The sequence below is a fragment of the Streptomyces actuosus genome, assembly GCF_016921115.1.
GTDB lineage: Bacteria > Actinomycetota > Actinomycetes > Streptomycetales > Streptomycetaceae > Streptomyces > Streptomyces actuosus_A.
Window position 1 is genome coordinate 1 of the sequence record NZ_JAFFZS010000046.1, and the last position, 48,016, is coordinate 48,016.

At 72.5% G+C, this 48,016-nt stretch carries 35 protein-coding genes, 1 tRNA gene and 1 pseudogene; 26 read left to right on the forward strand and 11 right to left on the reverse strand.

Annotated features, from left to right (window positions below):
• Positions 1-642 precede the first annotated feature (642 nt).
• Positions 643-3,039: a bifunctional SulP family inorganic anion transporter/carbonic anhydrase gene (locus JS756_RS32495; RefSeq protein ID WP_438817364.1), complete on the reverse strand. Its 2,397-nt coding sequence runs from the start codon at positions 3,037-3,039 to the stop codon at positions 643-645.
• 451 nt (positions 3,040-3,490) lie between these two features.
• Here JS756_RS32495 and JS756_RS32500 point away from each other — a divergent pair, with 451 nt between their 5' ends.
• On the forward strand, positions 3,491-4,759 hold the full coding sequence (locus JS756_RS32500) for a polysaccharide deacetylase family protein (RefSeq protein WP_205386860.1): 1,269 nt from the start codon (positions 3,491-3,493) through the stop codon (positions 4,757-4,759).
• 26 nt (positions 4,760-4,785) lie between these two features.
• Here JS756_RS32500 and JS756_RS32505 read toward each other — a convergent pair whose 3' ends face one another.
• Complete coding sequence (locus JS756_RS32505) at positions 4,786-5,766, reverse strand: ATP-binding protein (RefSeq protein WP_205386861.1); 981 nt, start codon at positions 5,764-5,766, stop codon at positions 4,786-4,788.
• Positions 5,767-5,867: 101 nt separating this feature from the next.
• Here JS756_RS32505 and JS756_RS32510 point away from each other — a divergent pair, with 101 nt between their 5' ends.
• Positions 5,868-6,692 carry a Fic family protein gene (locus tag JS756_RS32510; RefSeq protein WP_205386862.1) on the forward strand — a complete coding sequence of 275 codons (825 nt, stop codon included), beginning with the start codon at positions 5,868-5,870 and terminating at the stop codon, positions 6,690-6,692.
• Positions 6,693-7,141: 449 nt separating this feature from the next.
• Here the strand turns inward: JS756_RS32510 and JS756_RS32515 are convergent, their stop codons facing one another.
• Positions 7,142-7,975, reverse strand: coding sequence for an HAD family hydrolase (locus JS756_RS32515; RefSeq protein WP_205386863.1), 834 nt, complete (start codon positions 7,973-7,975; stop codon positions 7,142-7,144).
• Between the two features lie 583 nt (positions 7,976-8,558).
• Here JS756_RS32515 and ssd point away from each other — a divergent pair.
• From ssd to JS756_RS32550, 7 genes are all read left to right on the forward strand, one after another.
• Entirely contained in the window at positions 8,559-9,662 is a 1,104-nt protein-coding gene (gene ssd / locus JS756_RS32520; protein ID WP_205386864.1) for a septum site-determining protein Ssd, read from the forward strand.
• Positions 9,659-10,906 (forward strand): TadA family conjugal transfer-associated ATPase, encoded by a 1,248-nt coding sequence (locus tag JS756_RS32525; RefSeq protein WP_240204706.1) that lies wholly within the window; start codon positions 9,659-9,661, stop codon positions 10,904-10,906. Before ssd ends, JS756_RS32525 begins: the two co-directional genes overlap by 4 nt.
• 142 nt (positions 10,907-11,048) lie before the next feature.
• Positions 11,049-11,870 carry a type II secretion system F family protein gene (locus JS756_RS32530; RefSeq protein ID WP_205386886.1) on the forward strand — a complete coding sequence of 274 codons (822 nt, stop codon included), beginning with the start codon at positions 11,049-11,051 and terminating at the stop codon, positions 11,868-11,870.
• A 19-nt stretch (positions 11,871-11,889) separates the two neighbouring features.
• Positions 11,890-12,681 carry a type II secretion system F family protein gene (locus JS756_RS32535; protein ID WP_205386865.1) on the forward strand — a complete coding sequence of 264 codons (792 nt, stop codon included), beginning with the start codon at positions 11,890-11,892 and terminating at the stop codon, positions 12,679-12,681.
• Between the two features lie 449 nt (positions 12,682-13,130).
• Positions 13,131-13,340: a DUF4244 domain-containing protein gene (locus JS756_RS32540; RefSeq protein WP_205386887.1), complete on the forward strand. Its 210-nt coding sequence runs from the start codon at positions 13,131-13,133 to the stop codon at positions 13,338-13,340.
• A gap of 124 nt (positions 13,341-13,464) precedes the next feature.
• Positions 13,465-13,818, forward strand: coding sequence for a TadE family type IV pilus minor pilin (locus JS756_RS32545; RefSeq protein WP_205386888.1), 354 nt, complete (start codon positions 13,465-13,467; stop codon positions 13,816-13,818).
• A complete protein-coding gene (locus JS756_RS32550) occupies positions 13,815-14,255 on the forward strand; it encodes an Rv3654c family TadE-like protein (protein WP_205386866.1) in 441 nt (146 codons plus the stop codon). The genes JS756_RS32545 and JS756_RS32550 overlap by 4 nt, the downstream gene beginning before the upstream one ends.
• Here the strand turns inward: JS756_RS32550 and JS756_RS32555 are convergent.
• Complete coding sequence (locus JS756_RS32555) at positions 14,146-16,674, reverse strand: DEAD/DEAH box helicase (protein ID WP_205386867.1); 2,529 nt, start codon at positions 16,672-16,674, stop codon at positions 14,146-14,148. The genes JS756_RS32550 and JS756_RS32555 overlap by 110 nt on opposite strands.
• Before the next feature lie 81 nt (positions 16,675-16,755).
• Between JS756_RS32555 and bldG the strand changes: the two genes are divergently transcribed.
• From bldG to JS756_RS32610, 11 genes are all read left to right on the forward strand, one after another.
• Positions 16,756-17,097, forward strand: a complete 342-nt coding sequence (bldG, locus tag JS756_RS32560) for an anti-sigma factor antagonist BldG (protein WP_009189842.1) — start codon at positions 16,756-16,758, stop codon at positions 17,095-17,097.
• A gap of 107 nt (positions 17,098-17,204) precedes the next feature.
• On the forward strand, positions 17,205-17,639 hold the full coding sequence (locus JS756_RS32565) for an ATP-binding protein (RefSeq protein WP_205386868.1): 435 nt from the start codon (positions 17,205-17,207) through the stop codon (positions 17,637-17,639).
• A 342-nt stretch (positions 17,640-17,981) separates the two neighbouring features.
• Positions 17,982-20,387, forward strand: a complete 2,406-nt coding sequence (locus JS756_RS32570; protein ID WP_205386869.1) for a sodium-translocating pyrophosphatase — start codon at positions 17,982-17,984, stop codon at positions 20,385-20,387.
• Positions 20,388-20,589: 202 nt separating this feature from the next.
• Entirely contained in the window at positions 20,590-21,189 is a 600-nt protein-coding gene (locus JS756_RS32575; RefSeq protein WP_205386870.1) for a small secreted protein, read from the forward strand.
• A gap of 28 nt (positions 21,190-21,217) precedes the next feature.
• Complete coding sequence (locus JS756_RS32580) at positions 21,218-22,744, forward strand: DUF7059 domain-containing protein (RefSeq protein WP_205386871.1); 1,527 nt, start codon at positions 21,218-21,220, stop codon at positions 22,742-22,744.
• Between the two features lie 319 nt (positions 22,745-23,063).
• A complete protein-coding gene (locus JS756_RS32585; RefSeq protein WP_205386872.1) occupies positions 23,064-23,261 on the forward strand; it encodes a hypothetical protein in 198 nt (65 codons plus the stop codon).
• A 257-nt stretch (positions 23,262-23,518) separates the two neighbouring features.
• A complete protein-coding gene (gene topA / locus JS756_RS32590; RefSeq protein ID WP_205386873.1) occupies positions 23,519-26,362 on the forward strand; it encodes a type I DNA topoisomerase in 2,844 nt (947 codons plus the stop codon).
• A 362-nt stretch (positions 26,363-26,724) separates the two neighbouring features.
• Entirely contained in the window at positions 26,725-29,946 is a 3,222-nt protein-coding gene (gene tmk / locus JS756_RS32595) for a dTMP kinase (protein ID WP_205386874.1), read from the forward strand.
• Between the two features lie 117 nt (positions 29,947-30,063).
• Complete coding sequence (locus JS756_RS32600; protein ID WP_205386875.1) at positions 30,064-31,269, forward strand: DNA polymerase III subunit delta'; 1,206 nt, start codon at positions 30,064-30,066, stop codon at positions 31,267-31,269.
• A gap of 266 nt (positions 31,270-31,535) precedes the next feature.
• A complete protein-coding gene (locus JS756_RS32605; RefSeq protein WP_205386876.1) occupies positions 31,536-33,113 on the forward strand; it encodes an alpha/beta hydrolase in 1,578 nt (525 codons plus the stop codon).
• Positions 33,114-33,221: 108 nt separating this feature from the next.
• Positions 33,222-33,298, forward strand: a tRNA-Thr gene (locus JS756_RS32610).
• A gap of 42 nt (positions 33,299-33,340) precedes the next feature.
• Here JS756_RS32610 and JS756_RS32615 read toward each other — a convergent pair.
• The 3 genes and pseudogenes from JS756_RS32615 to JS756_RS37715 all read right to left on the reverse strand — a co-directional run.
• A pseudogene (locus JS756_RS32615) lies at positions 33,341-33,949 on the reverse strand (tyrosine-type recombinase/integrase); the annotation flags it as partial.
• A 160-nt stretch (positions 33,950-34,109) separates the two neighbouring features.
• Positions 34,110-34,889 (reverse strand): hypothetical protein, encoded by a 780-nt coding sequence (locus tag JS756_RS32620; RefSeq protein ID WP_205386877.1) that lies wholly within the window; start codon positions 34,887-34,889, stop codon positions 34,110-34,112.
• A complete protein-coding gene (locus JS756_RS37715; protein ID WP_307791311.1) occupies positions 34,850-35,800 on the reverse strand; it encodes an RHS repeat-associated core domain-containing protein in 951 nt (316 codons plus the stop codon). The genes JS756_RS32620 and JS756_RS37715 overlap by 40 nt, the downstream gene beginning before the upstream one ends.
• 951 nt (positions 35,801-36,751) lie before the next feature.
• Here JS756_RS37715 and JS756_RS32630 point away from each other — a divergent pair.
• Positions 36,752-37,645 (forward strand): glycosyltransferase family 2 protein, encoded by an 894-nt coding sequence (locus JS756_RS32630; protein ID WP_205386878.1) that lies wholly within the window; start codon positions 36,752-36,754, stop codon positions 37,643-37,645.
• A gap of 224 nt (positions 37,646-37,869) precedes the next feature.
• On the opposite strand, the gene JS756_RS32635 is transcribed toward JS756_RS32630, so the two are convergent.
• Together JS756_RS32635 and JS756_RS32640 are read right to left on the reverse strand one after the other, a co-directional pair.
• Complete coding sequence (locus JS756_RS32635) at positions 37,870-39,555, reverse strand: bifunctional 3'-5' exonuclease/DNA polymerase (RefSeq protein WP_205386879.1); 1,686 nt, start codon at positions 39,553-39,555, stop codon at positions 37,870-37,872.
• A 156-nt stretch (positions 39,556-39,711) separates the two neighbouring features.
• Entirely contained in the window at positions 39,712-40,449 is a 738-nt protein-coding gene (locus JS756_RS32640) for a Clp protease N-terminal domain-containing protein (protein WP_205386880.1), read from the reverse strand.
• Positions 40,450-40,679: 230 nt separating this feature from the next.
• Here JS756_RS32640 and JS756_RS32645 point away from each other — a divergent pair, with 230 nt between their 5' ends.
• Positions 40,680-41,822, forward strand: coding sequence for a DUF2786 domain-containing protein (locus tag JS756_RS32645; protein ID WP_205386881.1), 1,143 nt, complete (start codon positions 40,680-40,682; stop codon positions 41,820-41,822).
• A gap of 430 nt (positions 41,823-42,252) precedes the next feature.
• On the opposite strand, the gene JS756_RS32650 is transcribed toward JS756_RS32645, so the two are convergent.
• The gene (locus JS756_RS32650) at positions 42,253-42,801 is read right to left on the reverse strand and encodes a hypothetical protein (RefSeq protein ID WP_307791313.1); all 549 of its coding nucleotides are present in this window, start codon (positions 42,799-42,801) and stop codon (positions 42,253-42,255) included.
• Positions 42,802-43,567: 766 nt separating this feature from the next.
• Here JS756_RS32650 and JS756_RS32655 point away from each other — a divergent pair.
• Positions 43,568-43,837, forward strand: coding sequence for a DUF397 domain-containing protein (locus JS756_RS32655; protein WP_205386882.1), 270 nt, complete (start codon positions 43,568-43,570; stop codon positions 43,835-43,837).
• A 134-nt stretch (positions 43,838-43,971) separates the two neighbouring features.
• Here JS756_RS32655 and JS756_RS32660 read toward each other — a convergent pair whose 3' ends face one another.
• Positions 43,972-44,451: an ATP-binding protein gene (locus tag JS756_RS32660; protein WP_240204708.1), complete on the reverse strand. Its 480-nt coding sequence runs from the start codon at positions 44,449-44,451 to the stop codon at positions 43,972-43,974.
• Between the two features lie 364 nt (positions 44,452-44,815).
• On the opposite strand from JS756_RS32660, the gene JS756_RS32665 reads away from it, so the two are divergent.
• The 3 genes from JS756_RS32665 (at position 44,816) to JS756_RS32675 (ending at position 47,893) form a co-directional block, all read left to right on the forward strand.
• Complete coding sequence (locus tag JS756_RS32665) at positions 44,816-45,652, forward strand: Sco1979 family transcriptional regulator (RefSeq protein ID WP_498063054.1); 837 nt, start codon at positions 44,816-44,818, stop codon at positions 45,650-45,652.
• A 110-nt stretch (positions 45,653-45,762) separates the two neighbouring features.
• A complete protein-coding gene (locus JS756_RS32670; RefSeq protein WP_205386884.1) occupies positions 45,763-47,226 on the forward strand; it encodes an aldehyde dehydrogenase family protein in 1,464 nt (487 codons plus the stop codon).
• Positions 47,227-47,341: 115 nt separating this feature from the next.
• Positions 47,342-47,893: a DinB family protein gene (locus JS756_RS32675; RefSeq protein ID WP_205386885.1), complete on the forward strand. Its 552-nt coding sequence runs from the start codon at positions 47,342-47,344 to the stop codon at positions 47,891-47,893.
• Positions 47,894-48,016 lie beyond the last annotated feature (123 nt).

Sequence of the window (48,016 nt, forward strand, 5' to 3'; positions counted from 1 at the left end):
GGTCAGCCCTGGCCCGTTCGTACGCCTCTGCCGTGACGTTGGCGTGCGCCGCCAGGTCAGCCGGCGGCGCGAAGCGTCGCTCCTCCTTGAGAAGGTTGGCCAGGCTCTCGTTGCTCACGACATCTCCCTTTCCCGGGGTGTCCGTTGTGTCCCAGGCCACAGCTCATCAGACCCGAGGGGCCGATGACAAGGGTCGACGGAAAATTGGTTTAGACCTATGGGGCGCGTTCCTCGGAGCGGGCACCTCCGAGGTCGCCCCTGGTCATCCGTACCCACGGACCGGGCGGCGCGCGAGTTCACCGCATGTAGCGCGCTTCACACTCCAGCTGTCCGGGCGAGAGGAGGCGGTGCGGGGCGACCAAGCGGTACGAGGGCGGCCGGGGGCGCACGGGCGGGGCAGGTGGGGCGCGGGAGTCAGGGGGCGTTCGGTCCGGTGCGCGACGAGATCGGCCGGTGAAGGGGCGGCGGCCGCCTGCTCGGCGCGTGCGACCGGGATGGGCCGCGGGGTGGGCGGGACTCCGCCCACCCCGCGGCGTGCGCAAGCCGGGCAGCCGTCACGGGTGCGCGTCACGGGCGCGTACCCGTGACGCGTCCCCGCCGTGCAGGGGGCGTACCCGTGCACGGCGGGGGCCGGGCCGTCGGTCAGGCCGGCAGGTCCACCTCCCGCACGTGGTCGAACACCCTGTCCTCGTCCGCTCCGGCCAGCAGATAGGCCTGCGCCTCACCCACGTGGAAGTACATCCCGTGCAGCTCCAGCGCCCCCTCGCGCAGCGCCCGCGCCACCGACTCGTGGGCGCGCAGGTGCTCCAACTGCTCGATCACGTTGATCAGGCACAGCTGCTCCACCGCGTCAGCGGGCCGCCGGCCCGCGAGCCGGGCCCACGGCCTGCTGTCGTCGGCCATGCGCTCCAGACTCGGCAGCCCGTGCCGCAGCCACCGCTTCAGCGGCGTTCGGGCGCCGCCCGGTTCGGAGTTCAGCAGGGCCTGCATGGCCCCGCACCCGGAGTGCCCGCAGATCGTGATGGACCGCACCTGCAGCACGTCGACGGCGTACTCGATCGCTGCGGCCACCGAGTCGTCGCCGCTCTCCGCGCCGGGCAGCGGCACCAGGTTGCCCACGTTGCGCACCACGAAGAGGTCTCCCGGGCCACTGGAGGTGATCATCGAGGTGACCACACGGGAGTCTGCGCAGGTGAGGAAGAGCTGGGTCGGCCGCTGCCCCTCCCGGGCCAGCCGCGCGAGCTCGCCGCGCACCAGAGGTGCGGTGTTGCGCTGGAAAGCGCTGATGCCGCGTACCAGTTGGTGCTCACCCGGCTCGGGGACGGCGGAGGCGGCGCCGGGGCCGTCCTGCCGCCCCTCCGCGCCGGCGCCCGAGCGCTGCCCGGCCCGGGTGCCGGCGGACGGGCGCTCGCACTGGTGGTTGCGCCAGGGCGTCCAGGGGCGGCAGCGGCAACCCGCCGACGCGAGCGGTCCGGCGGGGTCGGTGCCGTGCGCCGACGGGGGCGGGTCCTCCGGGTGGGCGCCGGAGTCGGCGACGGCGGCCTCGGTCCTGGGCTCGGACGCGTCGCCGATGGCCGGGGGCTCGGACAGGTCCTCCGGTTCGCCGATCCGGACTCCGGCGCGGCGACCGGTCAGCTCGACCGTTCCGCCCTGCGCGATGTGCGTCTTCTGCCAGTCCTGCAGCGCCTCGTACGCCGCGTGGTCCATGAACGACCCGCTCAACTCCACGACGACATCGGCGCCCTGGGGGACGAGATGCAGGGCCCGGCTCAGCCGCGGCACCGCCAGGAACGTCAACTGGCCTCTCACCTGTACATGGTGGGTCCCTTCCTGCTCGTCATGGGTGATCCGGGTGCGGGTGAGGCGGTGCAGGGCGGTGGCGACGGCCACGGCGATCCCCAGGGCCACACCCTGCAGCACACCGAGGACGACCACGCCGAGGGTGGTGACGGCGTACACCAGCACCTCGCGGTGGCGGGTCACCGTGCGGATGTGGTTCAGGGACACCATCCGGATGCCGACGGCCATCACCAGGGCGGCGAGGGAGGCGAGCGGGATGAGCTCCAGGGCCGGGACCATCAGCAGAGCGGCCACCACTACGAGAACGCCGTGCAGCATCGTGGAGTTCCGGCTGACGGCACCGGCGTTCACATTCGCCGTACTGCGCACGGCCACGCCCGCGACCGGCAGTCCGCCGAGCGTGCCGGAGACGATGTTGGCGGCGCCCTGGCCGAGCAGTTCGCGGTTCAGGTCGGAGCGGTGGATGTGCAGACCGGGGCCGGGGCGGGAGGCGACCAGCTTGTCCACGGCGATCGCGCCGAGCAGCGACTGCACGCTGCAGACCAGCGTCGTGGTCAGCACGGCGGCGGCGAGGCCGAGCGCCGGGCCCTCGGGCAGGCCGGCCAGCGCGTGGTTGCGCCAGGAGGGCAGATCCACCTTGGGCAGGCTGAGCCCGGTGAGGGCCGCGGTCGCGGTGGCGCCGGCGACGGCGACGAGTGGGGCCGGAACCTTCCGCAGCACCTGCCCGGTCCGGCCCGGCAGGCGCGGCCAGAGCAGCAGCAGGGCCAGGGTCAGCACGCTGACGGCCACCGACGCGGGCGCAAGATGGGCCAACTGGGCGGGCAGGGCCCGAAGGTTGGAGAGGACGGAGCTCTGGGGGCTGCCGCCGAGGACGATGTGCAACTGAGCCACGGCGATGGTGACGCCGATGCCGGCGAGCATGCCGTGCACGATGGCGGGGCTCACGGCGAGCGCGGTGCGCGCCACCCGGAGGCAGCCCAGGCCGATCTGGGCGAGTCCGGCGAGCACCGTGATGGCGCACGTCGTGCGCCAGCCGTAGCGCTGGATCAGGTCGGCGGTGACGACGGTGAGACCGGCGGCGGGGCCGCTGACCTGCAGCGCGCTGCCGCCGATCCGGCCGGCGACCAGGCCCCCGACCGCGGCGGCGACGAGGCCGGCCTGCAGGGGCGCGCCGGTCGCCAGGGCGATACCGAGGGACAGGGGGAGGGCGATCAGGAAGACCGCGATCGAGGCGGACACGTCGGCCCCTGCGGGCCGGAAGCGGCGTCGCGGGACGGGGGGCGGGCTGTGCGGCGGGTGGGTGCGGTGGGTGTGCGTCGAGTCGGAAGCGCGAGTGGGGGTGCAGGCGGACATGTTCCCGTCTCCTCCGGGGCGGCGCGGTCGCGGAACTGGTGGGCCCCCGTTCGATGGCGGGGGCGGGTCGCGGCCGTGGGTCACGGCGTGCAGCGGCGGGATGGATCAACATTCGGTAAACGGATCGTAATGCAGAGTAAAGGCAAATTCGGAACTGTCTGGGCAAATGGGGTAAGAAGCCACTCACGTGAGTGAAGTGAGCTGTTGATCGGCTTGTCGTACAAATTGCTTCCCTGGCCCGTGCGACCTTGGCGGCGCTGTCGGCACGTCCCGGCACATCACCGACAAGACGCCTTGATCGGCGTTGGCCTCGACAGAAGGAAGAAGGTGGGCGGACATGGCCGCCACCGCAAGGATCGTCGCAGGCGCCGTGGTCGCTGCGACCCTGGCCGCATCGCTGGCGGGTTGCGCGACGGGAACCGGTGGACCCCGCGACACCGGGTCAGGCGCCCCGGGCGCGCCGAAGGTGAAGCAGGCCCCGGCACCGAAGAGCGCGGTCCGGCTGATCGGAGACGGATCGACGGCGTTCACCGGGGCGCAGCCGCATCTGCCGACGCCGAAGCGGATGAAGCCGGGTCAGAAGCCGCCGCAGTTCGTCGTGTTCTCCTGGGACGGCGCCGGGGAGGACAGCCAGAAGCTGTTCTCCCACTTCCGCGAGGTCGCCAAGGACAACCACGCGACGATGACGTACTTCCTCAGCGGCGTGTACATGCTCCCGGAGAGCAAGCGCGACCTCTACCGGCCCCCGCAGCACTCGCCCGGCCGCTCCGACATCGGCTTCAACGACCAGCAGGGCATCACCGACACCGTCAAGCAGCTGAGGCTGGCCTGGATCGAGGGCAACGAGATCGGTACCCACTTCAACGGTCACTTCTGCGGCAAGAACGGTGGCGTCGGCGAGTGGTCCGTCGAGGAGTGGAAGGACGAGATCAACCAGGCCAAGCAGTTCGTCAGGACCTGGAAGACCAACACGGGCGTGAAGAACGCCGCGCCGCTGCCCTTCGACTACGACAAGGAGCTCATCGGCGCCCGCACCCCGTGCCTGGAAGGCCGGAAGAACTTCATGAAGGCCGCGCGCGAGCTCGGCTTCCGGTACGACTCCAGCGGCGTCAACAACCAGGTCTGGCCAGGGAGGAAGGAAGGCCTGTGGGACCTGTCGATGCAGCTCGTGCCCTTCCCCGGGCACTCCTACGAGCAGCTGACGATGGACTACAACTTCATGGTCAACCAGTCCGGCACCGCCACCCAGGGCGACCCCGCCAAGCGGGAGTTCTGGGGCGATCAGATGCGGGACGGCCTGCTCGACGGGTTCCGGCGGGCCTATGACGGCAACCGGGCGCCGCTGATCATCGGCAACCACTTCGAGTCCTGGAACGGCGGCACCTACATGCGCGCCGTCGAGGAGGTCGTCCAGACCGTCTGCAACAAGCCCGACGTGCGCTGCGTCTCCTTCCGGCAGCTCGCCGACTGGCTGGACGCCCAGGACCCGCAGGCCCTGGCCAAGCTGCGGACCCTGCAGGTCGGCGAGGCCCCCGAGCAGGGCTGGGCGTCCTTCCTGTCGGCTGCCCCGGCCCCGAAGGGGGTGCCCGGGGTGGTGGCCCGGTAGCGGCAACACGCCCTACGGGACAGCCCTCAGGCGGGGGTGGTGACGCTCTCGCCCAGCACGAAGCCCGGGTCGACCTGCGCCGCCAGGTCGGCCCCGGTGCGCTCGTTGCCCCAGGAGTGGGCGTTCTTCAGATGGAAGTGGACCATCTGGCGCGTGTAGCGCTCCCAGTCGCGCCGCTCGTAGCTCGCGTCGGCGGCCGTCTGCAGCTGTCGCAGGGCGTGGCGGTTGGCGTCCTCCAGGAGTGCGAAACGGGGCGGGCGACCCTTCTCCATGGCCCGCACCCAGTCCGAGTGACCGACGGCCACCAGCAGGTCGTCCCCGACCTCGGCGCGCAGGAAGTCGAGGTCGTCCCGGCCCTGCACCTTGTTGCCGACGACCTTCAGCGTCACGCCGAAGTCGCGGGCGTACTCCTTGTACTGGCGATAGACGGACACTCCCTTCCGGGTCGGCTCGGCGACGAGGAACGTGATGTCGAAACGGGTGAACATGCCGGAGGCGAAGGAGTCCGAGCCGGCCGTCATGTCGACCACGACGTACTCGTCACGGCCGTCCACCAGGTGGTTCAGGCACAGCTCCACCGCTCCCGTCTTGGAGTGGTAGCAGGCGACCCCCAGGTCGGCGTCGGTGAAGGGACCGGTGACCATCAAACGGACGGTGTCGCCGTCGAGTTCCACCGGCCGGGCGCAGACGTCGTAGACCGGGTTGTTCTCCCTCACCCGCAGCAGCCGGGAGCCGTCGCCGGGCGGCGTCGTCTTGATCATCGTGTCCGCGGAGGCGATGCGCGGATTGGAACCGCGGAGGTATTCCTTGATCAGCGGCAGTCGTTCGCCCAGCGCGGGCAGTTCGGCGGCCTCGGACTCGTCCAGGCCCAGTGCGGCGCCCAGATGCTGGTTGATGTCGGCGTCGACCGCGATCACGGGCGCGCCTGTGGCCGCGAGGTGGCGGATGAAGAGGGACGACAGGGTGGTCTTGCCGCTGCCGCCCTTCCCGACGAAAGCAATTTTCATGTTCACGAAGCGTAGTCGCCTCGTCGCCGTGGGTGGCGAGAAGGCGTGAAGAAGACCACTCCTTCGTGGGGCGCGGGCTCGGGGTGCGTACTGTCGTACCCATGAGTACGACAGGCGCGACCGCCGATCCGCTCGCGGCCCTGGGCTCCCTGCCCGGCGTGGCCGAATCCGTGGAGTCCGTGCGCAAGGCCGTGGACCGGGTCTACGGGCACCGGATCATGCGGCGCCGCAGCAACGAGATCACCTCCGAGGCCGCGCTGCGCGGCGCGCGCGGCTCCGCGGCGCTCTCCGGTGCCGACTGGGCCCTGGAAGAGGTGCGGCGACGTTCCGACTTCGGTGGCGACGGGGAGGCGCGCGTGATGGGCGCGGCGCTCCGGCTGACCGCGGAGGCCGGCCAGCTGCTGTCCATCTGGCGGCAGTCACCCCTCAGGGTGCTGGCCCGGCTGCACCTGGTGGCGGCGGCGACCCAGGGGGAGGAGGTCGGGCGCCCCCGTCGGGCGGGTGAGCCGGTCGACGAGCCGCTGGTCGAGCTGCCGCTGCCCGATGCGCAGGAGGTCTCCGGACGGCTGGAGGGGCTGGCGGAGCTGATCGTCGCGGGCAGTTCCGCCCCGGCGCCGGTGACGGCGGCGGTCGTGCACGGAGAGTTGATGGCCCTGCGCCCGTTCACCTCGCACAACGGTCTGGTCGCGCGGACGGCCGAGCGCATCGTCCTGGTCGGCAGCGGCCTCGACCCCAAGTCGATCTGCCCCGCCGAGGCCGGACACGCCGAACTGGGCCGTGCCGCCTACCTGGCGGCTCTGGACGGCTACGTCTCCGGGACCCCGGAAGGGATGGCGGCCTGGATCGCCCACTGCGGGCGGGCCGTCGAGCTGGGTGCGCGGGAGTCGACGGCGGTCTGCGAGGCCCTGCAGCGCGGAGCGGCCTGACGCGCCCCTGCTTCCTGGCAGTGCCTCGCTCGTCGGGGGTGCCCGGCTTGCCGGCGGGGCCGGAACTGGAGCGAGCCCCCGCGATGGGGCGCAAAGGGTTGCGGCGGTACGAGTCCTCGTACCGCCGCTGGCACGTTCACCGGGTTACCAGGCGTCCTCGATATCTACCCATCAGGTCGGGGACTTTGCCCGAAACCTGGTGCGGCTGGCCCGTAATCGACGGGTCGACGTCGCGTGGGTGCCCGATGTCCGTGCGCGGTCCGTGGGGCCACATGCGCTGTGAAGGTGATCCTCGCGGATGTCCTTGGTCTCGCGGGCCGTTGACTCCTTTGTACTCCAGGCCCCCCGCAAGCGGAAGCCTGGACCGCACTTCTTTACTTTTGCCGTCAAACGGGAGCTCATCCGGTACAAGCATCCCGAAAACGTTCGTTTCGATGTGGACGTGCAGGTCACAGCTGCGGAGCGCGGCGTCGGCTCGCGTACCAGACGAGGCCGGCCGTGGCCGCTGCCGCGCCTATCGCGACCGCCGCGACGAGTGCCGGGCGCGACGGCACCGACAGGCCCGGGATGCGCTTCTTGAGCCGGACCGGGCGGTGGAAGTCGAGAATCGGCCATTCGCGTGTCAACGCCTCCCGGCGCAGCGCGCGATCCGGGTTGACGGCGTGCGGATGGCCGACGGACTCCAGCATCGGAAGGTCGGTCACCGAGTCGCTGTAGGCATAGCAGCGGGCGAGGTCGTATCCCTCGGACGCGGCCAGTTCCTTGATGGCGTCCGCCTTGGTCGGGCCGTAGGCGTAGTACTCCACCTCCCCGGTGAAACAGCCGTCGTCGCCGACCACCATGCGGGTGGCGACGACCCGGTCCGCGCCGAGGAGTTCGCCGATCGGTTCGACCACCTCCGCGCCCGACGTGGACACGATCACGACGTCCCGTCCGGCCGTGTGGTGCTCCTCGATGAGGGAGGCGGCCTCGTCGTAGATGATGGGGTCGATCAGGTCGTGAAGGGTCTCCGCGACGAGTTCCTTCACTTGTTGCACGTTCCAGCCGCGGCACAGCGCGGACAGGTACTCGCGCATGCGCTCCATCTGGTCGTGGTCGGCGCCGCCCGCCAGGAAGACGAACTGCGCATATGCGGTCCGTAGGACGGCTCGGCGGTTGATCAGTCCGCCCTGGTAGAACGACTTGCTGAAGGTGAGCGTGCTCGACTTCGCAATGACCGTCTTGTCCAGGTCAAAGAAGGCCGCTGTGCGGGGCAAGGAGTGGTTTTCCACGACCCCGAGCATAGGTGCAGCCCATTCGGCGTAAGGTGGGCGCGTGGGTTTGCCTGAGAGGCCTCTCGGGTACACCATGGAAGTCACGGATCGTTCGCGACCGTGCTAACCCGGTCCGACTCCTCCCCCCCCGAGTCGGCCGTGGAGACGACCCCCGCTCTCCCCCCCGGCGGGGGTCGTCGCATGTCCGGGCGGGTTTTCCTGCGTGCGTCGTGGCTGTCGCCCCGCACTGTCCCCAGGGTGTGGACCACTCGACCTCTCCCATGATTCGTCGCTCTCCGTAGTTGATGGGCTGCTCTACGGAAGTTGTACGCGCACCTGTGCGGGCGTCACCGGTATGGGTGATGACGATATTCACAGTCGTTGAGTTGTCCACAGTTTTCGACCAAGATCCACACGATTTCCGGGACCGCCGCACCGTGATTCCCACGCGTCGTCGGGTCCGCGCCGAGTTCTCGGCCGGATCCGATTGCCGGATACGTATGGCCGGATTCCGTCGGCCGTTCATATGGAGGCCGCTTGCCGGTTCTTCACACGTTTGGGAATCGCGGGGCCCCAGGGGCTGCGCGACACGCAGCGAAGGGGGAAGGAAACCGTGTCAGGAACCGTCACACACGACCCGCCGCCGGCCACCGGAGGACGTCAGGCACGCCCGCTGATCGTCACCGAGGACCCCGGACTTCTCGACGACCTGCTCCGGCTGTGCGCGGCGGCCGGGGCCACACCCGAGGTCCACCACGCCCTGCCGGAAGCCGGGGGCAACTGGGAGACCGCCCCGCTCGTCCTGGTCGGCGACGACGCCGCCCGCCGGGTGCGCGGCGCCGCCCGCCGCCGCGGCGTGGTCCTGGTCGGCCGCGACCAGGACGACTCCGGTGTGTGGAAACGCGCCGTCGAGATCGGCGCCGACCACGTCCTGATGCTCCCCGACGGGGAGCAGTGGCTCGTCGACCGCATCGCCGACGTCGCCGAGGGCGCCGGCCGGCCCGCCCTCACCGTCGGCGTCATCGGTGGACGCGGCGGCGCCGGGGCCTCCACGCTCGCGTGCGCGCTCGCCGTCACCTCCGCCCGCGAGGGGCTGCGCACCCTGCTCGTGGACGCCGACCCACTCGGCGGCGGACTCGACGTCCTGCTGGGCGGCGAGACGGCCGAGGGGCTGCGCTGGCCCGCGTTCGCCGCGTCCCGCGGGCGGGTCGGCGGCGGCGCCCTGGAGGAATCACTGCCCGAACTGCACTCCCTGCGGGTCCTCAGCTGGGACCGCGGCGACCGCGTCGCCGTGCCTCCCCAGGCCGTCCGCGCGGTGCTCGCCGCCGCTCGCCGACGCGGCGGCACGGTCGTCGTCGACCTGCCGCGCCGCATCGACGAAGGCGTCGCCGAGGTCCTCGCCCAACTCGACCTCGGGCTCCTCGTCGTCCCCGCCGAACTGCGCGGCGTCGCCGCGGCCGACCGCGTCGCCCGCGCCGTCGCCATGGTCCTGCGCGACCTGCGGGTCGCCGTGCGCGGCCCCTACGCGCCGGGGCTCGACGAACGCGAGGTGGCCCGGCTGCTGAGCCTGCCCCTGGCCGGAGAAGTGCCCGTGGAACCGGCGCTGCTGCGCCCGCGCGAGGGCACGTCCACGCCGGGCGCGGCACCGCGCGGACCGCTCGCCCGGTTCTGCAGGGAGTTCTGGGAGCGGGCGCTGGTCGAGGCGGGCGGCTCATGACCGGCCCCGCTCCCGACACCCGCCCCGAACTGCTCGACGGCGTGCGGCGATGGCTGGCCGCGAGCGGCGCCGAACCCACCCCCGCGCGCGTGGCGCAGGCGCTGCGCGAACAGGGACGCGTCCTCGGCGACGCCGAGGTCCTCGTCGCCGCCGAACGCCTCCGCTCCGAACTGGTCGGCAGCGGGCCGCTGGAGCCGCTGCTCGCCGATCCGTCGGTCACCGACGTCCTGGTGAGCGCCCCGGACCGGGTCTGGGTCGACCGCGGCGGAGGCCTGGAACGGGCACCGGTCCGCTTCCCCGACGCCGCGGCCGTACGGCGGCTCGCCCAGCGCCTGGCCGCGGTCGCCGGACGCCGGCTGGACGACGCCCGGCCCTGGGCCGACGCCCGGCTGCCCGACGGCACCCGGCTGCACGCCGTGCTGCCCCCGGTCGCGGTCGGCTGCGCCTGCCTGTCGCTGCGGGTGGTGCGCCCCCGCGCGTTCACCCTCCAGGAACTCGTCGAGGCGGGCACGGTGCCGCCGGGAGGGGACCGCGTGCTGCGCGCCCTGGTCGAGGCGCGGCTGTCGTTCCTGATCAGCGGCGGCACCGGCAGCGGCAAGACGACACTGCTGAGCGCGCTGCTGGGACTCGTCGGACCTGGGGAGCGGATCGTGCTCGCCGAGGACTCGGCGGAGTTGCGTCCCGACCATCCGCATGTCGTCCGGCTGGAGACCAGGCCCGCCAATCAGGAAGGGGCGGGCCTGGTCACCCTGGAGGACCTGGTCCGGCAGGCGCTGCGGATGCGACCGGACCGGCTGGTCGTCGGCGAGGTGCGCGGCCCGGAGGTCGTCCATCTGCTGGCGGCCCTGAACACCGGCCACGAGGGAGGCTGCGGGACGGTCCATGCCAACGCCGCCGCCGACGTGCCCGCGCGTCTGGAGGCGCTCGGCACGGCCGCCGGGCTCGACCGGGCCGCCCTGCACAGCCAGGTGGCCGCCGCCCTGTCGGTGGTGCTGCACCTCGTACGCGACCGGGCCGGGCGGCGGCGGATCGCCGAGGTGCACGTCCTGGAACGGGACCCCTCGGGCCTCGTCAGGACCGTGCCGGCGCTGCGGTGGGCCGAGGACGCGTTCGTGCCGCAGCGGGGCTGGGAGCGGCTGCGGGGGCTGCTCAGCGGCTCCGCCCTCCCTGAGGTGACCCCGCCGTGCGCCGAGCGGCGGCACGCGACCGACGCCCACGGACCCGGGGGTGAGCGGCGTGGGTGAGACGCTCCGGGAGCTGGCGGCAGGCGGCCTGGGCGCGCCGGTCTGGCGGCTGCGGGCGGGTGCCCTGGACGCGGCGCCGTGGCCCGCCGGGGCCGGCGTTGCGGCCCGGACGACGTGGGGTGCGGCCGTGGCCTGCCTGGGAATGGCCGCCTGGATGCTGGGCGGTGGAGGCTTCGGGGCCCGGCGGGCCCGGCTGCTGCCGGCGCGCGGCGGCGTGGTGGTGCCGGGGCCGCCCGGCTGGCAGGAACTGGCCGGCGAACTGCGGCGGATGCGCGGACGCTGGCGGCCCGAGTGGTGGTCGGCCGTCGGCGGGCTGGTGCTGGCGGTGCTCGGCGACTCGCTGCTGCCGGTCCTCGCGGGTGCCGCCGGGGTGCCCCTGCTGCGGCGGGTGCGGCGGGCCGCCGAGGCGCGACAGGCCCGGGAACGACGCACCGCCGCGGTCATCGCCCTGTGCGCCGCCCTGGCGGGGGAGGTGCGGGCCGGGCGGCAACCGGGCGAGGCCCTGCTGCACGCGGCGCGCGACTCCCGGGGGCTCGGGGAGGCACGGGCGGCGGTGCTGGCGGCGGCCCGGTTCGGCGGTGACGTCCCCACCGCGCTCGCACAGGCGGCACGGCAGCCCGGCGCCGGCGGCCTGCTGGGTATCGCGGCCTGCTGGCGGGTGGCCGTCGACCAGGGCGCCGGTCTGGCGGCCGGTCTCGACCGGCTCGAGTCCGCGCTGCGCGCCGAGCGGGACCAGCGTGCCGACCTCCGGGCCCAGCTGGCCGGGCCGCGCGCCACCGCGCTGCTGCTCGCCGGGCTGCCGGTCGTCGGCATCCTCCTCGGCCTCGCGCTGGGTGCCGACCCGCTGCACGTCCTGTTCCACACCCCGGCGGGACTGGGGTGTCTGCTCACGGGAGCGCTGCTGGAGGGGACCGGTCTGTGGTGGGCGCTGCGGATCGTTCGGCGGGCCGAGGACGTGACGTGAGGCGGAGGAGGTGGCGGACATGACCACGGACGTTGTCCACAGGCTGGGGGCGGCGGTGGGGATCGCGGTGGCCCTCGGGTGGCCGGCCCTGCGCTTGGAGGCGGCGCGGCGCAGACGGCGGACGCGGCGCCGGCTGGCCGCACTGCTCGGCCTGAGGCCCGCCCGCGCCGAGCGCCCCCGTCTCCCGGCGCGCGGTGCCGTGCGGCGGTGGCTGCCCGCCGTGGGTGTCGTGGGCGCCGGCTGGGTGTTCCTCGGCGGGCCCGCGGGTGTCGCGGTCGGCGTGGCGGGCGCCGCCGGACTGAGCTGGTGGCGTCGGCGCCGGGCGGCAACAGACGGCGCCGCGGGGAAGGCCGCCGCGGTGGAGGCGGCCCGCCGGCTTCCGCTCGCCGCCGATCTGCTGGCCGCGTGCATCTCCGCGGGTGCCGGTCCGGCGGTCGCAGCGCAGGCCGTGGGCGACGCTCTCGGCGGCCCGGTGGGCGATGCGCTGGCCCGCGGCGCGGCCGAGGTGCGGCTGGGCGGCGAACCGGCCGAGGCGTGGCGGCACCTGGCCGCCCTGCCCGGTGCCGGGGCGCTGGCCCGGCTGCTGGAGCGGGCCGACCTGACGGGCCTCCCCGCGGCCGGTCCGGTCGCCCGGCTCGCCGCGGATGCCCGCGCCGGCTGGACGCGCACCGCGACGGAACGCGCCCGCCGGGCGTCCGTCGCCGTCACAGCGCCGGTGGGGCTGTGCTTCCTGCCGGCGTTCCTCGCGGTCGGGATCCTGCCCGTGGTGATCGGCCTCGCGGGCGAGGTGCTGGGAGGGGGTGGCGGATGATGCGGGACGCGTGAACGGCACGGCGCCTCGATCACGGGCATGCCCCGGGCGGGCGAGGGGTGCCGGACGAGCAGTCGGCCGGCGGACGGTGTTGCCCGGACCCCCAGGGCCGGCCTTGGAACCGGTGAACGGGATCCGGCCGGCGAAGGCCACGTGGCCGAGGCCGACTCCGCTTCGGCTGCGGGCTTCGGACCGGCCGTCGGTCTTCCGGTCGGCCGTCGCCGTGTGACCGCCTCTCGGACGCGAACCGCCCCTGGACGGGGAGCGCGGCCGCACCCGGAGCGGCGTCGGACCGGCCCGCCCACCGCTCACCGGTCTCGGGTGTGAGCCGGACCCGGCTGTGAGCCGACCCGGCCATGGGGCTGACCCGATCGGCGTATCGGAATCACCAGATCGAAGACGGACAACGGACGGACAAGGAAACGGCGATGAACCTCACGGGGATCGAGATGGGCAAGGCGGTACGGGCGCGGTTGCGCGCGCTGATGGGCAGGCTGCGCGGGGCGCGGGGGGACGCGGGGATGGTCACCTCCGAGTACGCGATGGGACTGCTGGCGGCGGTGGGCTTCGCCGCCGTGCTGTACAAGGTGGTGACCAGCGGACCGGTCGGCGAGGCGCTGCAGGCCGTGGTGGATCGGGCGCTCGGTGCGCAGGTCTGAGCCCGGCCGGACCCGTGGGCGAGCTCCGGATCCGGTGCGCACCCAGGGCCCCGGGTACGGCCGGGCACCTGAGCACGCCCGGGACCCCTGGCGCACCACCGGCCGCGTGCACGCTCCGGATCCTGTGCGCCGCCGGGACGCGGGGTTCGTGACGGCCGAGTCGGCGATGGCGCTGCCCGTGCTGGTGCTGTTCGCGACGGGGCTCGTGTGGGGGCTGCTCGTGGTCGCCGCGCAGATCCGTTGCGTGGACGCCGCCCGCACGGGCGCCCGGGCGGCGGCCCGCCAGGACCCGCCCGAGGCGGTGCTCCGGGCGGCGCGCGACACGGCCCCGCCAGGTGCGCGGATCACCGTCACCCGGGACGGGGGCCAGGTCAGGGTGCTGGTCGTGGCAAGACCCCCGCTGCTGCACGGCCTCTCCCCCGAACTCCGCGAGGAGGCGGTGGCGTCGGCGGAGGAGGCGGTGGGGGACGGGCCATGAGGCGCCGCCCCCGTGCGGTGGCCCCGCGGTGGTCGGACCAAGGGTCCGCCACCGTCTGGAGCGTGGGCGCGATCGCCGTGCTGTGTGCGGTGTTCGGGGTGCTGCTCGCTCTGGGGCAGGCCGTCGTGACCCGGCATCGGGCCGCCGGCGGTGCCGATCTCGCCGCGCTCGCCGCCGCGGACCACTGGGCGGAGGGAGGCGCGGCGGCCTGCGCCCGGGCGGACCGTGTGGCGCGGGCCCAGAGGGCGCGGCTGGTGCGGTGTGTGATCGTGGGGGAGATCTCGGACGTGACGGTCGCGTCGGGACGGGGACCGTTCGCCGTGGAGGTCAGGGCGCGGGCGGGCCCTGCCGGGCCGGTTCCGGCGGGTTCGCCGTCGGTGCGGCCGCCGCCGGATCCCGCTGCTGCGGGGCGGGTGCGCCCCGCAGCAGGACCGTGAGCAGCCGTACGGCGCCCCTCTTGTGCAGCGGATCGTTGCCGTTGCCGCACTTGGGGGACTGGATGCAGGACGGGCAGCCGGCGTCGCACTCGCAGGAGGAGATGGCCTCGCGGGTGGCGGCCAGCCAGGCACGGGCGGTGTGGAAGGCACGCTCGGCGAATCCCGCACCGCCGGGATGGCCGTCGTACACGAAGACCGTCGGCAGGAGGGTGTCCGGGTGCAGGGGGACGGAGACGCCGCCGATGTCCCAGCGGTCGCAGGTCGCGAACAGCGGCAGCATGCCGATGGACGCGTGTTCGGCGGCGTGCAGCGCGCCGCCGAGGATCTCCGGGGGGATCCGGGCCTCGTCCAGTTGGTCCTCGGTGACCGTCCACCACACCGCGCGCGTGCGCAGCGTACGGGGAGGCAGGTCGAGCTTCGTCTCTCCCAGGACCTCGCCGGTGATCAGGCGCCGGCGGAGGAAGGAGACCACCTGGTTGGTGACCTCCACCGAGCCGTAGCACAGGCGGCCCTGGCCCCAGGGCACCTCGGTGTCCGTCTCCAGCACGGAGATGGACGTGGTGTCGCGGGCGACCGTGGAGTACGGCGGGGAAGCCTCCTCGACCAGGGCGACCGCGTCCTCCAGGTCCAGCGACCGCACCAGGTAGGTGCGGCCCTGGTGGAGGTGGACGGCGCCCTCGTGGACCGCGGTGTGGGCGGCGCCCTCGTCGACCGTGCCGAGCAGGCGTCCGGTGCCGGTCTCGACGATCTGCACCGGCCGGCCGCCCTCACCGCGGATGTCGGTCAGGTCGGCGGCCCGCTCTCGGCGCGTCCAGTGCCAGGCCTTCGTCCGGCGGCGCAGCAGCTTCGCCGACTCCAGCTGGGGCAGCAGTTCGGCGCAGGCCGGGCCGAACAGCTCCAGGTCGTCGTCGGTGAGCGGAACCTCCGCGGCGGCGGCGCACAGGTGTGGGGCGAGGACGTACGGGTTGTCGGGGTCGAGGACCGTGGATTCCACCGGTTGGTCGAACAGGGCCTCGGGATGATGGACGAGGAAGGTGTCCAGCGGGTCGTCACGGGCGACCAGGACGGCCAGCGCGCCCCCGCCGGAGCGTCCCGCGCGGCCGGCCTGCTGCCACAGGGAGGCCCGGGTGCCCGGGTAGCCGGCGATGAGGACGGCGTCCAGGCCGGACACGTCCACGCCGAGTTCCAGAGCGGTCGTCGCGGCGAGGCCCAGCAGTTCCCCGGAGTGCAGGGCGCGTTCCAGGGCGCGCCGCTCCTCGGGGAGGTATCCGCCGCGGTAGGCCGCGACACGCCGGGCCAGGGAGCGGTCGACCTCGGCGAGGCGCTCCTGCGCGATCACGGAGATCAGCTCGGCGCCGCGCCGTGAACGGACGAACGCGACGGTGCGCACACCCTGCACGGCGAGATCGGTGAGCAGGTCGGCGGTCTCGGCGGTGGCGGTGCGGCGGATCGGCGCGCCCTTCTCCCCGTGGAGTTCGGTGAGCGGTGGCTCCCACAGGGCGAACACCAGTTCACCACGGGGTGAGGCGTCGTCGGCCACCTCGACGACGGGGAGGCCGGTGAGACGGCGGGCGGCCACTGCGGGCTCTGCTGCGGTCGCGGAGGCGAGCAGGAAGACGGGGGAGGCGCCGTAGCGGGCGCACAGCCGGCGCAGGCGGCGAAGCACCTGGGCGACGTGGGAGCCGAAGACGCCGCGGTAGGTGTGGCACTCGTCGACGACGACGTACTTCAGCGCCTTCAGGAAGGAGGACCAGCGGGGGTGGGAGGGCAGGATGCCGCGGTGCAGCATGTCCGGGTTGGTCAGCACGTAGTTGCCGTACTGCCGGATCCACTCGCGCTCCTCGAACGGGGTGTCGCCGTCGTACACGGCCGGTCGAACCGATGTGCCCAGAGGGTGGGCGAGTTCCTTCACCGACCGGCGCTGGTCCGCCGCGAGCGCCTTGGTGGGGGCCAGGTACAGCGCGGTGGCGCCGCGGCCGTTGGGCGCCTCGGAGCCGTCCAGGAGGGCGGAGAGCACCGGGACGAGGTAGGCCAGGGACTTGCCGGAGGCGGTGCCCGTGGCGACGACCACCGAGTCGCCGTCCAGGGCGTGCTCGGCCGCCTGTGCCTGGTGGGCCCAGGGGTGGTCGATACCCGCCGACTGCACGGCGGCGACGACCTCGGCACGGATCCGGTCGGGCCAGACGGCATGGCGGCCCGCCCTCGGGGGCAAGTGCTCCGTATGAGTGATGCGCGAAGCCCGGCTGGGCCCGGAGGCGAGCCGGTCCAGGATCGTGCCCGGCGAGGGGCCGGAAGCGGTATCGGTCCGGGTCCGATCGGGTCGGTGATTCTTGGCCATCGGCATCGAGTGTGTCACTGGCGTGACGGACAATGGAGTCAAGGCGTCGTGCACGCCCGCCGGGAAGTGATTGAATGCCATCGCGGCTGGCGAACCGTCATCGGGGCAGCAAGCCGAAAGTCCCGAGGGACGACCGCTCGATAGCAAGGTGCTGGAGGATCCGTGGACCTGTCCCTGTCGACCCGTACCGTCGGCGATCGTACGGTCGTCGAGGTCGGTGGCGAAATCGACGTATATACCGCGCCAAAACTGCGCGAGCAGCTGGTCGAGCTGGTGAACGACGGGAATTTCCACCTCGTCGTCGACATGGAGGGCGTGGACTTCCTCGACTCCACCGGGCTCGGCGTGCTGGTCGGCGGTCTGAAGCGTGTACGAGCCCATGAGGGCTCCCTGCGCCTGGTCTGCAACCAGGAGCGCATTCTGAAGATCTTCCGCATCACCGGTCTGACCAAGGTGTTCCCGATTCACACCTCGGTCGACGAAGCGGTGGCGGCCACCGACTGACGACCCGCCCCGGGCCGCGGGCCCGGGGCGGCTGGACGACCCCGACGGGGACCGGGCCGTGCGCGGCCCGGCCCCCCGACAGCACGCCCGAGTTCCTAGGGGGATGCATGGCCACCGTTGAACTCCGCTTCAGCGCGCTGCCCGAGCACGTCAGGACCGCCCGACTGGTGGCGGCAGCGGTGGCGCGCAGGGCCGGGGTGGAGGAGGCCGTCCTCGACGAGGTCCGTCTCGCGGTCGGTGAGGCGTGCACCCGTGCCGTCGGGCTGCATCAGCTCAGTGACATCACGGAGCCGGTGAAGGTGCTGTTGATCGAGGAGGAGAAGCAGTTCTCCATCGAGGTCGGCGACCGGGCGCCGCACCAGGTGCCCGGAGAGTCGTCGGATGCCGGCGAAGGCTCCGACGCCGAGCCCGAGGAGGACGAGATGGGCTTGGCCGTCATCAGCGGGCTCGTCGACGACGTCGAGGTCTCCACTGGTGAGCACGGTGGGCTGATCCGGATGACCTGGCCGACCACACCGCCACCGGCGGCGGCGCACGCCTGACCGCCGCCACCGTCCGCAACACCCGAAGGGCCCCCTCGTGGGGCCCTTCGGCGTGTGCGGATGTTCGCGCCCGCACCTACAGTGGTGATCGGTGCACCACCTGTGAAGAACGTCGCCCGTCAGCCGGATGCCATCAACGAGCCGTAATGCCCGCGATGCATTTCGTGAATTCCTTCACGATCAGTCGCGGCAGCGGATCGTCTCCCCTGTCCCTCCACAACGCTTTCAGGGCATTACTGTACGTCGAGGCGAATTCTGTTTACCGCGCCCTGTTTTGATCAGGGTCGGGTACCTACAATCCCGTCCACATCTTGAGCTCAGCCCAAGCGTCAAGGAGGACGAATGGCGGGGCTTTCCACCTCAGAACAGTTGGGTCATCCCACAGCCCTCGCGGCTGCCGTACTGACCGACGACAACCGGGTGCTGGTGTCGGTGATCGCGGTCGTGGCGCTGGCCGCGCTCGTGGTCGCGGGCGTGCTGGTGCGCCAGGTGCTGGCGGCGGGCGAGGGCACCGACACCATGAAGAGGATCGCGGCAGCCGTCCAGGAGGGCGCCAACGCCTACCTGGCCCGGCAGCTGCGCACGCTCGGCGTATTCGCCGCCGTCGTGTTCTTCCTGCTCATGCTGCTACCTGCGGACGACTGGAATCAGCGCGCCGGCCGATCGGTGTTCTTCCTGATCGGCGCGGCATTCTCTGCGGCCACCGGCTATATCGGCATGCGGCTCGCCGTGCGCAGCAATGTGCGGGTCGCCGCGGCGGCGCGAGAAGCCACCCCGGCGGAGGGTGAGCCGGAAAAGGATCTCACCGCTGTCTCGCACAAAGCCATGAAGATCGCTTTTCGCACGGGCGGCGTCGTCGGCATGTTCACGGTGGGGCTGGGCCTGCTGGGCGCCTCCTGCGTGGTGCTGGTGTACGCGGCCGACGCGCCGAAGGTCCTGGAGGGGTTCGGTCTCGGCGCGGCCCTCATCGCGATGTTCATGAGGGTGGGCGGCGGCATCTTCACCAAAGCCGCCGACGTCGGCGCCGACCTGGTCGGCAAGGTCGAGCAGGGCATCCCGGAGGACGACCCGCGCAACGCCGCGACCATCGCCGACAACGTGGGCGACAACGTCGGCGACTGCGCCGGCATGGCCGCCGACCTGTTCGAGTCGTACGCGGTGACCCTGGTCGCCGCACTGATCCTCGGCAAGGCGGCGTTCGGCGACGCGGGACTCGCCTTTCCGCTGCTGGTGCCCGCCATCGGGGTGATCACCGCGATGATCGGCATCTTCGCGGTCGCCCCGCGGCGCGCCGACCGCAGCGGCATGACGGCGATCAACCGCGGCTTCTTCGTCTCCGCGGTGATCTCGCTCGCCCTGGTCGCGGTGGCCGTCTTCACCTATCTGCCCTCCTCGTACGCCGACCTCGACGGCGTCACCGACGCGGAGATCACGGCCAAGGGCGGCGATCCGCGGGTCCTCGCCATCGTGGCGGTGGCCATCGGCATCCTGCTGGCCGCGGTCATCCAGCAGCTGACCGGCTACTTCACGGAGACCACCCGGCGCCCGGTGAGGGACATCGGCAAGACGTCCCTCACCGGCCCCGCGACGGTCGTGCTGGCCGGCATCTCCGTGGGGCTCGAATCGGCCGTCTACACCGCGTTGCTGATCGGCCTGAGCGTGTACGGGGCGTTCCTGCTCGGCGGTACGTCGATCATGCTCGCGCTGTTCGCGGTGGCGCTGGCCGGCACCGGCCTGCTCACCACGGTCGGGGTGATCGTCGCCATGGACACCTTCGGCCCGGTCTCCGACAACGCGCAGGGCATCGCCGAGATGTCCGGGGACGTCGAGGGCGCGGGCGCGCAGGTGCTCACCAACCTGGACGCCGTCGGCAACACCACCAAGGCCATCACCAAGGGCATCGCCATCGCGACTGCCGTTCTGGCGGCGTCGGCGCTCTTCGGGTCGTACCGCGACGCCATCACCACCGGCGCGCGGGACGTCGGCGAGAAGCTCTCCGGTGAGGGCGCGCCGATGACCCTGATGATGGACATCTCGCAGCCCAACAACCTGGTCGGCCTCATCGCGGGCGCCGCGGTCGTCTTCCTCTTCTCCGGACTCGCCATCAACGCCGTGTCGCGGTCGGCGGGTTCCGTGGTGTTCGAGGTGCGGCGGCAGTTCCGCGAGAAGCCCGGGATCATGGACTACAGCGAGACGCCGGAGTACGGCAAGGTCGTCGACATCTGCACGAAGGACGCCCTGCGCGAGCTGGCCACCCCTGGTCTGCTCGCGGTGCTGGCGCCGATCTTCATCGGGTTCACGCTCGGTGTCGGCGCGCTCGGCTCCTACCTCGCGGGCGCCATCGGCACGGGCACGCTGATGGCGGTGTTCCTCGCCAACTCCGGCGGAGCCTGGGACAACGCCAAGAAGCTCGTCGAGGACGGGCACTACGGCGGCAAGGGCAGCGAGGCCCACGCGGCCACGGTGATCGGCGACACGGTCGGCGACCCCTTCAAGGACACCGCCGGTCCTGCCATCAACCCGCTGCTGAAGGTCATGAACCTGGTGTCGCTGCTGATCGCCCCGGCGGTGATCAAGTTCTCCTACGGCGCTGACAAGAGCGTCGGCATCCGGATCGTGATCGCGGTCCTCGCCTTCGTGGTGATCGCCGGCGCGGTGTACGTCTCCAAGCGACGCGGTATCGCGGTCGGCGACGAGAACGACACCGGCCGGTCGTCCAAGTCGGCCGACCCTGCGGTGGTTTCGTAGCGGTCGCAGGCCGGGATCGGCCAAGGGGCGGGCGGGCGGCGCGCGTTGCGTGCCGCCCGCCGTGCGAGGTGTGTGGGTCGCGTCTCACCCGTCCCGCCGTGAGCATTCTCTCACTTGGTGTAAATCATATTCATATGGACATTTCGCCCCTCCTTTCTCGGGAAGTCGCCGCATCGGCGTGTATGTTCCGGGGCCGAGAGCCATGGAAGGGACCGATCCGGTGAACAAGAAGCTCGCGGTCGCACTGTCCGGCGGTGCGGTACTCGCAGTGGCGCTGACGGGATGCAGCGGCGAGAAGGACAACAAGGAGCTCGACGCCTGGGCCGCGAAGGTCTGCGAGAGCGTGCCCGCGCAGCAGGCGAAGATCGAGGCCGCGTTCGACGCGCTCGGCAAGGCCGCCAAGGACGGACCGCCGCTGGAGCTCCAGAAGACCGACTCCCAGGCCTTCCAGGACCTCTCGGACGGCTTCAAGGCCCGGGCCGCCACCATCGGCAGCGCCGGTGCGCCTCCCGGCGTCGACGGCAGCGAGCGCAAGCAGCAGGACGCCGTCAAGAAGCTCACGGTCCTGTCGGCGTCCTACGCCGATCTGAAGAAGCAGGTCGACGCCCTCGACACCAAGGACCAGGGCAAGTTCGCCGCCGGGCTCGACGACGTCTCGGAGCGGATGAAGGAGGTGTCCGTGCAGTACAAGGGCGCGGTCACCGCCCTCCAGGCGCTGGAGGAGGGCGACGTCAAGCAGGCCGTGGCCAAGCAGCCCGGCTGCAAGAAGGCCACCGCGCCCTCGTCGGCGTCCAGCGGCTGAGCCGTCCGGCGCGGGCCACAATGGGTGCGTGAGTAACGCCACCTCGTCCCCCCTGCCCTCGACCGACCGCGCCGACGTGGCCGCACGTCTGAGGGACGCCCTGATCGGGGCGTCCTTCACCGCGGACGGCCTGCTCGACCTGCTCGGCGCCCCCGCGTACGCGGCACTGGCCCGCAGCGAGATCGTGCCCGCGCTGCGGGCCACCCGCGGGGACACGCCGCTGGAGAGGCTCGTTCGGCTCTTCCTGCTGCAGCAGCCCGTGCCGTACGGGCGCGTGGCGGACGTGCTGCCCGTCGACGCCTGCCTGGAGGCCGGCTGGCTGGTGCGCGCCGGTGCGGAGCCCCACGGCGACGTGGCCGCGACCGTGGATGTACGGCCGTACGGCGGACCCGACGGCGAGGACTGGTTCATCGTCTCCGACCTCGGGTGCGCGGTCGGCGGGGCCGGCGGCATCGGCAGCCGCGCCGAGGGCGTCGTCCTGGGCGTCGGCGGCGCGTCGACCACGCTGGCCGGCATCACCGTCCGCACGCCCGTCGCCGCCGCCCTCGATCTCGGCACCGGCTCGGGGATCCAGGCGCTGCACGCCTCCCGGCACGCCACGCGGGTGACCGCCACCGACCTCAACCCGCGCGCCCTGCACATCACCGCGCTCACGCTGGCCCTGTCCGACGCCCCGGCCGCCGATCTGCGGGAGGGTTCGCTGTTCGAGCCCATCCGGGACGGCGAGACCTTCGACCTGATCGTGTCCAACCCGCCGTTCGTGATCTCGCCCGGTGCCCGGCTGACGTACCGGGACGGCGGGATGGGCGGGGACGATCTGTGCCGCTCGCTCGTTCAGGAATCGGGGGAGCGGCTGAACGAGGGCGGGTTCGCGCAGTTCCTCGCCAACTGGCAGCACGTGGAGGGGGAGGACTGGCAGGACCGAGTCCGGTCGTGGGTGCCGCGGGGATGCGACGCGTGGATCGTCCAGCGCGAGGTGCAGGACGTCACGCAGTACGCCGAGCTGTGGCTCAGGGACGCCGGCGACCACCGCGGTGACCCGGCGGCGTACCAGGCGCGCTACGACGCCTGGCTGGAGGAGTTCGAGGCCCGCAAGGTCAAGGCGGTCGGCTTCGGCTGGATCACCCTGCGCAGGACCGGGGCCGCCGAGCCGTCGGTGCGGGTCGAGGAGTGGCCGCACCCGGTCGAGCAGCCCCTCGGCGACACCATCCGCGCGCACTTCGAGCGGCTGGACCATCTGCGCTCGCTCGACGACGCGGCGCTGCTCGCCGGCCACTTCAGGCTGGCCGCCGAGGTCGTCCAGGAGCAGGTGGGGCTGCCGGGCGCCGAGGACCCGGAGCACGTCGTGCTGCGCCAGCACCGCGGCATGCGGCGGGCCACCAAGGTCGACACCGTGGGCGCGGGCTTCGCCGGCGTCTGCGACGGCAGCCTCAGTGCCGGGCGCATTCTGGACGCCATCGCCCAGCTGATGGGCGAGGACCCGGTCCTCCTGCGCGACCGTACGCCCGCGCAGATCCGACTCCTGGTGGAGCAGGGCTTCCTGGAGCCGTCGTAGGCGACCCGACCCGGCGCCCCGGCGCGGCGTGTGCTCCGCCACACGGCCCAACGGTCGGGCGCGCCGCGAGGCGCGCCCGGTCCACGGACCGGGTGTGACGATCGGACACGCACGGTGATCCGATGAAAACAAGCCGTGTTCGCGGCCTCGAGTCACCGCCGTGCCCGACCTGCCCGGGATCGTCCGGCCGAGTGCGCGGGTGCCGGGGAGGGACCGTGTCGGCCTGGCGTTCACCTCGGGTTCGCCGAGGCGACGTCCGCACGTGCCAGTCTCCCCACGCTGGGTACGCGCGGACAGGACATGAGGGGCACGGGCTGCCATGGAGAGCGGACCGGCGATCTTCGCTGGAGTGGTGTTCGGCCTGTTCGGAGCGGGTCTGCTCGCCTGGACCGCGGTCCGGGTGCGGCGGCGGACGCCGGTGGCCCTCGGTGTGAGTCCGGTCGCATCGGCGGCTCTGGCGGGCCTCGTGTCGGTGGCGGCGCTGGCGCTCGGCGGCTGGTGCCTCACCCGGCTGTGACCATCGCCGCCGACGCGCCGGGCGGATCGCCCCGGGCGGTATGTGAGAGGTCACGCTCCGGAACGCCCGAAAAGTCTGCTGAGCATTCCGGGCGGCAGGAATAGTGGTAGTCGGGTTACCGTTCGAGTGGCCGTTGCGGGCTTTCCCCGTTTGACACGGGGGCGGGATGTACCGTCACACTCCGCAGCGTCAGCATCGTCCGACCCCGGGACCAAGGCCTGGGGAGGCCCCAGCGTCGACCGGAGAGAAGAGCGAAGTTGTCCCCGACCAGCGAGACCGCCAACGGCGGGCGCCGACTCGTCATCGTCGAGTCGCCTGCCAAGGCGAAGACGATCAAGAGCTACCTCGGCCCCGGCTACACCGTCGAGGCGAGCGTCGGGCACATCCGCGACCTTCCCAACGGCGCCGCCGAGGTGCCCGAGAAGTACACCGGTGAGGTCCGCCGCCTCGGTGTGGACGTCGAGCACGACTTCCAGCCGATCTACGTCGTCAACGCGGACAAGAGGGCGCAGGTCAAGAAGCTCAAGGACCTGCTGAAGGAGTCCGACGAGCTCTACCTCGCCACCGATGAGGACCGCGAGGGCGAGGCCATCGCCTGGCACCTGCAGGAAGTCCTCAAGCCCAAGGTCCCGGTCAAGCGGATGGTCTTCCACGAGATCACCAAGACCGCGATCCAGGCCGCCGTGGCCAACCCGCGCCAGCTCAACCAGAAGCTCGTCGACGCCCAGGAGACCCGCCGCATCCTCGACCGCCTCTACGGCTACGAGGTCTCGCCGGTGCTGTGGAAGAAGGTCATGCCGAAGCTGTCGGCGGGCCGTGTCCAGTCCGTCGCCACCCGGCTCGTCGTCGAGCGGGAACGCGAGCGCATCGCGTTCCGCTCCGCCGAGTACTGGGACCTGACGGGCACCTTCTCCACCGGCCGCACCGGGGACGCGTCCGACCCGTCGTCGCTGGTCGCCCGCCTGCAGACCGTCGACGGCCGGCGGGTGGCGCAGGGCCGCGACTTCGACTCCCTGGGACAGCTCAAGAGCGCCGCCACCCTCCACCTCGACGAGGCGAACGCCCGCGCCCTGGCCGCCGCCCTGGAGAGCACGCAGTTCTCCGTGCGGTCCGTCGAGTCCAAGCCGTACCGCCGCTCGCCGTACGCCCCGTTCCGCACGACGACGCTGCAGCAGGAGGCCAGCCGCAAGCTGGGCTTCGGCGCGAAGGCGACGATGCAGATCGCGCAGAAGCTGTACGAGAACGGCTACATCACGTACATGCGTACGGACTCCACGACCCTCAGCGACACGGCGGTCTCCGCCGCGCGCGCCCAGGTCACGCAGCTGTACGGCGCCCAGTACCTGCCCGACGCCCCGCGCACCTACGCCGGCAAGGTGAAGAACGCGCAGGAGGCGCACGAGGCGATCCGCCCCTCGGGCGACCGCTTCCGCACGCCCGCCGAGACCGGTCTGACCGGCGACCAGTTCAAGCTCTACGAGCTGATCTGGAAGCGGACCGTGGCGTCCCAGATGAAGGACGCGACCGGCAACAGCGTCACCGTGAAGATCGCTGGCACCTCCGCCGACGGACGGAACGTCGAGTTCAGCGCCTCCGGCAAGACGATCACCTTCCACGGCTTCCTGAAGGCCTACGTCGAGGGCGCCGACGACCCGAACGCCGAGCTGGACGACCGCGAGCGCCGCCTGCCGCAGGTCGCCGAGGGCGACGGGCTGACCGCCGAGGAGATCACCGCCGACGGCCACGCGACCAAGCCCCCGGCCCGCTACACCGAGGCGTCGCTGGTCAAGGAGCTGGAAGAGCGCGAGATCGGCCGCCCGTCGACGTACGCGTCGATCATCGGCACGATCCTGGACCGCGGCTACGTCTTCAAGAAGGGCACGGCCCTGGTGCCGTCCTTCCTGTCCTTCGCCGTGGTCAACCTCCTGGAGAAGCACTTCGGGCGGCTCGTCGACTACGACTTCACCGCCAAGATGGAGGACGACCTCGACCGCATCGCCCGCGGCGAGGCCCAGGCAGTGCCGTGGCTGAGGCGCTTCTACTTCGGCGAGGGCACCACCAACGGCACCGCGGCCGACGCCGGCAACGGTGACGGGGACCACCTCGGCGGCCTCAAGGAGCTGGTGACCGACCTGGGCGCGATCGACGCGCGCGAGGTGTCGACGTTCCCCCTGGGCAACGACATCGTGCTGCGCGTGGGCCGCTACGGCCCCTACATCGAGCGGGGCGAGAAGGACACCGAGGAGCACCAGCGCGCGGACGTCCCCGCCGACCTGGCGCCGGACGAGCTGACCCCGGAGCTGGCCGAGGAACTCCTGGCCAGGGGCAGCGGCGAGCGGGTGCTCGGCACCGACCCGCAGCCACCGCACCACTCGATCGTGGCCAAGGCCGGCCGTTTCGGGCCGTACGTCACGGAGGTCCTGCCCGAGGGCACGCCGAAGACCGGCAAGAACGCCGTGAAGCCGCGGACCGCCTCCCTGTTCAAGTCGATGTCCGTGGACACGGTGACCCTGGAGGACGCGCTGCGCCTGATGTCGCTGCCGCGCGTCGTCGGCACCGACGCCGACGGGCAGGAGGTCACCGCGCAGAACGGCCGCTACGGCCCGTACCTGAAGAAGGGCACCGACTCGCGGTCGCTGCAGTCCGAGGAGCAGATCTTCACGATCACGCTGGAGGAGGCGCAGGCGATCTACGCGCAGCCCAAGCAGCGGGGTCGCGCGGCGGCCAAGCCGCCGCTGAAGGAACTGGGCGAGGACCCGGTCAGCGGCAAGCCGGTCGTGGTCAAGGACGGCCGCTTCGGGCCGTACGTCACCGATGGGGAGACCAACGCGACCCTCCGCTCCGGAGACAGTGTCGAGGCCATCACCCCGGAGCGCGGTTTCGAGCTGCTGGCGGAGAAGCGCGCGAAGGGCCCGGCCAAGAAGACGGTGAAGAAGGCGGCGGCCAAGAAGACGACCACCGCCAAGAAGACGACGGCGGCCAAGAAGACCGCGGCGAAGAAGACGACGTCGGCGGCGAAGAAGACCACCGCCAAGAAGACGACGGCGAAGAAGACGACCGCGAAGAAGGCGACGGCGTCTCGGGCGGCGTCCGAGGACTGAACCCGGGTGCGCCGGAGGCCGGACACACCCGGCCTCCACGCCCCCGGCCCCCCGGCTCGGCATCCCGACCATCCGGACGCCGGTGCCTGCCGCCCCTCGCCGGCGGGGGCCCGGGGGCTCCTTCCCGGACCCTCTCGTGTCCTGGGCCGGTACATCGCGTCGCCGCCGCGGGCACGCCCGTCCCTCCCTCTCGCAGCCCGTGTGCCGTCTCGCGGCCGGACCGGGTCCACGTGCCGCAGCCCGGGGCGGGGCGCCCTTTCCGCGTTCGCGAACAGAACACCCCGGCCACGTGCGCGTTCAGGGGCGAGCGCGTGTGCGGTCGGGCGGCCCGGGCTGTCGGCCTGTCCCGATAGGCTGAAAGCATGACGCGAGCCGAGCAGCCAACGGCCCCCACCCCTGCCCCGGACGACGCCCTGGTGGCGGACTCCCGCGAGCGCGCCGTGCGCGCTCTGCTGCGCCATCCGCAGCTCAAGCGGCTGTGGAGCGCGCAGCTCGTGAGCGGCGTCGGCGACATGCTGGCGCTCCTCGTGCTGGTCGTTCTCGCTCTCCAGGCGGCGATCGTCGAGGATTCCTTCGGCGGCGGCTACCGGGGCGCGGCGTTCGCAGTGGCGATCGTCTTCGGGGCGCGGATCCTGGCGACCCTGTTGTTCGGAGCGGTCCTGCTCGGGCCGCTCACCTCATTGACCTCCCAGGACGGCCCGCTCGACCGCCGCTGGACCATGGTCGGAGCCGACGGGCTGCGGGCCGTGCTGCTCATCGTGGCGCCGCTGTGGATCGACTGGACACCGGACAACGCCCTCGCCTTCCTGCTCGGCACCGTCTTCGTCATCGGGATCGCCGAGCGCCTGTGGACGGTGTGCCGGGAGAGCGCGGCGCCCGCCCTGCTGCCCTCCCCGCCGCCGGAGGGCGCCACGGTACGGCCGCTGCCCGACCACATGGACGCCCTGCGCCGCCTGTCGCTGCGCACCGGGTTCGTCGCGGTCCCGCTCGCGGCCGCCGCCCTCGTCGCCGCCGCGTTGCTGAACAACCTGCTCGGCGCCGGCATCGCCTGGTTCTCCCAGCACCAGGCCGCCCTCGGCTCGTACGTGGCGGCCGGACTGTTCGCCGCCTCCCTGTCCGTGGTGACGTTCCTGGAGCTGCCCGGGGTCCGCACCCCGCGCCCCCGGTCACCGCTGGAGGGTCTGCGCCGCCCCAGGACCGGCACGGGCGTCGACAAGGGCCGGACCGGCGCGATCCCGCTGCTGGTGCTCGCCTGCGCCGCCGTCGCCGGGGCGGTCTCCGCAGCCGTCGGCGTGGCCGTGCTGCACGCCGCGGACCTGCGCGGCGGGCCCGTGCTCTACGGGCTGCTGGTGCTCGCCCTGACCGGAGGCGTCGTCGTCGGCATCCGCACGGCCCCCGCGATCGTGCCCGCGCTGTCCCGGCGCCGGCTGCTGGCGCTCGCCCTCGCCTTCACCGGCGTCGCCCTGCTCGCCGCCGGTCTCGTCCCGGACGTCACCACGGTGCTGCTGATCGACGTGCTGGCCGGCGTCGGCGCCGGCGTGGCCGCCAACACCGGGCACACCCTGCTCGACCAGGAGGCGGAGGACTACCGCCGGCCGCGCACGACCGAGCACCTGCACGCCGTCGTCCGGGTCTTCGTGGCGCTCGGCGCGGTCGTCGCACCGCTCGTCGCGGCGCTCATCGGGCCGCACCGGCTGGAGAGCGGCCGGTTCGTCTTCGCGCACGGCGGCGCGGCGTTCACCCTGATGCTCGTCGGTGCGCTGCTGCTGCCGGTGGCCGCGCTGGTGCTGGCCAAGGTCGACGACCGCTCCGGCGTGCCGCTGCGGCAGGACCTCAAGGACGCGCTGCTCGGCGGCGACGATCCGGTGCAGGAGCCCGCGGGATCCGGGTTCTTCATCGCGCTGGAGGGGGGCGACGGCGCCGGCAAGTCCACGCAGGCCGAGGCGCTCGCCGAATGGATCCGGGGCAAGGGCCACGAGGTCGTGCTCACCCGTGAGCCGGGCGCCACCCCGGTCGGCAAGCGGTTGCGCTCGATCCTGCTGGACGTGTCGTCGGCGGGCCTGTCGCACCGCGCGGAGGCTCTGCTGTACGCCGCCGACCGAGCGGAGCACGTCGACACCGTCGTACGGCCGGCCCTGGAGCGGGGCGCTGTGGTGATCTCCGACCGGTACATCGACTCCTCCGTGGCCTATCAGGGAGCGGGCCGCGACCTGTCGCCGACCGAGATCGCCCGTATCAACCGCTGGGCGACCGACGGCCTGGTGCCGCACCTGACGGTGCTGCTGGACGTCGCGCCGGAGACCGCCCGCGAGCGGTTCACCGAGGCGCCCGACCGGCTGGAGTCGGAGCCCGCCGAGTTCCACGCGCGCGTGCGATCCGGCTTCCTCACCCTTGCTGCGGCCGATCCCGGCCGCTACCTGGTGGTGGACGCGGGACAGGAGCCCGAGTCCGTCACCACCGTCATCCGGCACCGGCTCGACCAGGTGCTGCCGCTGTCCGAGGCCGAGATCCAGGCCCGGGAGGAGGCGCGCCGCCGGGCCGAGGAGGAGGCCCGCCGCAAGGCCGAGGAGGAAGCGGCCCGCAAGGCCGAGGAGGAGCGCCTGGAGCGCGAGCGCGAGGAGCAGCTGGCCCGGCTGCGCGCCGAGGAGGAGGAGCGCAAGCGGCGCGAGCTGGAGGAGGCGCAGCGGCGCGAGGCCGAACGGCAGGCCGAGGAGGCCCGGCAGCGGGCCGAGGAAGCGAGCCGGCGCGCGGAGGAGGAGCGGCGGCGACTCCTCGCCGAGGAGAAGGCGCGCGCCGAGGAGGAGGCCCGCCGCAGGGCCGACGAGGAACGGCGCCGTCAGCAGGCCGAGGAGGAGGCCCGGCTGCGGGCCGAGGCCGAGGCGGCGCGGCTGGAGAAGCAGCGCAAGGCCGAGGAGGCGCTGCTGCGTGCGGAGGAGGCCCGCCGGGCCGCCGAGCAGGCGGCAGCCGCCGCTCAGGCCGGGCCGCCGCCGCTGCCCCCGGCGGTGACCCGGGAGGCGGCCACCGTGCCGACGCCGGTCGTGAAGCCCGAGCGGATCGGGCGGGGGGCCGACGCCACCCGCACCGACGGCTCCGCCCGCACCGGCGAGACGTCCGGCGCGCATGGCTCCGACCGTGCCGGCGCGTCGGCAGAGTCCGGCCGCGCCACCGGTGGCACCGGTGCGTCCGACTCCGAGGTGACCGCCGAGCTGTCGCAGCCGCCGGTGCCGTCCGGTGCCGCGGACGAGACGGCCGTGCTGCCGCCGGTGTCGCCGGGTGCCGCCGACGACACCGCCGTACTGCCTCCCGTGCGGGAGGAGACCCCCGGGGACCGTGTGCCGCCGGGCTTCTTCCGGGACGAGCCGCGCGACGCGGGCCCGGCCGACCAGGGCGAGGACCGCACCCGCGAGATGCCCCGGATCGACGCCGACGACGCGCCCCGCAAGCGGCAGCGGCCCGACTGGGCCGAGGAGACACCGCTGGACGACCTGCCGTCCCTGGCGGACGAACTGCTCGGCCCGCGCCAGGACGGCGACGACACCGACGGCGATCCAGGGGACGGGCGCGGCCGGGGACGGCGGCGCTGACGGACGGCGCCGCCGCGCCGGGGCCCCACTGACAGCGGCCCGCGCGCCGGTGCTGTCAGTGGGGCCCCGCACAATGGAGACCGCAGGGTGTGATGTGACGGAAGGGCGGCATGACCCATGACCGTGTGGGACGACCTCGTCGGGCAGGAGCGGGTGAGCGAGCAGCTCGCCGCCGCTGCCCGGGACGCCGACGCCCTGGTCACCGCCGCCGCGACGCACGCGCCACCGCCGGAGGCGTCGAAGATGACACACGCCTGGCTGTTCACCGGCCCGCCGGGGGCGGGGCACGTCCACGTGGCGCGTGCCTTCGCCGCGGCACTGCAGTGCGTGAGCCCCGACCGGGCGCTCGGCGGCGCTCCCGGATGCGGCTTCTGCGACGGCTGCCACACGGCGCTGATCGGCACCCACGCCGACGTCACCACGGTCGCCGCCGTCGGCACGCAGATCCTCGCCGAGGACATGCGCGACACGGTCCGCAAGTCCTTCACGTCCCCGGCGACCGGACGCTGGCAGATCATCCTCGTGCAGGACGCCGAGCGGCTGAACGAGAAGTCCGCCAACGCCGTCCTCAAGGCGGTAGAGGAGCCCGCCATGCGCACGGTGTGGCTGCTGTGTGCGCCGTCGATCGAGGACGTCCTGCCCACGATCCGCTCCCGCTGCCGCCACCTCACCCTGAGTACGCCGTCGGTCGGGGCCGTCGCGGACATGCTGGTACGCCGCGAGGGCGTCGAACCCGATGCCGCCGCTGCCGCCGCCCGCGCCACCCAGGGCCACGTCGACCGGGCCCGCCGCCTGGCCACCGACCCGGCCGCCCGCGCGCGCCGCGCCGCCGTGCTCAAGCTGCCCCTGCGCATCGAGGAGGTCGGCGGCTGCCTTCGGGCCGCCCAGGAACTGGTGGACGCCGCCGCGGAGGACGCCAAGGCCCTCGCGGAGGAACTCGACGCCAAGGAGACCGAGGAGCTCAAGGCCGCACTCGGCGCGGCCCAGGGCGGCCGGCTGCCGCGCGGCACGGCCGGCGTGATGAAGGACCTGGAGGACAAGCAGAAGCGGCGCCGTACGCGCACCCAGCGCGACAGCCTCGACCTCGCGCTCACCGACCTCACCGCCTTCTACCGCGACGTCCTCGCCCTCCAGCTCGGCTCCCGCGTCGCGATCGCCAACGCGGACGCGGAGGACGCGCTGGAACGCGTCGCCCGCACCGGCGGCCCCGAGGCCACGCTGCGCCGTATCGAGTCGATCGGCGCCTGCCGGGAGGCCCTGGACCGGAACGTGGCTCCACTGCTGGCGGTGGAAGCCATGACGATGGCCCTCAGATCGGGCTGAGCCCGACAGCACGCCGTCCTGCCGCACGGCAGCGGCGTGCCCCGGCCGGGCGTTGCCTCCTCGTGGGGTCCGTGGTGCGGCCTGACGGCCGCCCCTCGGCGTAGGGCGGCAGGGGGGAGGCCCGGCGCCGGTGCATGCGGCCCCTGCACTGGTCCCGCTGCCGCCGCGTGGGTGACCGGCGACCGCGACGGTTGACCGCGTCCCTCGTCCGAGGCGTGTCGCACACGAAGGGCGGTCATGCCATTGCGGAGAGTTACGCTCGCGGAATGCACACACGGCGCACTCCCCGCAGGCCTCGCACCGCCGCCGCTGCCGCCCTGGCCGCAGCCGCTCTGCTCGTCTCCGCCTGCTCCGCCGGCGGACCGTCCGGCACGGCCGCCTCCACCGCGGCCCGGGCCGCGGTGCTGGCCGCCCTGCCCGCGGCGACGCCGGGCGAGCTGGCGCCGTACTACGGGCAGAAGCCGGACTGGCGCGAGTGCGGCGTGCCCGGCTTCGAGTGCGCCACGCTGAAGGCCCCGCTCGACTACGCCGAGCCGGCCGCGGGGGACGTGCGGCTGGCCGTCGCGCGCAAGAAGGCCACCGGCCCCGGCAGGCGGATCGGCTCGCTGCTGGTCAACCCCGGTGGCCCGGGCGGCTCCGCGATCGGCTACCTGCAGCAGTACGCCGCGATCGGCTACCCCGCCGAGGTCCGTGCCCGCTACGACATGGTGGCCGTCGACCCGCGGGGCGTCGCCCGCAGCGAACCGGTCGAGTGCCTCGACGGACCCGAGATGGACGCGTACACGCAGACCGACACCACCCCCGACGACGCGCGGGAGACGCAGGAACTGGTCGACGCGTACAAGGAGTTCGCCGAGGGCTGCGGTGCCCGCTCCGCGCAGTTGCTGCACCACGTCTCCACCGTCGAGGCGGCCCGCGACATGGACATCGTGCGCGCCGCGCTGGGGGACCGGAAGCTGACGTACGTGGGCGCGTCGTACGGCACGTTCCTCGGGGCGACGTACGCCGGGCTCTTCCCCGGGCGCGTCGGACGGCTGGTGCTGGACGGGGCGATGGACCCGACGCTGGCCGCACGCCGTATGAACCTGGAGCAGACGGCGGGGTTCGAGACGGCGTTCCGTTCGTTCGTCCAGGACTGCGCACGTCGCCCCGACTGCCCGCTGGGCACCGATGCCGGTGACGCGGGCCGGAGGCTCAAGGCGTTCTTCGGCGAGCTCGACGCCCGTCCCCTCCCCGCCGGGGACGCCGACGGCCGCGTGCTCGGCGAGGCCCTCGCCACCACGGGCGTCATCGCCGCGATGTACGACGAGGGAGCCTGGGAGCAGCTGCGCGAGGCACTGACCTCGGCGATGAAGGAGCACGACGGCGCGGGCCTGCTGATGCTGTCGGACAGCTACTACGCGCGTGACGCCGGGGCCCGCTACAGCAACCTGATGTCCGCCAACGCCGCCGTGAACTGCCTGGACCTCCCGCCCGCCTTCGACGGCCCCGACGCGGTGCGCAAGGCCCTCCCCGACTTCGAGAAGGCGTCCCCGGTCTTCGGGGAGGGCCTCGCCTGGGCCTCGCTGAACTGCACCTACTGGCCGGTCCGGGCCAGCGGCGAGCCGCACCGCATCACGGCCGAGGGCGCCGCGCCGATCGTGGTCGTCGGCACCACCCGGGACCCCGCGACCCCGTATCCCTGGGCCCGGGCCCTCGCCGGCCAGCTGTCCTCCGCCCGCCTGCTCACCTACGAGGGCGACGGGCACACCGCATACGGCCGCGGCAGTGCCTGCATCGACTCCGCGATCGACGCCTACCTGCTGCACGGGACGCCTCCGGCGAAGGGGAAGCGCTGCTCCTAGCCACCGCCACCGGCCCCGGAATCCCCCGCTCCGAGGGCGGTGCGTAGCACTCCCGGAAACTGTGTAGACTTACCGACGTTGCCGATCGCACCATGGTGTCGGCGGCGCGCCGCTTTAGCTCAGATGGCCAGAGCAACGCACTCGTAATGCGTAGGTCTCGGGTTCGAATCCCGAAAGCGGCTCCACCGAAGCCCAGCTCAGATGGTATCTGAGCTGGGTTTTTTCGTTCAGCGGACGAGACGGCGGCGGGAGCGGGCCGCGCGGGTGTCGGCGGTCTCGGTTCTGGTCTCAGTGGGGCCCTGCGGAGCGGGTACGAAGAACTCGCCCATGCCCCGCATCGCGTCCTTCGACAGGTGAGATCGGCCCTTCCCGTAGCGCCGGGTCTGGCTGATCCGGGTGTGACGGAGAATCTCCATGATCGTGGGCATGTCGACGCCCAGCTCGTTCAGGATCGTGCCCGCCGTGTGTCGGCTCCCGTCGTACAGACGACGGTCGTCGATCCCGGCCTCCTTCAGCTCCTTGAACTCCTCATAGTCGGCGCGCGGGTCGAGCGGGCGTCCATCCGGCCGTGAGAACACGACGTGGTGCTCCTGCCACAGTTCCCCGGCTGCCGCTCGCGTCTCGTCCTGTCGGGCCTTGTGGTCGTGCAGGAACGGAATGAAGACGGGCGGGATCGGGACGGCGTTGCGGCTCTCCTTGGTCTTGGGCCGTGTGAAGACCAGTCCGCCCTCCTTGCGCTCGGGGCAGGCGCTGGCGTGCTTCGTGCACGTCCTGGTGCACGGTTTCGGGCAGCCTCGCTTGTAGCCCTTGTGCGTGGTGGGCCCCGGTGGGCACGGGGGAAGGCCCCCGTGGAAGCCCGGCGCAGCCGCAGCGACATGCGAAGATCCCACCCGGCACCGGCCGGGACGAACGGGGTGAACCGATCACCTCAGCTGGCAGCGATCACCTCTGAAGGATCGAGGTCCACATGCCAACTACCGCGCGGTGGATCGGGGATCAGTCGTCGTACCAGTCCTCGCGGAATTCGGTCACACGGTTCCGCAGGATTGCCACCCGGGGGTCTTCGGGAAGCGCTGCGAGTCGTGTCAGGAGCGCGTTGAGTTCACCGAGCAGTGCGGGGTCGCCGCCCTGCATCCGGTCGATCCCCGGCTCCACGAACAGATCGAAGAAGGCACGCAGTGCTTGGACCAACCCCGTCGGCGGATCGTGCTCGGGGGGCGGCTTCCCGGGGCCGGCAAGATGAGCGGCCGGGTGAGCGAGCAGCCAGCCCGCGTACTCACCGTCGGTGAACACGAGGTCGAAGTCAGGCGCAACACGGAGCCGGAGCAGTTCCTGGTGAGCGTCGGTCGCCTCGCGGAACGTGCACAGCAGCACGTCGCCGTCCGGGCTCACCCAGCGGAACTCGGTGGGGGGTGCGTCGAAGTTCTTCGAGGCGAGCGAGCGTAGGTTTCCCGGGATCGGTGGCGCTTCGAGCCACGAGACAGGGGCCCCCGACACCGCGAGAGCGCGCTCGGGCACGTACAGGGTGAATCCCTTGAGCTCCCGGTCGGACTTGCCGAAGCGGTATTCGTCGTTGGCGGACGACAGCCAGTCGACGCTGCCGAAAGTCTTGGACAGCAGCTCCTCATGAGTCCGCTGGTCGGTGTGGGGGGACACGGAGACGATTCCGCCCAGCGGGGTGAAACGTGGTGTGAAGGACAGCGGTGGACCTGAGGCGACGACCGCGTGGCGGTCGGTCAGAGTGAGCTCGTTTCGTGAGACCGATGAGAAGGCCATGGAACGTTCCTCTGTCGCAGCGGAGTTGCGGGGGGCAGGGTGCCGCCCTTCGGGGTCGGGATCCTGCCCTCAATGATCATCTCCCGGGTCACCGCCGGCCCTGGATCCTCCGGCGATCCTCCCCAGGCGGCTGCCCCGCTGTCGTTCTTCGGACCGGAAGGTCCGTAGCTGGTGATCACGTTTCCTCGTGCTCCGCCCTTGCTCTCCATCACGACGATGTCCTCACCTTGATGGAAGATGAGTCGCTCGGCGCCGCCCTGTGAGATGTAGACGCCGTCAGGGTTCGAGAGGATTTCGAGTTCCCGCTCCGACGAGAGGTGGCCGTGGTAGCCGGATGCCGTGCGGCGCCGTCCCCCCGATGCCCGTTCGATGGTCTGGTCGATGACTTCGGTGACCTTGGTGCAGTCGTACAGGCCCAGCGGGTCCATTCCGCTGAGCGGGTGACTCACATAGGCGACGGGATTGGGTGCTGCCGCCAGACCCAGTGGGTCCGGGCTGACGTACTGGGCCGTTTCCGGGTCGTAGGAGCGGAAGAAGTTGTAGTGCAGATCTGTCTCGGGATCCAGGAACTGGCCGGGGAAGCCCAGCAGGCAGTCCTCGGTGGAGCCGTCCACAGGGGAGGGAAACGGCGTTCCCCACAGCGTCGTACGACGCTGCCAGACCACCTCACCCTCGGGCGTGACCAATTCGGTCGGGGTGCCCACGCCGTCCGTGACGATCGCCCGAAAGCGGGTGCTGCGGCCGACGTCGGTGGTCTCCGCCAGATGTGAGAGGAAGGAGGCACCAGGGGCGCGGAGCACCGGCGGGTGGCTGGTCTGGGTCAGAGGCCGATGTGAGCCAGGCGCGTACTCCCAGATGGTGGCCGTTCCGTCCGGATCGGTCTGCTCGGCGAGGCGGGTGTCGTCCCACACGAATTCCGTGCGACGGCGGCCGAGCCGTCCACGGCCACGCGGTGCCTGGAGACGCGGCGGCCCAGCGGGTCGTACGTATACCTCCAGCACTCACCGTCGGGCGTGACCACCTCGCTGAGGCGGTCCTCGGCGGTCCAGGCGTACGTCCAGGTGCGCGTCTGTCCGTTGAGGAGCCTGACCGTCCTACGAACCCGGCGGCCCTGCGTGTCGTGCTCGTACGTTGCACGCCCCGCGCGACGGATCAGAGAACCCTCGAACTCACGTTCGCTGGAAGGGCTGTGGCCGGGCGCTGAAGCCCGTACCACGTTGCCCATCACGTCGTAGGCGTAGGTCTCCGTCCAGAGCAGCTGCTGCGGATGGCCACGGACGGGGCGGGGCTGGGGACTCGTCCACCTCGCCTCCGGTCTCGGGGGCAACGTTCCCGCCGCCCTGACCTTCGGCCTGATGGCGGGCCTCGCCGCAGCCGTGACCCTGCGCCTGATCGGGCGCGGGGCGGGCCCGTCGGACACGGCAGGCCCGGAACCCTCGCGTGCGGCGGGCGCGGACGCCTGACGTACCGTGAGCCCGGAGCCCGGAGCCCGGAGCCCGGAGCCCGGAGCCCGGTGTATTTCGGTGTGCCGACGGTCCGTACGTCTGACGCGTGGTGGGCGGCTGCGCCTGGCAGCGGCACGGCTCCGGCACAGTGCGATGCGACCCGGACGGTCCCTGCGGGCGGACGACGCGGTGGGGCAGGGCCCACGGAGCGATGGAGCCGGCCCGCGGAGCGGCGGGCCCGGCGCACGGTGTGATGGGGCGGTCTCGGGTGGGCGTACGGAAAATCACCGCAAACAGGAGGCAAAGTGAATCGGCGTCAGGACAACCCTCGCCCTTGAGGCAACATCTTCGTGAACGACGGGCGGCGTGCGGCAGGGACGCGTCGTGGCCGGTGGCCGGATGGGGTTGGTGAGGGACATGGTGGAGCCGAGGATCGCGGTCGCCGTGGTGACCATGGGCAACCGTCCCGCGGAGGTCGACGCCCTGCTGGAGTCCGTGGCCAAGCAGGACGTTCCGCCGACCCGCATCGTGATCGTGGGCAACGGCTGCCGACTGCCCGACTTCGCAGGGCGGCTCGCGCTCCCCGGTGAGGTCACCGTGGTCGAGACCGACGAGAACCTCGGCTGCCCCGGAGGCCGCAACGTCGCTCTGGCGCGGCTCCGCGAACTCGGCGACGTCGACGTCGTGGTGGAACTGGACGACGACGGGCTGCTCGTCGACCCCGACGTGCTGCGTCGCGTACGGGACCTGTTCGCGGCGGACCCGCGGCTCGGCATCGTCGGCTTCCGCATCGCCGACGAGAACGGTGAGACGCAGCGCCGGCACGTGCCGCGCGCCGGCAACGCCGACCCCATGGACGGTGGTTACGTCACCGGCTTCCTCGGCGGCGGGCACGCCTTCCGCATGGCGATGCTGGACGAGATCGGCGACTGGCCCGCCCGGTTCTTCTTCGCGCACGAGGAGACCGACCTGGCGTGGCGGGCGGCCGACGCCGACTGGAAGATCCTCTATGCGCCGGAACTGCTCCTGCAGCACCCGAAGACGTCTCCCGCCCGGCACGCCATCTACTACCGCGTCAACGCCCGCAACCGCGTATGGCTGGTCCGGCGCCGGCTGCCGCTGTTGCTGATCCCGGTCCACCTGGCCGTGTGGACCGCCGTCACCTTGCTGCGGATCCGGTCGTTCGGTGGGCTGCGGGCCTGGTTCGGCGGCTTTCTGGAGGGCATGCGCGTGTCCGCCGGCGAGCGTCGGCCCATGCGCTGGCGCACGGTGTGGCGGCTCACCCGCCTGGGGCGCCCGCCCGTCATCTGACCGCGTCCGTCGGTCGTCTGCCCGCACCCGCCTCGCGGCGTCCGGAAACGCCCGCCCCCACGTCCGGCGGTGTCCGTCCCGGTCGCCCCCTGCGTCCGTCCCGGTCGCCCGCCCGGGTCCGCCTCGGCCGCCCGGACGGATCCGCCCCCTCGACCGGACGGGGCCGGCCTGTCGTACGACGGCGTCCGTCCCCGGTGAAGCGCCGAACCGCGCTGCTGGTCAGCTCACTTGGCGTCCCCGTAGCACTCCACCACCGCCGTCGTGAACGGGAAGCGCACCGGCGTCTCACCGAACGTCAGCCGCCCGGCCAGCTCCGCCGCTTCCCGGATCGCCGCGACGACCACGTCGGCCTCCTCCTGCGGGCAGTGCACGATCACCTCGTCGTGCTGGAAGAAGACCAGTTCGGCGGCCATGCCCTCGCACCGCTGCCGCAGCGCGGCGAGCAGCAGCAGGGCCCAGTCGGCGGCGCTGCCCTGGACGACGAAGTTGCGGGCGAAGCGGCCACGCGCGCGGGCGTCGGTGGAGGCGTAGCCGGGCACCCACGCGTCACCGCCGCGCTCCTCCTCCGGCACCGGGATGCCCGCCTCCTCCGTCGCGTCCTGCCGCGCTCCGGCCGCCGGTGGGCAGGTTCGGCCCAGCCATGTGCGCACGAGGCGCCCCTCCTCCCCGGCTCGCGCGGCGTCGTCGACGTAGGCCACCGCCTTCGGGAAACGGCGGCGCAGTGCGGCGAGGTTCTTCAGCCCGTCGCCGGAGGTCTGGCCGTAGACCGCGCCGAGCACCGCCAGCTTGGCCTGGGCGCGGTCGCCGGCGAAGGCCCGGTCCGAGACCGACTGGTACAGGTCGGTCTCGCGACCGGCCACCTCCATCAGGCCGGGGTCGCGGGAGACGGCCGCGAGGACGCGCGGTTCCATCTGGTCGGCGTCGGCGACGACGAGGCGCCAGCCCGGGTCGGCGACCACCGCGCGCCGGATGACGCGGGGGATCTGCAGGGCGCCGCCGCCGTTGGTCACCCAGCGGCCCGTGACGGTGCCGCCCGCCTGGAACTCCGGGCGGAACCGGCCGTCGCGGACCCAGTCCTGCAGCCAGGCCCAGCCGTGCGCCACCCAGATGCGGTACAGCTTCTTGTACTCCAGCAGCGGTTTCACGGCCGGATGGTCGACGGACTCGATCTCCCAGCGGCGTGTCGACCTGACCTTGATACCGGCCCGGGCGAAGGCCTTGACCACGTCGGCGGGCAGATCGGGGCGGACCCGGCGCCCGAAGGCGGCCGACACCTCGTCGGCCAGTTCGGCCAGCCGGCGCGGCTCGCCGCCGCCCGCGTACCGCTCGCCGAGCAGGTCGTGCAGCACGTCGCGGTGGACGTCGGCACGCCACGGCAGTCCCGTGTGGTTCAGCTCGGCGGCCACCAGCATCCCCGCCGACTCGGCGGCGGTCAGCAGCCGCATCCGGTCGGGGTGCTCGGCTCGCCCGTGCCGCCGCTGCTGCTCGGCGTAGACCTCCATCAGGTCCGTCAGCGGCAGGTGGACTCCCCGCGGTTCGAACAGGGAGGACTGGGCGCCCGGTTCGGCCGTGCGCTGGGGCGGGTCGGGCGGTACGGGGCCTCCGTGCAGCCGGGCCAGGGCCGCCGCGGCCGAGCGGGGCTCCCCGTACCGCCCCTCGTGACCGAGGAGGAGGGCCTCGGCGGCCTCGACGTCGTAGCACCGCGCCACTCGCACCCCCGTGGCGAGCAGCTGCGGATACACCTCGGCCGTCGAGCGCCAGATCCAGCGGGACACGTGCGGCCTGCTGCGCACGGCTCCCGCCAGGTCCTCCTCCCGGCACACCGGACCGTCGGGCAGCCCGTCCGGGCCGAGGGGGGCGATCTCCACGCCGCCGCCCTCGGCCGGGGCGAGCGCCCAGCGGCCGGTCATGGGAGGAGTCTGGCAGCCGGGTCTGACAATGCGATCCGACCTGCGGTTTCGTCGGTCACGCGGCCTCTTCGGCCGGGACTCCTCCGATCACGCGGCCGTGTCGGTCGCGAGGGTTGTTCCGATCGTGCGGGTTCCTCGGCCGTGGCGCCCCTGCGGTCACTGCGGGTCCTGCAGCTCGGTCCCGCCCGTGAGCGACGCCAGGATCCGCGCGACGAAGGCCTCGGTGCGGGCCTTGTCGAGGCCGAGGCCGCTGAGGACGCCGTCGCCGTTCTCGAACTCCAGCAGGGCCAGCAGGATGTGCTCGGTGCCGACGTAGCCGTGGCCCAGGCGCAGGGCCTCCCGGAAGGTGAGTTCCAGGACCTTCTTGGCGTCGGAGCCGTAGGGGACCAGTTCCGGGGCCCCTTCGACGGCCGGCGGCAGAGCGGCCGTCGCCGCCTCGCGCAGGGTGTCGGCCGTGACGCCCTGGTCGGTGATCGCCTTCGCCGCGAGGCCCTCCGGCTCCGCCAGCAGCCCGAGAACCAGGTGGGCGGGGGCGCCCTCGGCGCTGTGGGCCTGCTGGGCGCTGCTGTGGGCGGCCATGACGACGTTGCGCGCGCGAGGCGTGTACCGGCTGAAGCCCTGGCTCAGGTCGAGGCCGGACTCCTTGGGCACGAACCGCTTCTGCGCCGCCTGCCGGGTGACACCCATGCTCCTGCCGATGTCGCTCCAGGAGGCCCCCGAGCGGCGGGCCTGATCGACGAAGTGGCCGATCAGGTGGTCGGCCACCTCGCCGAGGTGCTCCGCCGCGATCATCGCGTCCTGGAGCTGGTCGAGGGGTTCTTCGTGGACCTTCTTGATGGCTGTGATGAGTTCGTCGAGACGTACGGATGACATGGCGGTCGGGTTCGTCGACATGTGTCAACCGTAAGTTGACGCGAGGAGAGGTGTCAACTCTTGGTTGACATGTGGTCGCCGTCCTGAGGCGCGGGTCTCGACGGCGTGAAGGGGTCCGTCCCGCCGTTCCGGCTCGTGCCGTGCCGGGGTCGCGCATCGGCCGTTCGTCTCGCGGCGGCACGCGCGCGTGGAGGGGCGCCGGCGCGGGGGCGGGGGACCCGGTCGTCGGCGGCTCGTGTCACGATCGACGGGTGAGCAGCACCGACACACCGACCGACACCGTCGACCGAGCCTTCTCGGCCGCCCTGTACGACACCGGGGACGCCGCCCTGGACACCGGTGCGTCCCTCCTCGCCGCCGATCCCGCGGCCGACGGTGAAGTCGCCCGGCGGGGACGGGAGTTCGTCGCGGGTGCCTGGCGGCGGGGCTGGCAACCCGCCGATGTCGTCCGCATCGTGCGGCGCGAGCTGGACGACGGGCACGTGCGCCTCGCCGCGGCGCTGATCCGGGCCCAGGTGCCCGACGACCGGCCGCGCGGGCCGCGATGGGCCGTGCAGCTCGACGGGCTGCCCGCAGAGGACCCGCCCCGCTCGGACCGTTTCGCGCACGCCACCGCCGTGCTGGAGCTGTACCGCCTGCTGCTGCGCCTGCCCGCGCTGGAGCAGCTCGACGAACCGCACCGGCGCTCAGGGCCGCGGACGCACGCCTCGGAATCCCGCATGCTCACCCGTATCCGCGCGCTGCTCGCCAAGGCCGAGGCGACCGCGTACCCGGAGGAGGCGGAGGCGCTGACCGCGAAGGCGCAGGAGCTGATGGCCCGGCACAGCGTCGACGAGGCGCTGCTCGCCGCACGGGACGCCGACCCCGACGCGCCCGGCGCCTGCCGGATCGGCGTCGAGCCGCCGTACGAGCAGTCCAAGGCGGTCCTGCTGGACGCGGTCGCCCGCGCCAATCACTGCCGCGCGGTGTGGAACGAGCCGCTCGGCTTCTCCACGGTCGTCGGTTTCGAGGCGGACCTGGAGGCGGTCGAGCTGCTGCACACCTCGCTCCTGGTGCAGGCGCAGACCGCGCTGGCCGCGGCGGAGGCGGCCCAGCGCCGCGGCGGGCGCAAGCGGACCAAAGCCTTCCGTCAGTCCTTCCTCGCCGCCTACGCCCACCGCATCGGCACCCGGCTGTCCGCCGCGGCGGAGGAAGCGGTCGCCGACAGCGGCGCCGGCGCCGACCTGCTGCCGGTCCTCGCCTCCCGCGAGGTCGCCGTCACGGCCGAGGCGGACCGGATGTTCCCGGAGACGGTCACCACCCGCCTGCGCGGCGTCAGCGACTCGGCCGGATGGGCCGAGGGCTCCGAAGCCGCGGACCGGGCGCAGGTCGGAGCCCGCCCTCGGCTCTCCTGAGCAATCGGTGCGCTGGGCGGCCTGGATGAACCGGGCGGCCCGGAGCACCTGAACATCCCGGACGGCCAGGACGACCTGGATGAGATGGCGACCGGGACGGTACCCACGGTCGGGCACGGAGCGTGCGATACGCAGGGCCCGGTCGGCGTGTCACTCCGCGGCAGGCCGTGGCCACGGTCGTGCCGCAGCGCAGCCGCAGCCGCAGCCGCTGGCACGGCCACAAACCGCTGTCACGGCCACAAACCGCCGTCACCGTCACAGGGATGGCCGCTGTCGCCGTCGTGGCCCCGGTCGGCTGCCGTCCGGGCGGGGCGTCTCGGCCCGAGCGGTGTGCTCGGGCCTGAGGCGTGTGTCTCGGTGCGTGGGAGTGTGCCGGTCGCCGGGAACCCTGCGGGCCGAGAGGCGTGCCCCCGGCCCCGGATCCGGAGCTCTACGACCCGAGGTTCGCCGTGGGCAGCCCCGACGGCAGTGTGCCGCCCTCGGAGCGGGTGTAGGTCTCTGTGCCGAGGGCGCCCTGCCAGGTGATCCTCAGCGTGCCTCCGTCGACGGAGGCGACCGTGCCGGACGCCCGGTCCTTGCTGCCGTCGGTGCATTTCAGGTGGATGGTCTGCGTTCCCGACTCCGCTCCGGCGGTGCCGCTGCACACGGTGCCGCCGGTGGTGAACACGCCGGCCTCCGTGCCGTGGACGACCAGCACCACGGCCTTGCCGCCCGTGCCGGCGAGCCAGTTCCCCTCCAGGTCGCCGGCCGATGTGCTCGCCGTTCCCGTTCCGCCGCCGGCGCCCGCGGTCGGGGTCGCCGTGGGGGCGGGAGCCGCCGACGCCTTGTCGTCCGTGCCGTCGCCGTCGCTGCACGCCGACAGCAGAAGGGCGCCGGTCAGCGCGGCGGTCAGGGCGAAGGCGGTCGTGCTCCGCGGTCGCCACGGGGACGCGCCGGGCGACGCGCGGTGGTGCGGACGCGATGAGGGCACCGAGGTCACGGGGGCTCCCGAGTCGTGGCCGATCGGCCGCATCGGGGACGGCCGGAGGACCGCAGCAAGCTACCAGCCGCCGCAGGGCCGTCGTCCAGGTTTCCGCCGGAACACCGGACGACCCGCGGGACTCCGGAACGCCGCCGGACGGAGGGACGGGGCCGGAGGGAAACCGGAAGATCCCCCTCCTTCCTTCCCCCTCGCTGTCTCTTCCCCCTCCTTCCCTCCCTTCGGCATCCGACGGCCCCCGACCGAGCCGGAGTTGCCCGCGCGGTGGCCGATGCCGGGCTCGGGTGGCTTGTGCGTGCGGGTCGGCCACCCGTACCGGATGCCCTCCGTCCCGTGGCCCGGCTGCCACGTCTGTGGTGTCGTCGACGTGGAGGTCCTCGCCTACGACGTCGAGCGGATGCCGTTCCTCCGCCGGGCCGAGGCCGATCCGGCCAACCGGGCGGACCGGACGATCACCCGAACGCTGGAACACGAGGGCCGCGGTGTGCGTCTCTTACTGGTGCACGCGGGATTCGAGCCGGACGGACCGGTGGCGCGCGATGGCCGGTCAGGTCGTGTACGGATGCCGGAGCACGCATGTCCCGCCCGACCGGGGGCAGGCGCTGGAACGGCTTCGGTAAAGCGTCCGTCAAAGCTGTAACCGGAGGAACACCCCGTGTGCACGTGCATCTGCCCATGCATCTGCACGTGAACAGGACTATGATCCGGCTCAGTTGACCACTGCATCAATGGCCTCATCAGCCAGTGCACCACCGGGGAGCGACCTGTGGATCACCACGTGTACGACGCCCACGACGCGTCCGGCGTGTACAACGGCATCGCCGCCACGCAGCTGCACGGGGCGGCCTGGCAGAAGAGCAGACACAGCAACTCCCAAGGATCGTGCGTGGAGTTCGCCCGACTGCCGGGCGGTGACGTGGCCGTGCGGAACTCGCGGTTCCCCGACGGCCCGGCGCTCGTCTACACCCGCGCGGAGATCGAGGCGATGCTGCTCGGCATCAAGGACGGCGAGTTCGACCACCTCATCGCGGGCTGATGGGGCGCCGATCCCCTTCCTCTCCGTGATCGTCGCCGGATGCCGCCTCGCCGTCGCCGGGCAACGCAGGGCATTCGTCGCACAACGTTCGGTGACGCGCGTAGATCCGCAGCGCGGGTGAGCGCTGCGGATTCTCATTGGGAGTCGGCTCGCAGCCGGAACATCGCCCAGACGACCTTGCCGCCCAGGGTGCCGGCGAGCGGGTGCCAGCCCCAGCCGTCGCTGAAGGAATCGACGAGGAAGAGTCCTCTGCCGGACTCCGCGGAGAAGTCGTCGGCCTCCCGTGCGACGGGCGACTCCTTGCTGGGGTCGCGCACGGCGCACACCAGGCGCTCCGTCCACCGCATCAGGTGCAGCCGCACGGGCTGCTGCGGTTCGGGCGCGCACACGGAGACTGCCGGGACCGCGTGTCGCAGGGCGTTGGTGACCAGCTCCGAGACGACCAGGCACACGTCGTCGAAGTGGTCCCCGAGCTCCCACTGGTCCAGGGTCTTGCGGGTGAAGTGCCGCGCGTCGCGCACCGCTTCGTAGCGGGCGGGGAGGGCGCAGGAGGCGGCGTCGGACACGGCTGCGGGATCCAGCGGAGGAAGGCCCTGCCGTAAGGGCTCGAGCATGGTCGATCCATTCGTCCCCATGCGAGGCACTCCCGGGAATTCGCGGTCGTTGCGATGCAGCGGTTGCGCGGGACCATGGTTTCGGATGCGCACAACAGATGCAAGGGCAGATGCACGTGCACGTGACCGAATTGGACCCGCCCGTACCGCTTCTTGGCCATTTTTTCCGCCACCTTCTCGCTCAACTCCCGCCTTCCCGGCGTCACTTCCGTGCCCGACCCAGGCTCGATGCAGAACGGACGGTTCTCCTTCTTTGCTTCTCTGTAATCGGACGAGTACTGCTCGAAGTGTTTTAGTGGCAGACTTCGGCCCCTGAAGACGGTTGGGGAGGCAGGCGAACGTGAGCGCGGGAGAGCCCGGATCGGTGGTGCGACGCATGCTGCTCGGCTCGCAACTCAGGCGACTGCGTGAGGCGCGCGGGATCACCCGCGAGGCGGCGGGGTACTCCATCCGCGCCTCCGAGTCGAAGATCAGCCGGATGGAGCTGGGCCGGGTGAGCTTCAAGACGAGGGACGTGGAGGACCTGCTGACGCTGTACGGCATCACGGACGAGGCGGAGCGCAACGCACTCGTCGCCCTTGCCCGTGAGGCCAATGTCGCGGGCTGGTGGCACAGTTACTCCGACGTGCTGCCCAACTGGTTTCCCACCTATGTGGGTCTGGAGGGCGCCGCCTCCCTGATCCGCGTCTACGAGGTGCAGTTCGTGCACGGCCTGCTGCAGACCGAGTCGTACGCCCGCGCGGTGGTCCGGCGTGGCATGAAGGGCGCCGGCGAGGCGGACGTCGAGAAGCGCGTCGCGCTGCGGCTGGAGCGGCAGAAGTACCTCGTCGCCGAGAACTCCCCCGAGTTCCACATCGTCCTGGACGAAGCCGCCCTGCGCCGCCCCTACGGCGACCGCGCGGTGATGCGCGAGCAGCTGCAGCACCTGATCGACATGTCCGAGCGGCCCAATGTCCGCCTGCAGGTCATGCCGTTCAGCTTCGGCGGCCACTCGGGCGAGTCCGGTGCCTTCACCATCCTCAGCTTCCCCGAGTCCGACCTGTCGGACGTGGTCTTCCTGGAGCAGCTCACCAGCGCCCTCTACCTGGACAAGCGCGAGGACGTCCTGCAGTACGAGCACGCCCTGAAGGAACTCCAGCAGGACAGCCCCGGTCCGGCCGAGAGCCGGGACCTGCTGCGCGGGCTGCTCCAGCTGTCGTAGGGCGGCGGGCGGGGCACACCTCCGCCGGACCTGCCGGTGTACCTTCAACTCGGGTGAAACGTCAGTACGATGACAGGTGATCAGGCTGATCGGACGGATTGAGGGATCACATGTCGTCGTCCTGCTTCACCGACCTGGCCCAGCAGTACATCGACGGTGAGTGGCGCCCCGGAACCGGCAGCTGGGACATCATCGACTTCAATCCCTACGACGGCGAGAAGCTGGCCTCGATCCCGATAGCCACGGTCGACGAGGTCGATCAGGCGTACCGCGCCGCCGCGCGCGCCCAGCGGGCCTGGGCCGCGGCAGACCCGCCCGACCGGCAGGCGGTCTTCGAGACCGCGCTGCGGCTGGTGGACGAGCGCGAGGACGAGATCGCCGCGCTGATCGCCGAGGAACTCGGCGGTACCCGCCCCAGGGCCGCCTTCGAGATCGGCCTGGTCAAGGAGTTCCTGCGGGACGCCGCCCGGCTCACCCTCAGCGCCGAGGCCTGTGTCGTGCCGGCGCGGACGGCCGGGAAGGAGCACCGCCTCCACCGGGTGCCCGTCGGAGTCGTCGGTGTCATCAGCCCGTTCAACTTCCCCTTCCTGCTGTCGATCAAGCCGGTCGCGGCGGCCCTCGCCCTCGGCAACGCCGTCGTGCTCAAGCCGCACCAGGACACGCCGGTCACCGGCGGCACCCTGATCGCCCGGCTGTTCGAGGACGCGGGGCTGCCGCCCGGACTGCTCAACGTCGTGCTCACCGACATCGCGGAGATCGGCGACGCCTTCATCGAGCACCCGGTCCCCGGCGTGATCTCCTTCACCGGCTCCGACAAGGTCGGCCGCCACGTCGCCACGGTCTGCGCCGGGCAGCTCAAGCGCGCCGTCCTCGAACTCGGCGGCAACAGCGCACTCGTCGTCCTCGACGACGCCGACCTGGACTACGCCGTCGACGCCGCCGTCTTCAGCCGCTACGCCGACCAGGGCCAGATCTGCATGGCCGCCCACCGTGTCCTGGTGGACCGCGCGGTCGCCGCGGAGTTCACCGAGAAGTACGTCGCCAAGGTGCGCACCCTGAGAACCGGTGACCCGCGCGACCCGCGGACGGTGATCGGCCCGGTCCTCAACTCCCTCCAGGCCGGCTCGATCTCCGCGACCGTCGAGCAGGCCGAGGCCGAGGGCGCCACGGTCCTCGTCCGCGGGCGGGCCGCGGACAACCTCGTCGGCCCGAGCGTCGTGACCGACGTCCCCGCCGACTCCTCCCTGCTGCACCGGGAGATCCTCGGCCCGGTGGCGCTCCTCGTCCCCTTCGACGGCGAGGAGGAGGCCGTCCGTGTCCTCAACGACACGCCCAGCGGACTCAGCGGCGCCGTCCACACCGCCGACGTCGAGCGGGGCGTGGCCTTCGCCCGCCGCATCGAGGCCGGCATGTTCCACGTGAACGACGGCACCATCCACGACGAGCCCCTCGTCCCGTTCGGCGGCGAGGAGTGCTCCGACAAGGGGCGTCTGGGCGGTCGGTCCGTGCTCGACGCCTTCACCACCCTGAAGTGGATCTCGGTTCAGCGCGGTCGGAGCGCCTTCCCGTTCTGAGACGCGTGCTCCTCGCCCGTCCATGCGGACAGGATCTGACCTCATTGGCCCGTAGCGTCGTGGATGTCGGTCGGAGGAGGTTCCTTCGGCGCATCCCGGCGAAAGGCGGCTGATCATGGTCACTCACGTTCCGGCGGAGGAGCACGGCGACGAGCGCGGCGCACTGCTGAGCTTCCTGGCCGAACAGCGCGGCGGCATCCGGAGGTCCGTGCTCGGGCTGACCGACGAGCAGGCGTCCTCCCGGCCCAGCGCCAGTGCCCTGTCCCTGGCCGGACTGGTCAAGCACGTGGCCGAGGTCGAGCAGGCCTGGGTCGCGCGCGCCCGGGGCGAGGCCCCGGCGGTGGAGCGGGACGAGACGACCTGGGACGAGTGCTTCCGCCTGGTCGGCGACGAGACGCTCGCCTCGCAGCTGGCGTACTGGGAGAAGGTCGCCGCCGAGACGGAGGCCTTCGTCAACGGCGTGCCGAGCCTGGACGACACCTTCGCCCTGCCCGACCAGCCATGGTTCCCGCCCGAGGGCCGGGTGTCGATGCGCTGGCTGTGCCTGCACCTGATCCGGGAGACGGCCCGCCACGCCGGGCACGCAGACATCATCCGCGAGTCCCTGGACGGGAGGACGGCGTTCGAGCTGGTGGCCGCGGAACGGCGGTCGGCCTCCGGGTCCTAGTAGATTGTTGCGGCTTATTTTTGCTGTGATGTTGGGTAGAGGTGGCGCAGTTTCACGCGTGCGTCGTCGGTGGTGAAGTGCCAGTCGACTTGGCGTTGGTCGCTGTTGGTCTGCTGCTGCCAG

Coding starts and splice junctions, on each gene's coding strand:
- JS756_RS32640 (WP_205386880.1), bottom strand. CDS start 40,449: ATGTCGACGAACCCGACCGCCATGTCATCCGTACGTCTCGACGAACTC.
- JS756_RS32550 (WP_205386866.1), top strand. CDS start 13,815: ATGAGGCGCCGCCCCCGTGCGGTGGCCCCGCGGTGGTCGGACCAAGGG.
- tmk (WP_205386874.1), top strand. CDS start 26,725: ATGACGCGAGCCGAGCAGCCAACGGCCCCCACCCCTGCCCCGGACGAC.
- JS756_RS32555 (WP_205386867.1), bottom strand. CDS start 16,674: ATGGCATTCAATCACTTCCCGGCGGGCGTGCACGACGCCTTGACTCCA.
- JS756_RS32505 (WP_205386861.1), bottom strand. CDS start 5,766: ATGAAAATTGCTTTCGTCGGGAAGGGCGGCAGCGGCAAGACCACCCTG.
- JS756_RS32570 (WP_205386869.1), top strand. CDS start 17,982: ATGGCGGGGCTTTCCACCTCAGAACAGTTGGGTCATCCCACAGCCCTC.
- JS756_RS32575 (WP_205386870.1), top strand. CDS start 20,590: ATGGAAGGGACCGATCCGGTGAACAAGAAGCTCGCGGTCGCACTGTCC.
- JS756_RS32660 (WP_240204708.1), bottom strand. CDS start 44,451: ATGCTCGAGCCCTTACGGCAGGGCCTTCCTCCGCTGGATCCCGCAGCC.
- JS756_RS32630 (WP_205386878.1), top strand. CDS start 36,752: ATGGTGGAGCCGAGGATCGCGGTCGCCGTGGTGACCATGGGCAACCGT.
- JS756_RS32530 (WP_205386886.1), top strand. CDS start 11,049: ATGGCCGCCTGGATGCTGGGCGGTGGAGGCTTCGGGGCCCGGCGGGCC.
- JS756_RS32535 (WP_205386865.1), top strand. CDS start 11,890: ATGACCACGGACGTTGTCCACAGGCTGGGGGCGGCGGTGGGGATCGCG.
- JS756_RS32675 (WP_205386885.1), top strand. CDS start 47,342: ATGGTCACTCACGTTCCGGCGGAGGAGCACGGCGACGAGCGCGGCGCA.
- JS756_RS32605 (WP_205386876.1), top strand. CDS start 31,536: ATGCACACACGGCGCACTCCCCGCAGGCCTCGCACCGCCGCCGCTGCC.
- JS756_RS32620 (WP_205386877.1), bottom strand. CDS start 34,889: ATGGCCTTCTCATCGGTCTCACGAAACGAGCTCACTCTGACCGACCGC.
- JS756_RS32670 (WP_205386884.1), top strand. CDS start 45,763: ATGTCGTCGTCCTGCTTCACCGACCTGGCCCAGCAGTACATCGACGGT.
- JS756_RS32585 (WP_205386872.1), top strand. CDS start 23,064: ATGGAGAGCGGACCGGCGATCTTCGCTGGAGTGGTGTTCGGCCTGTTC.
- JS756_RS32500 (WP_205386860.1), top strand. CDS start 3,491: ATGGCCGCCACCGCAAGGATCGTCGCAGGCGCCGTGGTCGCTGCGACC.
- JS756_RS32600 (WP_205386875.1), top strand. CDS start 30,064: ATGACCGTGTGGGACGACCTCGTCGGGCAGGAGCGGGTGAGCGAGCAG.
- JS756_RS32510 (WP_205386862.1), top strand. CDS start 5,868: ATGAGTACGACAGGCGCGACCGCCGATCCGCTCGCGGCCCTGGGCTCC.
- JS756_RS32635 (WP_205386879.1), bottom strand. CDS start 39,555: ATGACCGGCCGCTGGGCGCTCGCCCCGGCCGAGGGCGGCGGCGTGGAG.
- JS756_RS32565 (WP_205386868.1), top strand. CDS start 17,205: ATGGCCACCGTTGAACTCCGCTTCAGCGCGCTGCCCGAGCACGTCAGG.
- JS756_RS32540 (WP_205386887.1), top strand. CDS start 13,131: ATGGGCAAGGCGGTACGGGCGCGGTTGCGCGCGCTGATGGGCAGGCTG.
- JS756_RS32525 (WP_240204706.1), top strand. CDS start 9,659: ATGACCGGCCCCGCTCCCGACACCCGCCCCGAACTGCTCGACGGCGTG.
- JS756_RS32515 (WP_205386863.1), bottom strand. CDS start 7,975: ATGCTCGGGGTCGTGGAAAACCACTCCTTGCCCCGCACAGCGGCCTTC.